Raw genomic sequence first — 57,671 nt, 5'->3', positions numbered from 1 at the left:
GGCCTTGTCTCTCCTTCTACCACCTTGTCCGCACATGGGCCGTGGCCCGTCCCCGAACCTACCACCTGCGATTGACCCGGCTGCGGCCGGCGTCGCCGGCTGTTGCGCCATATCAGACAGTGTACGCCATACGTGGCGGTTAGAAGCGAAAAGCCGCGCATCGCGCTGACGATGACGCGATGGGCGGCTTTTCCAATTGGAAAGGAGTCAGAGGTAAGTCGTATACGGCAATTACACGCGTTGGCTCAGCAACTCAGCGAGCGGCCTTGACCAGTTCGCGGGCATCCTTGCATGCCTGCTCGATGGCGGCCCAATCGCCGGCCTTCTGAGCGGCGGAGGGCACCGGGAACGAGCCGCCGATGGCGAACACGTTCTTCAAAGCCAGGTACTCAGGGGCGTTCTTGAGGCTCACGCCACCGGTGGGCAGGAACTTCATTTCGGCAAACGGGCCGTTCAGTGCCTTCAGGGTTTTGACGCCGCCGTAGGCCTCGGCCGGGAAGAACTTGACGTGACGCAGACCCAGATCATAGGCCTTCTCGACGTCGGAGGGCACAGCGGTGCCAGGCAGAATCAGCACATTGTTGTCCATGGCCCAATTGACGACCGGCTCGTCGAAACTCGGGGTCACCAAGCCTTCGCAACCGGCTTCGATGGCGGCTTCGGCCTGCTCGACGTTGTGCACGGTGCCGGCCACAAGGGTCACGCCGGGCACGTTGTCGCGGATGGCCTTCATGCCTTCGATGGCAAACGGGGAGCGGAAGGTCACTTCGGCGACCGGCACACCGCCGGCTTCAAGCGCCTTGGCCAGAGGAATCGCTTCCTCCACGGAATGCAGGGTCACCAGCGGGACGATGCCCAGCTCGGTGAAGTATGCGAGGTTTTCCTCATTCGTGCGCTTAGTCATGATGTTGTCCTTGTCTGTTTATTGGAAATCTTGTTGTTGCGATTGCGTCAGAGCGTTGTTTGCAGTTGCGTTGTTTACGGTTGTGCTGTTTACAGTTCGACGCGCTTGTGCGAGGCCATGAACTCGACCAGTTCGTTCGGAGTGGGAAGGCCTTCGTTGTCGGAGACATGCTGGGTCTGGATGGCACCGAGCGCGCATCCGCGTTCCATTGCCGTGGCCAGATCCTTGCCTTCCAGCAGTGCGGAAAGCGTACCTGCCGCAAAACCGTCGCCGGCACCAACCGTATCGACCACATGGTCAACCACAAAGCCGGGCACACGCACCGACGTCTCGCCGTTGGAAGCATAGGCACCGCGCGGACCGTCCTTGACGACCACCAGCTTGGCGCCATTGTCGAGGAACGCCTTGGCTGTGTCTTCCACGGTTTCAACGCCGAACAGTTCCTTGCCTTCGCCGATGCCGGGAAGAATCATGTCGGATTTGGAGGCGAGCATACGCAGGGTGTCGCGCATCACGTCGGCGCTTGGCCAAAGTGCGGGACGCAGATTGGGATCGAAGCTCACGTAAGCACCATGGGCATGGGCCTCATCCACCAGCACGGAGGAGGCTTCCAAGGTGGATAACGGCGGCAGGATACCGGTTAAATGCATCAGGCTGACGCCGGACCAGTCAAGTGCGCGCACATCGTCGCTGCTGATGGTGGAGGCGGCGGAGTTCCTGCGCCAATATGCGGTTTTCGGATCTCCCTGCGAGACCTTGGACTTGAGCATGAAACCGGTCAGATGCGTGGGATCCGTGGCTGCCAGCGAGGTGTCGAGCCCATTGCGCTGCATGAATTGAAGGATGCGTTCGGCCATGGGATCGTCGCCGAGCTTGGTCATATATACCGGATGCTGGCCGAGGCGCTGCAATCCGATTGCCACGTTCAGCTCGGCACCGGCCACCGAAGCCCCCCACGTGGGAACCTCGCTCATCGGGCCTTCCTGTTCGGCGGTGAATAGGCACATTGGTTCGCCGACCAGCAGCACTTTGCCCTTGCTGATGCCGTTTACGGTAATCGCGCCGTCCGTCACGTTCAACCCTCTTTCGTCGAAAAGCGTGGTTGGGTACCCCAACCATCCCACTGCTACGTGGGATGCGTCGATATTTCGTTAGCGGTTTCAAGGGTACGGCATAACGAACAAACCCGTGGCAATGTTGCCACGGGTTTCGGCTGTTATCGGCTCTCCTATGCCAAGGCGGCGATGAGCTCCTTGATGCGGCCCTCAGCGATGGCGGCCACATCGGCGGCGACCACATCGGCCAGAGCGTCGATGGCGGTCAGATCCTCGCCCCACAGGTCGGTGTCAGCCAGAATCGCCTTCACGTCATCCGCTTTGGCGCCCTTACCGGCGAACTTTGCCTTGACCTCGTCCGCATCGGTCACATTCACCGGGGTCGGCGCCACGCCGGCGTAGGCGGCATAGAGACCAGCCAGTGCCAAGGCGATGCGGGCTGGCACGCCACGGCCCTGTTCGACGTTGCGCTTGACGTTCGGCAGCAGGCGGGCCGTGAACTTGGAAACGGAGTTGAGGCCGATGGAGTCGAGCGAATGCTTGACGAACGGGTTCTTGAAGCGTTCGAGCACGGCGTCGGCGAAAGCGTTGAGCTCCTCTTCGGGCAGGGTGAGTACGGGGATGATCTCCTCGTGCATTTCACGCTCGATGAAGGAACGCACGATATCGTCGTTCATCACTTCGCCCACGGTGTTCAGGCCCGCGAGACGAGCGACCTGAGCCATGGTGGTGTGCGGGCCGTTGAGCAGATACACCTTGCGTTCGCGGTAGGGCTGCACCTGCTCGCAGGTGACCAGGTCGATGCCAAGACGCTTGGCGGGCAGCAGCTCATTGACCTTGTCCTGTGCGGCCTGGTCGCCGGCCACAACCCACAGGGCGAAGGGCTCGGCCTTGACCATATTGTTGTCCACATAGCCGAGCTCGTTCCACAGCGCTTCGGCGTTGTCGCGCGGGAAGCCGGGCACGATGCGGTCGACGAGAGTGGAGACGAAGGTGTTGTCGGTGACGAGCCAGTTGATGAATTCCTCGCCATAGCCGAAACGCTTGGCCGTTTCCACCAGCGTTGCCCTCAGAGCAATGCCGTTGTCAGCGATGAGTTCGCAAGGGATGATCAGCAGGCCCGGCAGTCCCTTGTCGAAGCGGCGCTTGAGCAGCTGGGTGAGCTTGGCCGGATAGCTCTTGGGCGGTTGCGCGTCGACATCGTCTTCGTCGCTGGTGGCGATGCCGGCTTCGGTGGTGTTGGAGATGACGATCTGCAGATCCGGATTGTCGGCGAGGGCCAGATAGCCTTCCCAATCCTCGTATACGTTGAGGGCGGCACCGATGGAGTCGATAACCTCGCGGCTCTGCACTTCCTTGCCGTTCTTGAGGCCTTCGAGAATCACGGTGTACAGGCGATCCTGATCGTTGAGTTCCTTGACGCGGCCGAAGGGTAGCGGCTGGACGATGGCGACGTTGCCGTTGAATTCGCCGGCGTTGTTGAGCTGCTGGATAATCCAGTCGACGAAGGCGCGCAGGAAGTTGCCTTCACCGAACTGCACGACCTTAATCGGACGTTCATCGTTCTTGGGGTTGGTCAGCCCGAGCTTCTGGGCGACATTGGCATTCAGTGTTTCCATAGGGTGATGTACCTCCTCGTAGGTGGACATCAGCCTATGCCGACGAGCTCAGCGTCAGGCAAAGCGTTGCCACAGGTTGTTTGCCGGTGCAACCCAAGGCAACGCTTTTCTCCTCTATCACGCGGCACTCCCCTTAAGTCACTTAACAGTTGGACTATGGGAAGTGCCAGTTTGACAGGAATGAATTGTCGGAAAAATCAGGCCTTAGATTGGGCGACGCTAATCCACTTATCCAGTAGGGCTGCCGCCTTGCCGGACACCACAGCCTCTTCAGCGAGTGCGTAGGCTACCTTGAAGCGTTCGGCCAACGTGCCGTCGGCGGGCACCATATGACCGTCTGCCACGATGGCGGAAGCCGCGTTCAGCAGTGCGGTGGAGCGGAAGGGCACGTCCTTATTAGCCAGGAAGTCACGTGCGGCTTGCGCATTGTAGGCCGGCTCTCCGCCCTTGAGGTCGGCGATGGTCACGGGTGCCAATCCCAGTTCGACGGTCGGGTCGAATTCGGTTTCGACAACCTTGCCATCCTTGAATTCCCACACGGAAATCGGGCCGGTAGGTGCCATTTCGTCCAATCCCTCATGCGAAGTGTAGACCATGCCAGTTTGACCATTGGCGGCGTAGACGGCGGCCATAATCGGGCTCATCGCGCGGTTTGCGCAGCCGATGGCCATGTGCTTGGGGGTGGCAGGATTGGTCAGCGGGCCCAGCACGTTGAACACACAGGGAACGCCGAGCGCTGCACGAATCGGGCCGACGAAACGCATGGCCGGGTGGAAGGTTTTGGCGAATGCGAAGGTAATACCCACCTCATCGGCGATCTCGCCCACGGCTTCAGGCTTCAATTCCAACGGCAGGCCAAGGGTTTCCAAGCAGTCGGCGGCACCGCACTTCGATGAGGCGGCACGATTGCCGTGCTTGACGATTTTCACGCCGGCGGCGGCCGCAACCACCGACCCCATGGTCGACAGGTTCACGGTGGCAGCACCGTCGCCACCAGTGCCCACGATATCCGTGCATTCGCCGGATACCTTCAGTGGCACGGCATGGGAGACCATGGCCTTGGCGGCACCACGCACTTCGTCGGCGGTCAAACCCAGTTGCTGCTGGGTGGCGAGCACAGCGCCCACCGCCGCCGGATTGGCGTTGCCACGCATCAGGTCGTCGACGAACCACTCGGATTCCTCGGCGGTTAGATGCTCTCCCCCGACGAGCTTTGTCAGAATCGACTTCCATGTGAACTCGGCCATGTTGTCCTCCTTGGCGTGGGACACGCCTCAATAGCAGTTTCGCCGCTATTGTAAACGGCCCGATGTTACAAACATCGGGCCGTTTCGTATTGCGGGCTAATCCATGCGGTTTAACCCTTATGCACTGCTATAGTGCGGCGGTTTGCCTCAGGCTTCGTTCTGGCCGTGGCACATCTTGTACTTGCGACCGGAACCGCACGGGCACTGAGCGTTCTTCGGGGTGCCCGGGTAGGTCTTGCCATCAGACCACGGGGTCTTGAGTTCCTCGCTCTTGGGGCGCTTGGAGGTGGGAACCTTGCCTTCGGCGTGGCTGATCGGCGCAGGGCCGACGATCACGGGATTACCGTCCTCGTCGCGAGTCACTTCGCCATCCTCAGCAGGCTGCTCAGCTTCATCCTGATCGGCTTCGGCCTCGGTTTCGCCAGCGGATGCCTCATCGGCGCTTTCGCCATCCTCATCGGGGCCGGCGGCCACAGCGCTCTCGGCTTCCTGCGACTCGGCAGCGGAAGCGGAGTCGATGCCGACTTCGGCTTCGGCCGTGTCAACCGCAGCATCCTCGTCCTTGGTGGAGTCGGGATCCTGGGTGGCGGCGACCTGCTTGATGTCGATGTGGAAGAGCAGCTGGATGGACTCCTCCTTGATCGCTTCGATCATGGAGTTGTACATCTGGTAGCCTTCGCGCTGGTATTCGACCAGCGGGTCGCGCTGACCCATGCCGCGCAGGCCGATGCCGTCCTTGAGGTAGTCCATCTCGTAGAGGTGTTCGCGCCACTTGCGGTCGAGCACGGCGAGCACCACGCGACGCTCCAGGTCGCGCAGGCCCTTTTCACCGATGGTGGTTTCCAGCTCGGCGTACTTGGCCTTGGCATCCTCCACGATCAGATCGCGCAGGGCCTCGACGGCCTTTTCGCCCTTGAGCTTGGCGACGGCGTCCTTGGCTTCTTCGACATCAACCGAAATCGGGATCACGGCGTTGATGGCCTTGAACAGGCCTTCCCAATCCCAGTCCTTCGGCTTTTCGGAGCCGCTTTCGGCACCCTTGATGTAGGAGGTGACGGTGTCGGTGATGAAGCGCTCGATATCCTCGTGGATGTCCTCGCCCTTCAGCACAGCCTGGCGCTCGGAGTAGATGACGGTGCGCTGCTTGTTCATCACATCGTCGTACTTGAGCACGTTCTTACGAATCTCGTAGTTGCGGGATTCCACGGCCTTCTGTGCGGTGCGCACGCCCTTGGTCACGCTCTTGGCCTCGATGGGCTGGCCCTCTTCCATGCCGGTGGCCATCACGCGGGCCACGAGCTGGGTGTTGAACAGGCGCATGAGGTCGTCTTCCAGCGACAGGTAGAAGCGGGATTCGCCCGGATCGCCCTGACGACCGGAACGGCCGCGCAGCTGGTTGTCGATACGACGGGATTCGTGGCGTTCGGTGCCCAGCACGTACAGGCCGCCGAGTTCGACGACTTCCTCGTGCTCGTCCTTGACCTGGGCCTTGATCTCGTTGAGGGTGCCCGGCCAGCGCTTCTCGTACTCTTCCGGAGTATCTTCCGGCGAGTAGCCTTCGGACTTGAGCTTGGCATCGGCGAGGAACTCGACGTTGCCGCCGAGCATGATGTCGGTACCACGGCCGGCCATGTTGGTGGCCACGGTCACGGCGCCCTTGCGGCCGGCGACGGCGACCACGGCGGCTTCCTTCTCATGCTGCTTGGCGTTGAGCACCTGATGCGGAATCTTGGCCACGTCGAGCAGGGTGGAGACCACTTCGGAGCTTTCCACGGAGGCGGTGCCGAGCAGCACCGGCTGGCCGGTGGCGTGCCTCTTGGCCACGTCCTTGATGATGGCGGCGAGCTTTTCCTTCTTGGTGCGGAAGATGAGGTCGTCCTGATCCTTGCGGATCATCGGCTTGTTGGTCTTGATCGGCAGCACGCCCAGCTTGTAGGTGTTCATGAACTCGGCCGCCTCGGTTTCGGCGGTACCGGTCATGCCGGCGAGCTTGTCGTACATGCGGAAGTAGTTCTGCAGGGTGATGGTGGCAAAGGTCTGGTTCTCAGCCTTGACCTCCACGCCTTCCTTGGCTTCGATGGCCTGGTGCAGGCCCTCGTTGTAGCGACGGCCCGGCAGGATACGGCCGGTGTGCTCGTCGACGATCAGTACTTCGCCGCCTGTGACGACGTAGTCCTTGTCGCGCAGGAACAGTTCCTTGGCCTTGATGGCGTTGTTGAGGTAGCCGATCAGGGCGGTGTTGGCCGGCTCATACAGGTTGTCAATGCCGAGGAAGTCCTCGACCTTGGTGATGCCCGGATCGAGGATGCCGACGACCTTCTTCTTTTCGTCGACCTCATAGTCCTCGTCGCGTGTCAGCTTGAGCACCAGCTTGGCGAACTGACGGTACCAACGGGTCACGTCGCCTTCGGCAGGACCGGAGATGATCAACGGGGTACGGGCCTCATCGATCAGGATGGAGTCGACCTCATCGACGATGGCGTAATGGTGGCCGCGCTGCACGAGATCGGCCTTCTCCCACGCCATATTGTCGCGCAGGTAATCGAAGCCGAACTCGTTGTTGGTGCCGTAGGTGATGTCGGCGTTGTACTGCTTGCGGCGCTCCGGAGGCTTCTGATCGGTGATGATGCAGCCGACGGACATGCCCAGGAAGCGATAGATACGGCCCATCAGCTCGCTCTGGTAGCTGGCCAGGTAGTCGTTGACGGTGACCACGTGCACGCCCTTGCCTTCGAGGGCGTTCAGGTAGGTGGGCAGGGTGGCGACCAGGGTCTTGCCTTCACCGGTTTTCATTTCGGCGATGTTGCCCCAGTGCAGGGCGGCGCCGCCCATGAGCTGCACGTCGAAGTGGCGCTGGCCCAGGGTGCGCTTGGAGACCTCACGCACGGTGGCAAAGGCCTCGGGCATGATGTCGTCGAGAGTTTTGCCGTCGGCGAGCATCTGCTTAAACTTCGGCGTCTGCGCCTTGAGTTCTTCGTCGGAGAGGGCAGAGATCTCGTCCTCCAGGGCGTTCACCGCCTTGGCAACGGCCTCAAGCCGCTTAATCTGTCGTCCTTCGCCCATACGTAGGGCTTTATCGACAATATCGACCACTTGGTACTCCTATATCGGTTGGGTGGTTTCCGTTTTAGAGCATACCCCTCGCTCACGCCTTGGGCCGACAAAATTCGTCCTATTTACGTAAATTTATACGAATTGTGGGCGATTATCATCAGCAAACAGCGTTCTTTCACTTCCACAAGCAACGCAATGGGCCGCTTCCCTATACGGGAGGCGGCCCATGAACAACCTACTGCTTCACAACCGGCGATCAGTCATTCGCCATGTTCTCCGGGGTGTCGATCTCGAAGACACCGTAGCTCCAGCCGTGACGATGGTAGACCACGGAGGGACGGCCGGTTTCCTTGTTGACGAACAGGAAGAAGTCGTGTCCGATCAACTCCATCTCATACAGAGCCTCGTCGATGGTCATCGGCTCGGCGATGTGCAGCTTGCGACGGATGACAATCGGCGTGTCGCCAACCTGCACCTCGACGGATTCGCCCGGACCCAGGTCAGAGGCCACAGCGGCGGCAGGGCTGTTGTTCGGCTCCTCCGCAATCTCCTCGGCCTCAACCTCCGGCTCCACCACGCCCAGATCCACCGGCATCATCTCGGTGTAGCCACGGCGATGATCCTTGCGGCGGTCGCGCGTGCGGCGCAGACGGAGCGTCAGCTTGTCCAGCGCCATATCGAGCGCGCTGAACTCATCGGCGCTCGACGCCTCTGCACGCACCACGGTGCGTCCGGCGATAATGGTGATTTCCACGCGCTTGGCGGTATCGGCCTGGCGCGGGTTGCCCTCATGGCTCAGTACGATTTGCGCGCGCTGGGCATCCGGGGCGATAGCGGTCACACGATTCATCTTCTGGTCGACGACATCACGGAACCTTTGCTTGATCTGTGTGTGGCGTCCGGTAACGACGATTTCCATGTTGACCTCCCTATAACTCAAGCGACTTGCGCCGCTATATCTGTTCCCCGACGGCATCGTTACCATCCGGGTAAGGCCTATTGTAGACGAACAATATGTAAACGGCGGAAGAACTCGCCCGAATTTATCCGATAGATTATTTCGTGTCGCTTTCACCTTGACATTGCCCAGTATTCCCACCATTGTCGCGCGACTCGCAGGGCTGTTCGCCCGGCGTGTATACTGTGTGTTCTTGTGAGACCTCTTGATGGCCGCGGCCGTGATCTTCATTGGGATCGGCTGAGGAACTTCCGGGCTCCACAGAGCACGATGGCGGATAACGTCCGCCCAGGGCGACCTGAGAGATAGCGCAACAGAGAATAGACCGCCCGTCCTCGACGGGTAAGGGTGAAACGGCGTGGTAAGAGCACACCGGGCCCCTGGCAACAGTGGGCCGCATGGCAAGCCTCATCGGGAGCAAGGCCAAGCAGATGGCGGTAAGAGCTGCTCGCTCGTGCCATCGGGTAGGCTGCTAGAGCCTGGCGGCAACGTCAGGTCGAGATGGATGGCCATCCACATGCGTTTACGTATGTGACAGAACCCGGGGTATAAGAGGTCTCACTTTCTTTAAACTTCTTTAAACCAATAGCTCGGCTGCCACACGACGCAAGATTGCAGGGTCGTGACCTTTGCGCCCGCCGGCGGACCAGAAACGACGCTGACGCACTTGCCGGTCAAGGCCTCGGGTTTTTCGGGCCACAACACGGCCCAACTCCCACGCCGATTCCTCAAATACGCCTTCGCTTTCAGCCTCACAGGCAACCTGTTCGGCCAAAGCGCGTTCAACACCTTTGCGTATCAATTCCAATACTGTGCCGCGCCGGCCCATCATTCGGCCCGCACAATAGCGCACCGCCGATTGGGCATAGGCATAATCATCCAGCAATTGCACGCGGGTCAAACGCTCAATGACCTCATCGACGATGTCTGCTTCGTAGCCTTTGTCCAGCAGACGCTCCCGCAATGCTCCCGATGCGCGGGGTGCCGCATCCAGTAGTCGCAATGCAGCCTCACGGCAGGCATCAAGATCGTCATGCTCTTGCGCTTTATGTGTGGCAAGTCCCTGCGGCTCGCTTCCCATTACAGGATGAGCCGCAAGGAATGTATTCGCGTCCATCATCGTGTTTATGGTCACGCCTTAGGTTCAACGGTTTTAGCCGTAGCTTTGTTGGCTGTCTTCGGCGCAGCCGTTGCGGCTTTGGCGTCTTTGGCGGCGTCAGCGGCGGCGGCTTCGCTGACTGCGGCTGCCGCCGCGGCATCACCGTCTTCGGCGAACTGATCGCCGGGGGCGATCAAACCGAATTCAGCTTTCACCTTGTTCTCAATCTCCTCGGTGATCTCGGGATTGTCCTTGAGGAACTGACGCACCTTCTCACGACCCTGGCCAAGCTGGTCGCCCTCATAGGTGAACCACGAGCCGGACTTCTTGACCACGCCGACCTGCTGGGCCATGTCAATCACGGAACCCTCACGGGAGATGCCCTCGCCATACAGCATGTCGAATTCGGCGGATTTGAAGGGCGGGGCCATCTTGTTTTTAACGACTTTGACGCGTGTACGGTTGCCCACGGCCTCGTCGCCGTTCTTCAGTGTTTGCACACGGCGGATATCCAGACGCACAGAGGCATAGAATTTCAGCGCCTTGCCGCCGGTGGTGGTTTCGGGATTGCCGAAGAATACACCGATCTTTTCGCGCAGCTGGTTGATGAAGATGGCCGTGGTGCCCGCTTGGGAAAGCGCGCCGGTCATCTTGCGCAGCGCCTGGCTCATCAGACGCGCCTGCAGGCCGACGTGGCTGTCACCCATTTCGCCCTCGATTTCGGCCTTGGGCACCAAGGCCGCCACCGAATCGATAACGATAACGTCCAAAGCACCAGAGCGAATCAGCATGTCGGCGATTTCCAGTGCCTGCTCGCCATTGTCGGGCTGGGAGACGATCAGCGAGTCAGTGTCCACGCCAAGCTTGCGAGCATAGGCGGGGTCGAGCGCGTGTTCGGCGTCGATATAAGCCGCCACTCCCCCTTTGCGCTGGGCGTTGGCCACCACATGTAGGGCCAGCGTAGTTTTACCGGAGGATTCCGGACCGTAGATCTCCACAATACGACCTCGGGGCAGGCCACCGATGCCCAGGGCCATGTCGAGTGCGAGGGAACCGGTGGGGATCACCTCGACGTTCTGTTCGGGCTGATCGCCCAGACGCATTGCGGAGCCTTTGCCAAAGCTTTTCTCAACCTGCGCCAGCGCAGTGTCAAGCGCCGCCTTGCGCTTGGGATCGAGCTCGGGCCTGGCCTCCTTGGCCGGATCGTGCACCGGCTTGGTTTCTGCTGCCATGATCTTCTCCTTGTCGAAGTCGCACAACGAATGGATTGTCTCCACCGTATGGTCGCGCGCGGCTTGTGGGCAAGCCGGAACGACCTATGTGGAGAGAGCTTGCCGCCACGGTCGGCGCACCAGCCCCTCATCCCTACTGCCATAAGGCATAAGCGGCTGGAGCAGCTACCTCACGATTCTTGCGCTCTTGTTGGTCACTGTGGATAACTATAGCCTATAGGCGAACATTTGTTCGATTGGCGTGGCGTGATACCGCACACACATCCATAACGCTTCCCACTATTCATCGGCCCTTCCAACAATCAGGCCACCACAAGTGGAATGGTTCAAGCCGCCGGAAGTGGAGGCGCCGCATGATCCTTGCCCCACCGTTTGGCATCGGGAATCTCCATTTGATCGCATAACACGTTCCATACCACGCGAGGCTCCTGCCCTGCTTCCAGTGCTTCAACGACGGTCATGTTGTCCAGCTTATTCAGCTCCTGATCGCGCGACAGCGACCTGCCGTAGGTGCGGCCGAATACTTCTTCAAGTAATTCCCAGAATTCCCGTTCTCGCATGCAGCCAGTGTGCCACCACCGCCGAACAGCGTGCTGGTGCCAAGCCGAAACAATGCGATGGCCCATGTCGTTGCCGATAAACATCGGCAATGGCATGGGCCATCGCAATCGAGTACGTGTTTTGTACAGCACCCACTAGTGTTGCACGGAATCGAGATAGTCAGCCACCAGCCGCAGCATCTGCGCGGTGCTGACACCGAGCGAATCGGCGATTGAGCTCAGCAGTTCCGAGCTGGCTTCTTTCTGCCCGCGCTCGACCTCAGAGAGGTAGCCAAGCGACACGCCGGCCTTTTCAGAGACCTCGCGCAATGTGCGACGGTCGCGGGTGCGCAAATCGCGCAGCACATGACCGATGGCCTCACGCAGCGACACCGCACGCGGCTCCTCCTCGGCAGTCTTGGCTTTGTCGGCATTCGCCGCAGCACGCGGCTTGAACTCGGCATCTTCCTCGGCCCACATGCGATCGCGGGCGGCCTGACGCTCATCCTTGGCCTTCTTGGCGGCCTGCGCCTTCAAAATCTGCTGCTGTGCGAACATCACAGCGCGGCGTTGGGCAGGTGTCAGCTCACGCATGCGAGCAGTGCCGGGATGCACGGCCATCGGCTTGGTAATGGTCGTTTCCATTTGCTCATCCGTGCGCATCATCGTTTCCATAGCCACAGCCCCTTCCGTTGTTGTCTGAAGTGTTTCCACTGTGTACAACAACGAACCCCACTGTTTTTATTCCTGAAAACTTGCTGGCAATAGACTCAACTTTTGCTGATGGGCTAACTTGTTCACGTCGTGAGCGCATTCCATAGTGCGGCTAGCACGTTCAGCACCGTTTGGTGGCGTACGTCTTCTCGGGAGCCATGCAGATGCAGTTCCTTGGCCATGACGCTGGCCTCGCCGCCGGTTAGCGCACCGGGAAGCCTCAGACCGATATATACCAAGCCTGCCGGCTTGTCACCGTCCGGACCGGGACCGGCCACGCCGGTGGTGGACAGGCCGATGATCGAATCGCCGTATTGCGGCTGGGCATACAGATTCGCGGTGCCGATCGCCATTTGGCGTGCGACTTCGGGATGCACGGCACCCTCACGGTCAAGCAACTGCGCATCCACATGCAGCACGGAGGCCTTGGCGTTGATGTCATAGGTGACCGCCGAGCCCAGGAATACGTTGGAGGCACCGGGAATGCGCACGAACGCATCGGCCAGGAGCCCTGCGGTTAATGATTCGGCGGAGGCGATTTTCAAACCGCGCGACTGGCAGTCAGCAAGTATGTTGGCAGCCAGTTCGTCGCACTGATGCTGAATATCATCGAAGCAAACCATATCGTTGGCACCGATGGCAGCCTGAGTGCTGATACCCTCGCCAGCGTTTGGCGTGTCTGCCGGGTATTGCATAGTCCGCACGATTACTTGGCCTGCTTACGCCCGCCAAAAGTGTTGTACAGGTAAATGGCACCGGAGTACAGGCACAGGATCAGCGCCACATAAATCACGGCATAGGTCAGGAAGTAGTATACGACAAGCCAGGTCGGAGCGTTCTGCGAGGGAGCAAACTGCCACATGGGCAGCAACAGCATGGACAGGCCCACGCACTGGAATACGGTTTTCAGCTTGCCCGGCCAAGCGGCGGCGATGACCTTGCCACCGGGGCGTTCCATCACGAAGAAGCGCATCACGGTGATGCCGATTTCACGAATCAGGAACAGTACGGTCACCCACCAGCCCAGTTCGCCGAATGCGGAGCAGACGATCAGTGCGCCACAAGTGAGCAGCTTGTCAGCGATAGGATCCATAAGCTTACCCATTTCGGTGACCTGATTGTAGGTGCGCGCCATCCAACCATCGATCTTATCGGTGGAAGCAGCGATGATGAACAATATCGCGGCCACCCAACGCAAAGTCAGGTTGTCGGAGCCCCAAGCACCGGCCATAATATCCAATGCCAGGAAGATCACCACCAGCACGATGCGTGAATAGGTGACCAGGTTGGCGGGTGTATTCCATCCATCCAGCAGCGATGGTTTCTTGGAGCTTTGCACAGTCTGTTCGTCAGTCATGCGGCCCACCTTACCCTTACTGGTCTACCTAGGGGTACAAATTCGGGAAATTCTTCGGACCTTCCCAGTTTTGTCCCGCTTACTTGTCATCAGAGTCCCAAACTTGGGGAGGATAGACGGGCTTTGCCAAGTTTGGGACTCTGAGCGGCGCGCAGCGTCCCAAACTTGGGAAAGTTTAGATTTCTCCCTGAGTTGGGGCGGAAGGTGTGAGGCTGTCGGTTTCCCCTCGGATGAAGGCGAGCACCTGCGGCAGGTCGGCGGGCTGCACGAGCACCTCGCGCGCCTTGGAGCCTTCGGAGGGGCCGACCACGCCGCGTGTTTCCAACAAATCCATCAGACGACCGGCTTTGGCGAAACCGACCCTGAGTTTGCGTTGCAGCATGGAGGTGGAACCGAACTGCGAGGTGACCACCAGTTCGGCGGCCTGCAGCAGCACGTCCATATCATCGCCGATTTCCTCGTCGATGTCCGTTTTATCGCTCTTGTCAGCCTGGTTGGCCATCTGTTCGATGTCTTCGCGATACTTGGGCTTGCGCTGGGTGCGCACGAATTCCACGGCCTTGCGGATTTCGGATTCCGAAACCCACGAACCCTGCACACGAATCGGTTTGGCCGAACCCATCGGCAGGAACAGGGCATCGCCCTGGCCGATCAGGGTTTCGGCACCCACCGTATCGAGGATCACGCGTGAATCAGTGGCCGAGGAGGTGGCGAACGCCAGTCTGGAAGGAATGTTCGCCTTGATCAGACCGGTGACCACGTCCACGGACGGGCGCTGGGTGGCGAGCACCAGATGCACGCCGGCGGCGCGGGCCAGCTGTGTGATGCGCTGAATGGATGATTCCACGTCGTTCTTGGCCACCATCATCAGGTCGGCCATCTCGTCGACGACAACGAGGATGTACGGATAAGGCGCCACTTTGCGTTGGGAGCCCGGCGGAACCTGCACTTTGCCGGCGCGCACGGCTTCGTTGAAGTCCTTGACATGACGGAATCCGAAGTATTCAAGATCCGAATAGCGTGCGTCCATCTCCTTAACCACCCATTCCAAAGCCTGAGCAGCCTTCTTCGGATCGGTGATGATCGGGGTAAGCAGGTGTGGGATGCCGGCGTAGGCGGACAGTTCCACACGCTTGGGATCGACCATGATCAGGCGCACCTGCTCAGGGGTGGATCGCATGATCAGCGAGGTAAGCATGGAGTTGATGAAGCTGGACTTACCCGAGCCGGTGGCACCAGCCACAAGCAGATGCGGCATCTTGGTCAGATCAGCGGTGACGAAATGGCCTTCGACGTCCTTGCCGATACCGGTGAGCATCGGGTTGGGATCACCTACGGCCTTGTCTGACCGGAGTACGTCACCCAAATGCACGATCTCACGATCCTCGTTCGGAATTTCGATGCCGATGGCGGATTTACCGGGAATCGGCGAAAGAATGCGCACATCGGAGCTGGCCACCGCGTAGGCGATATTGCGCTGCAGATTGGTGACCTTCTCCACCTTGACGCCGGGGCCCAATTCCACCTCGTACTGGGTGACGGAGGGGCCTCGCAGGAAGCCAACGACCTTGGCGTCCACGCTGAATTGGCTGAAGGTGCTGGTCAGGGCGCGGATTACGCGATCATTGGCCGGCGTACGCATCGCATGAGGCTGGCCTTTGGCAAGCAGATTCAGGTCAGGCAACTGGTAAGGCTTATTGGCCTCATCGCCCGCATCAGCGCTCACGCCGCTTTGATTCGTACCATCGCCGCTGGGTGTGCCTTGTCCAGTTCCGCTGCCGTCCGCATCGGCACCGGCATAGGGTGCTGTGGCGTTGTCAGAACCAGGTTGGCTGCTAGGTCCCATGGCAACAGTGTGACCGTCAGACGGTGCGACTGAGCCTGCAAGTGCAGTAGTGCCTGCGGCAAGTGCGGCACTGGGTGCCCATGGATCTTCGGGAACTTGCGGTGCGCCTGCAACGTCACCGGACGGCATGGCGACGGTTTGTCCGCCGGAAATGATGCGGGGTTTCGGCGTGCCGAGCACGGCGGTGGCGTCCAACGGCATGCTGGCGGTGCCAGTCGTGCCGGTAGTGGGGATGTCGGCACCTTGATAGGCCGCGGATGCGATAGAACGGCCACCGGAAATGATTTCGCCGGTAGTGGGATCGACCACCGGTGTCTCGGCGGCTTCACCGTGCCGGCTGGCGGCGGTGTCGTATGGGTCATCTGCGGCGTAACGATCGAGTCGGGTGTTCTTATCGTCGTTTTTGTTGCCGCGATGGAATAGTCGGGCGAACAGACTTGGTTTGGCATTTGCACGGGCAGAGTCGTCGTCGGCTTGTTCCGTGTCGTCATCATGTGTGGGCACACCGTCGGCGAAGGCGAGCGTTGTGTCGCCCAACCGCACCTCATTGGGGAATTGGTCAGCGCCACCTGCGCTACGTGCATCAGTTTTGGGCTGGTATTGCTTGCCTTGCACTTTGGCTGCGAACTTGCGGCAATCCTCGGGCAGATCGGTGACATGGGTGCCGGTGATCATGAGCAGGGAGAACAGGCCGACCACGACGAAGATGATGATGGCGAACGCGTTGGATAATCCCCAAGCCAATGGGGAGCCAAGGAAGAAGCCAAACAGGCCTCCGGCGTTCTGCAGCACTGCAATGTCGAATCCAGGATGGTCGGCGGCAAGTGCCACGTCGATAATCGAGCAGATGGACCACATCAGCAGGATCCAGCCGGTGACCACGCGTGGATTGTTCGATCCCTTGCCGGAGTTGCGCATTAGTCGGATGGCGACCGCGCCCAGCAGCACCGGCAGCACGATGCTCATCAGGCCGAGCACACCGGCCGCGATAGCGTGCAGGAATTGTCCGAGTACGCCGTTGACGCGGAACCATTCGGAGGCGCAGAACAGCACGGCGAGCACGAGCAGCAGGAAGCACAGGCCGTCACGCCTGTAGGCGGGGTCGTATTCGCCCACTCCTGAGACCGCGCGCACGCCCGAACCGAGGGCGCGCGGAACCGCGAGCAGAATCTTCTTGGTCCAGGATTCCTCGTCATCAAGTTCGAGGGCCGACTGGACTTTGGTCTCGCCGTCGTGGGTGGATGATTTGCCGGTCTTGGATTTACGGGCTGAAGTGCCGTTTGAGGATGCTGATCGTGCCATAACGGATTCGATTCTACGCCACGGGGTGCGCGACAGTCACACCTTGCAACACGTTGTGTGCCTCCAACGGGACTCGAACCCGTAAGCCGAAGCGGCTGATTTTAAGTCAGCTGCGTATACCAATTTCGCCATGGAGGCTTGCCGGGCCGTAACCCGGCTTAGCTATTGTACGTCATGTTCGGGCAGAATCTCGCGATTCGCGTCGCGAGAGCCGAAGAATGCTATTCGCCCCCAAGTATTCAGGCCCGTTCGGCAAGCAGACGGCGACCATAGTCGAGCACAATGCCGTCAAGCAAACCGTGTTCGCTGGCCACGAACGAGTCGATGGGCTCACCGTGATCCGCTTGGGCCGCTTCGGATACGCGCTGCAGCACACGGCTCCATACCACGGCTCCGCCGCCGACCACATCGATACGCCCGGGGTGGATGGTTTTGTAGGCACGACGTTCTTCGCGGGTCATGCGCAGGAACTTGTCATCGATGGCATACGCTTCGTCTACCGGCAGACGGTAACCGTCGACCACGGTGTGATCGTATTCGGTCAGTCCGATGGCCAGCGCGGTCATAGTGGTCACGGTGCCAGACACGCCGATGATGGTGCGCGCCTTGCCGGCATCCACATGCTTGAAGGCTTCGTCGATATGCGCGTCGATATCGGCGATGGCCTCGTCGATTTCAGCTTGTGTGGGCGGATCTGTTTTCAGATGACGTTCGGTCATGCGCACCGAACCGATATTCATCGAGTAGGCACCCTGCACTTGGGTTGCAGGAGCATGCTCGCCGTCACCGCCAACCACCAGTTCAGTGGAGCCGCCACCCAAATCAACCACCATGAACGGGGGCTTCAGATCGTCTCGCCTGACCACCGCAGTGGCGCCCAGAAAGCTCAGATCGGCCTCTTCGGTGCCGGGAATGACTTCAGGGCGCACACCCAAGATCTTCTCGATTTCGTCTTCGAATTCCTCACGGTTTTCGGCGTCACGTGTGGCGGATGTGGCCACGAAGCGAATGCCGTCCACCTGATGTTCGGCAAGCACGCCGGCGAACTCGTGCGCGGCCTCGTAGGCTCGTTCCAATGCTTCGTCGGCGAAGCGATGGGTTTTGTCCACGTCCTGGCCGAGTCGGATCACTCGCAGAATACGCGGCACGATTTCGCTCATGCCATGTTCGTCCACGCGAGCAACCTTCAGGCGAATGGAATTGGTGCCGCAGTCGATACCTGCAACCGTAACGCTTGTACTCATGTTCCCTCCTGGCTTGTTATCCCGTGATATTTCAGTCGATGATGCTGCACCGGCATACGCTGGGATCGAATTCGTCTTTGACGCGTTCCAGCACCATGTCGCCGATTGGATTCGCGCCCGCACCCATTACCAGAGTTTGTGCCAGCAGGGCGTGCAGGCATTTGACGCGCACCGGCATACCACCTGCCGAAGTGCCTTCAATATGTTCTTCGCTGTCGCCCAAACGCTCAGCCAACTCATGGCGGAACGCCAGATACAGCTCATGTGCGCGCCCATAGGCTGCACGCAGGTTTTCATCGGAGGCAAGCATGTCGTTGTAGTCCTGCATGATGCCAGCTGCTTCGACGTGGGACGCGGCTTTAACGGCTTCAGGACCTGTCAGGTAGCAGGTGGTGGGGAAAGGGATGCCTCCGGGCAGCACCGGCCGGGTGACGACGGCGAGCGGACGACCACATACGCAGCGTGCGCCCACGGCCACCATGCCGCGCGGATAACGGCCCAGCTGCGCCTGCACCAGTTCGATGTCCCGATCATTGGCCGGTTCGGCAAGAATCCGGTCGATTAGTTCCTGTGCCCGCTGAATGATGTCGTTATTGGCTGCGTTCACTGTTGAGTTGCCTCCCCCGTGTCTGTTTGATCGCTCTGTTGGTTGGTTTTGGTATCGGACTGGTCGGACTGACTAGTCTGAGTAGACTGATCATCCTTCTCATCCTTTGGCTCATCGGCCTGCTGCAGAGCATAAGACAGTTCACTGTACCATGGCAGCACTTTATGATCGGAATCGTCCGAATCATCCGATTGCTTGCTATCGGTCTCATCGCCGGTCACCGCTTCGGGATGAAGCACCCGCACAGCCTGTTCACCGGGGAATACGAATCCTAAGCGCTCACGTGCCTGAGCGGTTACATAGGCTTTGTCATCCCAGCGCTTGATATCGTTCTCCAAATCCTGTTTCTTGGCAATCAACGAGGCCTCCTCACGTTTGAGACCGTTGAGTTCAGCCAAGTTCAGTGCGTAGGTGTGGAAGGTGGATACCAACTGTATGGTGCCGAGCGCCACAATGAACAGCGAGACGAAGAATGCGATGGGCCCCGCGCTGTTGTTCCGTTTGGTTCGTGTTTTGCCTGATTTGGATTTGCGGGACTGCTTGCTCATAGCTCAATAAAATACCCGCCATGTTCGACGCGGTGGACGAACATGGCGGGTATTCACAAGAACTTTAGCAAATCGCCATTAAATCACTTGGCGATGTACTTCTTGCAGGCCTTGAAGGCGGAGTAGCCAGCGTACTGAGCGGTGGAGCCGAGCTCCTCCTCGATCTCGAGCAGGCGGTTGTACTTGGCAACGCGCTCGCCACGAGCCGGGGCACCGGTCTTGATCTGGCCGGTGTTCTTAGCAACGGCAAGATCGGAGATGGTGGTGTCGGGGGTCTCGCCGGAACGGTGGGACACCATGGAGGTGAAGCCGTTCTTGGTGGCCAGTTCGATGGCGTCGAGGGTTTCGGTGACGGAACCGATCTGGTTGAGCTTGACCAGCAGGGAGTTGGCAGCGCCGAGCTCGATGCCCTTGGCCAGACGCTTCGGGTTGGTCACGAGCAAGTCGTCGCCGACGAACTGCAGACGATCGCCGAGCTTAGCGGTGATGTTGGCCCAGTCTTCCCAGCCTTCTTCCTGGTACGGATCCTCGATGGAGACGATCGGATACTCCTCGATGAGGGCCTCGTAGAAGTCGAGCATGTAGGAGGCGTCACGATCGTCGCCTTCGAAGTGGTACTTGCCGGTCTCCTTGTTGTAGAACTCGGAGGAGGCAACGTCCAGGGAGATGCCGATCTGCTTGCCGGGCTCGTAGCCGGCAGCGGAGATGGCGTCCATGATGTAGTTCAGGGAGTCCTTGTTGGACTTCATCTTCGGAGCGAAGCCACCCTCGTCGCCGAGGCCGGTGTTCAGACCCTGCTTCTTCAGAACGTTCTTCAGGGTGTGGTAGACCTCGACACCAGCCTGCAGAGCCTCAGAGTAGGTCTTGAAGCCGTAGGGGGAGATCATGTATTCCTGAATATCGGTGGCGAAGTCGGCGTGAGCACCACCGTTCATGATGTTCATGTTCGGCACCGGCAGGATGTGGCCGTTGGTGCCGCCGATGTAACGGTAGAGCGGCATGCCGGCGGACTCAGCGGAGGCGTACAGGGCGGCCAGGGACACGCCGAGGATGGCGTTGGCGCCGAGACGGCCCTTGTTCGGGGTGCCATCGAGCTCGATCATCAGATCGTCGAGGGCGCGCTGGTCAGCAGCGTCCATACCGATGACCTTCGGAGCGATCTCTTCGTTCACGGCCTTAACGGCGTTCAGCACACCCTTGCCGCCGTAGACGGACTTGTCGCCATCACGACGCTCCCAAGCCTCGGCTTCGCCGGTGGAAGCACCGGACGGAACCAGACCCAGACCGCGGGCGCCGTCTTCGGTGTCGAGCACGACCTGAACGGTCGGGTTGCCACGGGAGTCGAGAATCTGACGCGCGTACACGCTTTCAATTGCTGCCACAACTACTCCTTAAAACGGTTGTGAATCTTGATTGACGTTTCTAACGATAGTGCGATTTGTGGACGTTATGAACAACACGCCCAAAAATCGATGTGAGCGCTCACATTACTTACGGTTTTCTAACGGCGGATGCCATCAAGATATGCCAATTCGTCAACACTCAGTCTCAGTTCGGTCGCAGCGAAGGAATCCTCGATCTCCTGCGGGTTGCGGGCGGAGGGAATGGTGAACAGTCGATCCCAGCGCGCCAGCTCCCATGCCAACGTCACACGCTGATACGAGCAACCGTGCGCGCGACCCACCTCACGGAACCGATCGAACAGATGTGCGTTGAACGGGTCAAGAAAGCCGCCGAGCGGCGACCAGCAAACAAAGGCCAGTCCAAGCCGTTTGCAGGTCTCCATCGTATTTTCAGGGTCGGGGTGCACCGGCGAGAACTGGTTCTGCACGGCGACAAGCCGCTCCCCCAGTACCTGATGAGCCGTTTCGATATCAGCGCTGCCGACGCGCGAAATGCCGACGTGGCGCGCCACACCCTCATCAACCAAAGTTTTCAGCGCCTCCATTTGCTCAGCATAGGGCACGGCGGGGTCATTGCAGTGTGAATACAGGAGATCCAGTGCGTCCACGCCAAGACGGCGAGCGGATTCTTTAGCCTGAGCGATCATGGTTTCGGGGCGGGCGTCGGCCTGCCATCCATAATGGCCGGCTTCGTCTAGGGTGCGCAGCCAACCGGTTTTGGTGGCCACCAATACTTCGTCGCGTGGGCCTTGCCATGAGGCGAGCGCGTCGCGCACCAAATATTCGCCATAGCCCATATCCTCCGGCTCGCCGGTGCCCGGCTTGCTCGGCAGATAGTACGACCATGCGGTATCGAGGTAGCGCACGCCTGCGTCGAGTGCGGCATGGATGGTGTCGATGGCCTGCGCTCGATTGGTCGGCCGGCCTTCGATGGAAAGCGCCATCACGCCCATGCCCAGGCGTGCAATGTCATATCCTGCTAGTTCGCTCATACGCCCTGAGTCTATTGGTGCCCAGCACGTACCGCAAGCGAACAACCAGTTAGCGCCAGCTGGTCGGATTGTTGAGCATGACATTCCACATCATGCGCACGTGCTGTGGGAACAGGGTAACGAGGTTGTCGTTGTTCTGAAAGTTGCGACCGATGTCTTGTGACGCATCGTCAGTGTGCCGCACTTTCAGTTTGCCTTCGTCGTCTGCCTTCAGCACAATATATTCGGGGCTGGTGCTATCGGGAAAACTCAAGGAAGAGTTTCTGGTCTCTAACGCGACGGCATAGACCGTCACTTCATCCGCATTCGCGACGCAATCGGCGATTGCTACCCCTGTAGTGCCATCATCGTATCCGATGACGGATTCACTGTGCCGTTGGAATACGGCTGTTTGGGTAAGGGACAGAATATCAACGGCAGAATCAGAGCACCGATTGCCATCGACATCCCAGAACGGAGTGATATCAACGAACAGGCTCTTCCCATCTTCGATTCGGGTGGCCTTATACCACAGACCAGTGGAATGCCGAATCGTCATACCCGTTTGCGTGGTTGTACGGCTCACGGCGAATAGCGGCATCCGCCAGTGAAGATAGCGTACTGCATCAACCAGTACGATCGCTGCCAAGCCAAGTGACATAACAACCGCGATGCAAATCGCGCGATACCAGCGATAACGTCCGGTCATGATCCACCTCACTATGAGAAGAAACAGCTTGGAATATCTCTCATTATGGAATCGGTGGCACTCCACAGGCAAGCACGATAAAGAGACCTTTAGTAAGCGGCGTCATACGTTTTTGAAAACATACACTGGATTTCATGAACGCAACTGTTTCATGCGCTCCTGCGCAAACCATCAATATCGGGCTGGTCGAAAACGACCCGTATGCCATGCGCATGATTCGCGCCCATATCGAGCACCTCGATCCTGCGTTCCATGTCATCTGGGCGAGTGCAACCGGGGTTGCAGCATTGCACCACTGCTTCGTGGGCAAAGCACCTCAAGTGCTGGTGTTGGATATGTCACTTACCGATATGGATGGGCTGCACGTATGCCGCACACTGCGCAAGCAAACGGCAGCGATTGGCATTGTCGGCATCACGGCCCTCGATCCGAAAGATTTCATGGAGGATCTTGTGTCTGCGGGTGCGCAGGCCTTGGTTGCGAAAAACGATATCCCCACGCAATTGCGACCGGCTATCCTAGCCGCCGCGGCAGCTGAACCGTATGATCCGGACAGCGAGTCCCCTCGTTTCATGGACACCCTTCACGCTCACCACATGTTGACGGCCATGGACGAATCGGAACGACTCAGCGAGCGCGAACAAACCATCATGCGCCTGTATGCCCAAGGATTGGCCACCAAACGCATATCCCGTTCTCTTGGCATCAGCTCGGCAACCGTATATGTGCACGTTCATCAGGTTATGAAGAAAACCGGCACCTCATCAAGGCAGGAGGCATTGCTTGCATGTGTATCCCGACACTTCCTATAACGCACCATAATCGAGCGATTGCTCACTGTCGTCCATCCGCAGCAATCTTGGCCTGTGCAGCGCTCATCACCATTGCGGATGTCGTGGGCACCATAGCCTTGATGCGCGGTGAATGGTCCGCCGTATTCGGCCCCGCTCCCGCTCTATTGACCATCCTCACCATCGTCACCACCATCGCTATGGCATGGTCGCCGCGCAATGGTGCCATCGCCATCGCATGCATATGGACAATCGCCGCATGCCTGCCACCTACGGCATTCTGCGTCAGTCCTATGCTGATCATCAACCTACTGTTTGCCTGCGCCGTGCTGTCTGCATCGGATGCACTTCTCGCCATGGCAGCGATTACTATCGGCTCACTGGCTATGGCCTGTTTTGGCACGCTAAGCGGCAACCTGCATCTAGATACCTACTTCGGTTGGGCAATGCTGGCGATTGCGCTTACCGGGTTGGATCTCATACTGCTTATCGTGGCGATAACACAGCATCGCATCCGCACCGAACGCGCCCGTATGCGCGAGACGGAACAGCATCATCGCATGTGCATCGTTACCGAACTGCACGACGAAGTGGCCACACGCTTAAGCAATCTGACTTTACGGCTCGAACATGATATCGAAGTCTCGGGCAATATCAGCGCGGAAGCGGCCCGTACCGAATACGGCAACATACGTCAAGAAGTCAACGAAACCTTGGCATATACTCGCCGAATCGTGTCACTGCTGCGCGATAGCAATGCGCAGCAATCTGGTAACGGCAATGTTTCCGAATCGAATCGTTTGTGGCTGGAGCGTGTGCGGCAGACCATGACCCAGCAGTCCGATCGGCTGGCTTCGCTTGGTTTGACGGGCACCATATTGATTGAGGATGCGACAGCTCACGAACTCCCCACATCCGTAGCCGATCTGGCTGTTGGGCTGATCAATGAATTATGCGCCAATATCGGCAAGTACGCCGACCGAGACCACGGATATATCGTATCGGTGCAGGATAAGCCTGACGCCATCGTGATTTCGACCTGCAACACGCCCCGGTTCACGGCAAATGCAGTCTGCAGCGATGGCAAGTCCACCGGACTTGGGCTGTCCTACTATGCCACGGCGCTCGAACGCTTGGGCGGCCGACTGGATATCAATTCGGGCGGAGGTCAGTGGTCCGTGGTGGCCAGGATACCCGTGTCTTACAGCAACGGGTATCGCTGACCCACACGATTCGATTCAGCGCTTTGCGCTCGGATTCCATGCCAGGTCGTCCAGAAGCTGGTTGGCCCACAGGACGATTTGGTCGGAGGTCATGGCGGGTTGACCCAGTGAGCCGTTGAAGGGGGCGGGTACCAGCAGTTGGTGAGTAACCGGCCGGTACTGGCAGCCCTTGTAAATGCGGGACATGCGCATCTGCACGCTTTCGGGCGGGTCGATGCGGCCCACGCGCACACGATTCGATTGGGCGAGGATTTCCGAAATGCCAAGTTTGCGCGCCTTGAACTTGAGGCGGGCGACGTCGAACAGGGTTTCGAATTCGACCGGCGGCTTGCCGTAACGGTCGGTCAGTTCCTCCCGCAGATCCTGCAGATCATGCTCGTCTCGTGCGGCAGCCAACTTGCGGTAGGCTTCGAGGCGCAGCTTGTCGGAGTCTATGTAATCGACCGGAATCGACGCTTCAATCGGCAGGTCGATGCTCACCGCCACCGGTTCGACGGCCTGCTCGGGCTCCTTGTATGCTTCGACGGCTTCGGAAACCATGCGCACATACAGGTCGAAACCCACGCCTTCGATATGGCCGGACTGTTCGTCACCGAGCAAATTGCCGGTGCCGCGCAGTTCCAAATCCTTCATGGCCACGTCGAAGCCGGAGCCCAACGCCGTGTTCTGCGCGATGGTGGCCAGGCGATCATGCGACTGCTCGGTCATCGGCTTGGCAGGATCGTACAGGAAGTAGGCGTAGGCGCGTTCACGGCCACGACCCACACGACCGCGCAACTGGTGCAGCTGCGAGAGGCCAAAACGGTCGGCATGATCCACGATCAGCGTGTTCGCATTGGAAATATCCAGGCCAGTTTCGATGATCGTGGTGCATACCAGCACATCGATGTCACGATGCCAGAAGTCACGGATGATCTGGTCGAGCTGCTTCTCCCCCATCTTGCCGTGCGCGATGCCGACATGCGATTCGGGCACAAGCGTGTGGATTTTCTCGGCGACGTGCGCGATGTCTTCCACGCGGTTGTGCACGTAGAACACCTGTCCGCCGCGCAACAACTCGCGACGCACGGCAGCGGTGACCTGCGCATCCTCGTAGGCACCCACATAGGTGAGCACCGGCAGACGATCCTCGGGAGGCGTGGCCAGCGTGGACATCTCACGGATGCCGGTAACCGCCATTTCCAGGGTTCTGGGGATAGGCGTGGCGGATAGGGAGAGCACATCGACGTTGGTTTTGAGCGCTTTGAGCGTCTCCTTATGCTCCACGCCGAAACGCTGTTCCTCATCGATGATGACCAGGCCCAGATCCTTGAACTTGATCTTCGGGTTCAGGAGTTTGTGTGTGCCGATCACCACATCCACCGTGCCCTCTTGGATGCCGTCGATGGTTTCGTTGACCTGCTTGGTGGTTTGGAATCGGCTCATGGCCGCCACATTCACCGGGAATCCTTCGAAACGTTCCGAGAACGTTTCGTAATGCTGCTGCACCAGCAATGTGGTGGGCACGAGCACGGCCACCTGCTTGCCGTCCTGTACGGCCTTGAAAGCGGCGCGCACGGCGATTTCGGTTTTGCCGAAGCCCACGTCGCCGCAGATCAGCCGATCCATCGGGATCGGCTTTTCCATATCGGCCTTCACTTCGTCAATGGTGGTCAACTGGTCGGCCGTCTCCTGGTAAGGAAACGCGTCTTCCAACTCCTTCTGCCATGGGGTGTCGGGGCTGAAGGCGAAACCTTTGGCTGCCTGGCGCGCCGAATACAGTTTGACCAGATCGTCGGCGATTTCGCGCACGTGTTTTCTGGCTTTGGCCTTGGTGGCCGCCCAGTCGGAGCCGCCGAGCTTGTTGAGCTTGGGGGCTTCGGCACCGATGTATTTGCTGACCTGATCGAGCTGATCGGTGGGGATGAACAGCTTATCCGCGGGAGCGCCACGCTTGGATGGCGCGTATTCGATGACCAAGTATTCGCGGGTGGTTTTATTTGCCCCAACACCGATGGTGCGCTGGCGCATTTCGACGAAACGACCGATGCCATGTTGTTCATGCACCACATAGTCGCCGGTTTTCAGTTCCATCAGGTCGATGGCTTTACGCCTGCGCTTCGGTGTTTTCGCCACGCCCGCCGCGGTGGAGCGACCGGTCAGATCGCGTTCTGTCAGCAACGCGATTTTGGCGGCGTGATCCACGAAACCATCGATGGCGTTGGAGCGGATGACGTCGAAAGTGGTGATGCCGGTGGTGTTGATCGCACGCTTCAGTCGTGCCAAGGTGCCCGCCGCCGCAGCGGTAATGGTCACCTGGTAGCCTGCATCGATTAATCCTTCGATGCCTTGGCTGGCTTTGCTTTCATCACCGCGGAATTCGGCCGGCGCGCCGGCATCGAGCATGACATGGCCTGCCAGGCTGGTGTCCACACCGAAGCTGGTGAGCTTGATAACCTCATGTTCGCTGAAGGCGAGCGAGCTGATGGTCTCTTCATAGTCGAGGAAGCTGGCTTCGTCGAAGCTGATGGGTGCACCGGCACCATGTCCGGAGGCCGCCACATGCCAGCTGGCAGCCAAGAACTCGTTGGCGGTTTTGGCCAGATCCTCGGCGGAGCGGCGCAGCTTTTCCGGGTCGCTCAGCAGTATCACGGCACCCTTGGGCAGCAATGACGGCACCGGTTCCAGACGGTCGACAAGCGCCGGCATCAGGGATTCCATGCCTTCGACCGGAATAGCGTTGGCGATGGATTCGAGCATGTCTTCGGCGTTGGGAATCGAACCAATCAGGGTTTTGGCGCGAGCACGCACAGCATCGGTTAATTGCAGCTCACGGCATGCGGTGGCCCAGATGGTGTTCAATTCCTCGCCGTAAGTGCGCTGGTCGGAGGCGTGGAATTGGTGGATGGCCTCGATTTCATCGCCGAAGAATTCAATGCGCACAGGGTGCGGCGCAGTGGGCGGGAACACATCAAGAATGCCGCCACGCACGGCGAATTCGCCACGATCCATCACCAGGTCCACGCGCGTATAGGCGTTTTCGGTCAGGCGACGTGCGGCTTCATCCAACGGCAGATCCTCACCGGTGGTGAACACCAGCGGTTCCACATCGCCCAATCCTTCGACCACGGGTTGAATCAGCGAGCGAACCGGCATCACCAGGATGCGAATCGGCCCGAACATCGGATTATTCGTATCCGGATGCTTCAGGCGGCGGAAGGTGGCCATACGGCTGGCCACCGTGTCGGCTCGTGGGCTCAAACGCTCGTGCGGCAGGGTCTCCCACGCTTCCAGCTGGGCGATATCGTTCGGGTCGCCGTCATACCAAGAGCGCAGTGAAGCCACGGTTTCCTCGGCTTCGCGGCCCGAGGCCACAACCAGTACCACCGGTTTGGGTGCCGCGCCATGATCCGAATCCCCTTGCGCTATAGCGGCAGCAATGGCCGGACGCAATCCGTCGGGGGCACCTACGGTGATGCTCGGATCCACATCGGATTCGGGCGGCTCGATGCTACCGGTCACCAAAGAGCGGAACGCAGAATCCTTGTGTAATTCGGCCAGTATGCCAGCCAACAGTCCATGCGTGGTGCCGCCGTTGGCAGCGGTGCGTTCAGCGGCCATTGAACTTTTCCTGCGTTTTGTTCAGGCCATGGAAAATGATGTCTTCGGCCGCATCGGCACCATCGGCGAGGAATTCCGGCAGCTGTTTGCGCTGATCAGGGCCGAAACCACCGAGCACCCAGTTGATGGTATTGTCATGCGCGTTCGCACCACGGCGGGAATGCCCCACGCCCATGCGCACGCGAGCGTATTTCGGCGTGCCCAGCGAACGGTCGATGGATTTGATGCCGTTGTGGCCGCCTGCGGAGCCACCGGCCTTGACTTTGATGCGTCCGAAGTCCAAATCCATGTCGTCGTGGATCACGATGATGTGGTCCGGTTCGATTTGGTAGTAGGCGCTGATCGAGGCAACCGCATTGCCTGAGTCGTTCATATAGGTCAGCGGTTTGGCGAGGAAGAACTTGACCGTGCGCCCTTCAAGGTTCATTGCGCCTTTGCCCAACATGGCCAAGCCCTTGTGATCGGCGAAATGCACGCTCCAGCGTTCGGCCAACACATCGGCTGTCATAAAGCCCATATTGTGGCGCGTATCCTCGTATTTTTTGCCCGGGTTGCCCAATCCCGCGATCAGCCAGAAATCCGATGCCATAGCAATCCTCTCATACTCATACAAACGGGTTGATTCTACCCGCAACCATCAACCGCGCACACATCCAAGGTGGCTCAGCCGAGGGTCTCCTCACCGGGCATCCTTATGAGGAGTGTTGGCAAGGTGAACGAACTATGGTTTGGCCCGCAAGGCTGTTGCCGTTGCGGGCCAAATATATGGTTTCGCAGAACCTCAACATCGTAGAAGTTTTACAAATCGAGGTACCAGTAGCTCATATCACGCATGGTGCCGGTCGAATCGGTGGCGGCATCGGGCATGAGGCCGAACTGGGTGAAGCCGAACCTGTGCATCAGCGCGATGGAGCCGGCATTGTCGGCGAAAATAATGCCGCATGCCTTGCGCATATGGCGTTTGCGGCACTCGTCAAGCAATCCGCCCAACAGGAAGGTGCCGACGCCTTTGCGCTGCCATTCGGGAGCAATGTAATAGGCAAGGTCAGTGACCCTGTCGTATCCGGCGCGGGCATAGAACACGGAGAGGGCGCCGAATGCGATGATGCGACGATCGGATGGTTCGTCAGTCGATTCGGCTTCGACCACAAACACCGCGTAGGGCGACTGGTGTGCTTCGATCCATGCGCGACGCTGCTCGAAGGTGCGTGGTGTGGTGTCGGCGCTCGATCCGCCGGCGATCACCGACGCATTGTAGATGTCGGTGATCGCCTGGATGTCGAGCGCGGAAGTCGGATCGGCTTCGCGAATACGGTAACGGACAGCCATTATTCTCCAAGCTCGACGGCCTTGTTCAAGGCCTCCTTCAGAGCGTCCTGAGCCTTGCCATAGGCAGCCCAATCGCCGTCCTGCAAAGCCTTGCGACCATCCTCATAGGCCTGGTTCGCATCCTTAAGCGCCTGCTGGAGGTCGGTGTTACCGCTCGAACCATTGGAATTGCCGTTGGAGGCATCGGACTTGTCGCCGTTGCTGGTTTCGCCATCCGTTGCGCCACCGGTTGTTGTCTGGCTATCGGTGGTGCCGGTGTTGTTGGACGAGTCGCCGGTTGCACTCTCGACGTTGTCGGCATCACCTGCAGCCGCGCCGGAATCACCACCGAAGACTTGGTCGAGCGCCTCATCCAGCGTATCCGCGAAACCGACCTGATCGCCGAAGGCCACCAGCGTTTTCTTCAGCAGCGGGAACGAGGTGGCACCCGAGGACTTCACATACACCGGCTGCACGTAAACCAAGCCGCCACCAAGCGGCAGCGTCAGCAGATTGCCGCGCACCACCTGGGTGTCGCCGGATTGCAGCAGGTTCAGTTCCTTGGACACATCAGCATTGGCGTTGAAGTTGTTCTGCGCCTGTCCAGGGCCGGGCACGTTGGAATCCTTAGGCAACTCCTGCAATCGGATCGTTCCGTAGTTTGCTCCGATTTTGCCGGTTTCGTTTCCAGCGTCGGAGTCGACCGACAGGAATCCCGTGAGGATTTCGCGGGTCGAGGCGCCAGCGGGAATATAGGTGGAGGTCAGCGAGAACACGGGTTCGGCGGTTCCGCCGGTCTGCAGCGTCAGATAATAGGGCGGCTGGAGAATGTCCTGGTCCTGCTGCGCCTGCGATTCGGTGGGGTCAACCGGCGTCTGCCAGAAATCCTCGCCCGAATAGTACTGGTTGGCGGAGGTCACATGATACTTGGACAGCAGTTCGCGCTGCACCTTGAACAGGCCTTCCGGATACCGCAAGTGGCTCATCAGGTCACCGGAGATATCGGAAAGCGAGTGGTACTGGCCGGGGAAGATCTGCTGCCATGCCTTGATCACAGGATCGCTGTCATCCCATACGTACAAATCCACGGAGCCATCGTAAGCATCAACCGTGGCCTTAACCGAATTACGAATATAGTTGGCCTGCTGCTGGCCCAGGGATGTCACCGTGTCGGAGGTGACGGTGGTGGAGTCCTGGGTGGCGGTTCCCAGATCGGTCATCTGCGAATACGGGTAGGCGTCGGAAGTGGTGTAGCCGTCCACGATCCACTTGACGCGGCCATCCACCACAGCCGGGTAGACGCGACCGTCAAGCGTGAGGTATGGTGCCACGGCGGCGACGCGTTCCTTGGGCGAACGGTTGTAAAGAATCTGCGAGTCGCTGTTGACGCGATCGGAGAAGAGGATCTGGTCGGATCCGAATCGGATCGCATACAGGATGCGGCTGACCATATTGCCCACGGACGGGCCGCCGTCACCGGTGAAGGTGGTCAGGGCACCTTCGGAACCGGTCGGATAATCGAACTCCCAGCCCTTGGTCCCCTCGGGAGCGCCGACAATCGCATAGTCGCCGGAATCGTTAAGGTTCGGCGAGAAGTAGATGCGCGGCTCATAATGTTCGCTGTCGGTGAGCTTGCCCTGGGTGGGGATGCCAGATTCGAAGAACATCGGCTGTCCGTCGGCGGTGACCTTGTTGCCGTAGGCGGCCACAACGCCGTAACCGTGGGTGTACACGGTGTGATCGTTGATCCACGAACGGTTGTCGTTGCCGTCAAGATCCAGCTCACGAGCGGCGATGACGGTGTCTTGGGAGACGCCATCGACCTCGTACTTGTCCACGGCGAGCGTATCGGCGAAGGTGTAGTACTGCTTGGACTGCTGCAGCTGCTTGAACGTCGGAGAGACGACCTGCGGGTCAAGCAGACGAATCTGTGCGGTGGTGTCCGCCTCTTCGGCGAGCGCACCCTGCTCGCCCTTGGTAGTGGCCTCGTACTGCTCCGTCTTCAAGTTATCGAGCCCATAGGCGGCACGGGTGGCGTCGATATTGCGCTGGATGTAAGTGGATTCCATCTCCTGTGCGTTCGGGTTGACGCGGAATCGCTGCAGCAGCACCGGCCAAGCGACGGTAAGCACCAGGGCGATGACCACGGTGGCCGCGATGGAAACCACCGGCACACGCCATGCCTTGAGCGCGGCGGAGGCACGCACACCGATGGTGGCCTGACCTTCAAGCGCATGCGAGCGCATCAGCCAAATGCCCAACACCACGCCGAGGATGGCAATGATCGCGGCCATGATGAAGGTGACCGGAATGGTGGCGTGCACGGCGGTGTACTGCGCGCCGGTGATACGCGAACCCTGCGCGGTCAGATGGTCGAATACGCCGACCACCTGATGGGCGGCCAAAGCGAACATATTGAGCATCAGCCAGATGGCGACCTGACGGCGGCAACGCTTGGTGATGGAGAACAGACCACGCCCGTTCACCGGCATGGTGATGCGAATGCCGCCCATCAGCACATGGGTGACGGCACAGAATACCAGACCGACTCCAAGCAGGATGGAAACGGCGGTAAGCACCAGTTTCAGGCCGGGCAGCACGAATACGTAGAACCCGTTGTCCAATCCGAATTGCGGATCGGTGGTGCCGAAGCTCTGTGCGTTGAACATGAGCAGGATTTCGCTCCAATTCGCATTGAATTGGGCACCGAACATCACACCGACGATCAGGGAAATGACCACGGCCACACGGCGCGCGGTTTTGGAACTGACGGATTTGCCCACTTCGATCACGTCACCGTTAATGCGAATGGTCGAACCGTCGGCCGAATCGGGGCGGGCGCGAATTGCCAGCCATGCGGAGATGAAGCCGGTCAGGGCCACGAGCAGCGCGTAGGCGATCCACAGGCCGATTTTCACGCCAAGCTGGGTCCAGACCACGGAGGCGAAGCCAAGCTGGCCGTACCACATCAGGTCGGTGATGAAGCGGGACAAGCCGAAGAACAGGCCGACAATGACGGCCAAGGCCAACACCACGCCGATCAGGATTTTGCTACCACGGCTGGCACCCGGCTGAGAAGCCGGCCTGCGGGTCAGGCGTGGGTTGGCTGGACCTCGCGGCGGACGAGCGCCACCAAAGCCGCCGGCAGGGCCGCTGGTGCGTGCACCGGATGGGCCGTCCCCGTCTGCCTCGACGTTGAGGATAATCGGGTCGTCGCCGTTGGCACGATTGGTGTTGGGGCGGCGGGCGCTCGAATTATCGTCGTCGGAGCCGAACATCATCGAAAAAGGATCAAAAAAAGACATGGCAATAGCCTATCGAAAGGCTGGGAGTTCGCTTACGCCCGGAGCACAAGAACTCTGTCATAATCGACATCATGAGGAAGCAACGTTCACAGCATATGGCTCCATCCGTTTCCACAACGCGTAAGTCCAAGCGTCTCGGATTAGTGATTGTTTCGGTGGCGTGCGTACTGGCTATCGTACTGACGTGCGTTTTCGCCTATGGTTGGACGTCCGCAGGCTTCAGATCATGGCTGAGGCATGATGCCACAGCGCCGGGAAATTCACTATCCTCCGCCCCCGACACTCAGACGGGTAATGCACCAGACGCACTGATCCGTTCCGCCGCGCCCGCGCCGGATATGTCAGATGAAGCCAAGGCGCGCCGGGCTGTGGCGGCTATGAGTTTGGAGGAGCGCATTGGCCAACTGGTGATGGTGCCCCTATTTGCCGGTACGGATCCGGCCTCTTTGCAATCCGTTATCGCCGACCGGTATGCAGGGTCGGTGCTGATTATCGGCAATTGGACCGGTGGCACCGCTCAAGTGCGAACGGCGGTCGACCAATTGCAATCGTATGCGCCTGCAGGCAACCGTCTTTTAGTCACCACCGATCAGGAGGGTGGCTTGGTACAGCATCTGACCGGCCCGGGGTTCGATACGATGCCCTCCGCCACAGCCCAGGGTGCGATGAGCGCCGACCAGCTGTGCGATTCGGCGAAGACATGGGGCGAGCAGCTTGCGCAGGCTGGTATCAATGTCGATTTGGCACCGGTGGCGGGCACGGTGACGACGGATCGCTGGTCGAATGCGCCCATTGGCGCGCTCAACCGTGATTTTGGTTTGGATGCGTCCGGTAATGCTGAGCATGCCATCGCATTCGTGGAGGGGATGCGCCAAGCTGGGGTGCAGAGCGCGATCAAACATTATCCAGGTCTGGGTGCGGTAACCGGTAACACCGATTTCACTGCCGACGGCATTCTTGATACGACCACCGTGCTCAGCGGTCCCGAAGCCGGCGCATTTGACCGGGTGATCAGCGACTCCGATCCGGCCATGGTGATGATGGCCTTGGCTACGTATCAGGCCATCGACCCGAATAATCCTGCGGTGTTCTCCTCCACCATCATCGATGGGCATATTCGCGGCGATCTGAACTATGAGGGCGTCATCACTTCGGATTCGCTGTCAGCGGCGGCCGTCAGCGGCTACGATACCACCCAATTAGGAGTGAAACTGATCGAGGCGGGCGGTGATCTGGCGTGCATTGGGCAGTCGGATTACATCGCACCTATTCTGGACGGTTTGAACGCTCGCGCAGCCGCCGATCCGGCGTTCGCGGACAAGGCGACCCGAGCCGCCGAACGTGTTATAACCCTGAAATTCCGTATGGGTCTTGCACAATGATTCTTCCCGCCAGCGCACATGGAGGAGACTGGCGGGAAATTAGCCGGGCCGTCCTGCTGCCCGGCGATCGGCTTATTCGCGATGGTACAGTCCGTGTTTGCCGATGTACTGCACCACGCCATCGGGCACGAGGTACCACACTGGTTCGTCGTGTTCGGCACGGCGACGTACGTCGGTTGATGAGATGGCCAGGGCAGGAATTTCCAAGGTGTCCACCTTGCCTTCGGGCAAGGTCACCCCGTCCGGCGACGAGTATCCGGGGCGTGTGACGGCCACGAAGTGGGCGAGCTCCCACATGCGCTCGGCGTCCTTCCACTGCATGATTTCGGCCACGGCGTCCGCACCGGTGATGAAGAACAGTTCGGCGTCCGGATGCTGGCGGCGAATGTCGCGCAGCGTGTCGATGGTGTAGGTCACGCCTGGACGGTCGATATCCACGCGGGAAACAGTAAATTTCGGGTTGGATGCCGTGGCGATCACGGTCATCAGATAACGGTCTTCGGCGTTGGTGACATGCTTGTCGAGTTTGAACACCGGCCGACCGGTGGGCACGAATATCACCTCGTCAAGGTCATATACCCACGCCACTTCGGAGGCAGCGACAAGGTGGCCGTTATGAATCGGATCGAAGGTGCCGCCCATGATGCCGATTCGCAGGCGGGTATGCCAGTTGCCACGGGCGGAAAGATGCCCGCGACGCTGCGTGCCGCCTTGCTGTGATAAATCGGACATGCGTCGCGTTGATTCGCCTTGTGTCACAGCGATGATTTCGGTCGGTTCTCGCTCATCCATCGTTAACGTCCCTGTTCGCCGGCGTCACGATCGACGTCCTCGGTTTCTTTCTCGAGTTCATCGGCAGTGGGGCTGGCATCTTTGGGATCGATTTTGTCCATATCTTCATCCCATTCGTCCTGCACCACGCGGCGGATTTCGGCGAAGGTGGGCAGCGGGAAGCCCGGCTGATAGAGCTGACGAATCTCCGCCACGCGTTCGGTGATGCGAATCAGCGTGTCGGTCATGCCATCAAGGTCGCCGTCATGCTCCATATGGCTGAATTTGGCGATATAGCCTTCCATCAGCATCATGTGCTCGCGAACGACTTTGAGCTGCGCCTCATCCAGATCCACAACCTCGGGCGAATCGGTTTCGGGCCAACCAATCAGCACGGCATCCGCATATTCAAGCGATGCACGCTGGGCTGCGGAAGCGATACCATCCTCAATCTGCACGAGGAACACATAGCGTACGATGCTCAACCGTTCGGCTGCGATTTTCAATCCCAGCCGCATATCGTTCAAATCAAGATCGGGGCGCAACGCCGCCGCTCGCAAAGCCGAAGCGGATGTATTCGTTGCGTTATCGCTCATGCTCGCACCTGCCCTGTTCCGTAGCCGATCCATTTGGTGGTGGTCATTTCCGTCAGGCCCATAGGCCCGCGCGCATGCATTTTCTGCGTGGAAATGCCCAGTTCCGCGCCAAAACCGAATACTCCCCCATCGGTAAAACGAGTGGAGGCATTGGCCATTACCACCGCCGAATCAATGCGCTGGGTGAAATCCTCGATGGCCTCATAATCCTCAGCAATGATGGATTCCGTGTGTCCGGTGGAGTGCTGGTTGATGTGGCGGATGGCCTCGTCAAGGCTGGCAACCACTTTGACGCCCATGGTCAGGGCGAGGTATTCAGTATCCCAATCCTCATCGGTGGCGTGCTTAAGCAACTCGCCGGTCACACCTGCGTCTGCACCAGCCGGCGAGCCCGCAATGATGCGATAGCTTTGTTCATCGGCATGCAGTTCCACGCCGGCGGCGAATAGCGCGTCGGCGGCCAACGGCAGGAACTGCTCGGCAATATCCTGATGCACCAGCAGTTTTTCGGCGGCGTTGCATACGCCGACGCGCTGGGTTTTGGCGTTAAGAATAATCGGGATGGCTTTGGTGAAGTCACCGGATTTATCGACGTAGATATGTACGTTGCCGGCACCGGTTTCAATCACCGGCACTTTGGAGTTGCGTACAACGGCCTGAATCAGACCTGCGCCGCCGCGTGGCACCAGCACATCGATATGTCCGCGCGCCTCCATCATGGCGGTTGCACCCGCACGCCCATGGCGGTCGACAGATTGCACCAAAGCAGGGTCGAATCCGTGGGACTGCAAAACTGAAGCGATAACATCCAAGGTGGCTGCATTAGTGTTTTCGGCGGCATGCCCGCCACGCAGCAGCGCAGCGTTACCGGATTTGAGGCACAGACTGGCCACATCGACGGTGACGTTCGGACGAGCCTCGTAAATCATGCCGATCACACCCATCGGCACTCGGGTCTGGGTGAGTCGCAGACCGTTTTCCAACTTGTAGCCGCGCACAATCTGGCCGACCGGGTCAGGCAGCGTGGCCACATGGCGCACGCCCTGGGCCGCAGCAAGCACGCGTGGGCTATCGAAAAGCAGTCGATCAAGTTTGCCTGCATCCATGCCGTCGTCTTCAGCGGCACGCATGTCAAGTGCGTTGGCGGCTTCGATATCCGCCGCATGCTCAATGAGCGCATCGGCGATGGCCATCAATAGCTCGTTCTTGGCCTGCGTATGCGACTGGGCCAAGCGTTGCTGAGCCCGTGCGGCGGCGTCGGCCTGGGCGCATACCGCGTCGAACACCTCACGATTCAATTCATCTGCCATAACCCTTAAGAATAAACCAAACCTTGCCTGCTTGTGGGCAACCGTCTGAAACACGGCATGCAGCGCGCCGCCTCACCATTCGGGCCATGCCCCTACTCTGCCCACGGCCCACGGTAGACTTGTAGCGTTTCTTACCCCGCAAAGCTCAAAGGATTCGCCGTGACGACCACGTTCCATTCCACTCGTAGCACCACCGATTCGCTGACCGCCAAGCAGGCGATCCGAAAGGGCATCGCCGATGACGGTGGCCTGTTCGTTTCCGATTCGCTGGGAGAAACCAAGGTGGATATCGCCTCGCTACCCGGCAAGACCTATCAGCAGATCGCTGCCGAAGTGCTGGGCGCACTGCTGCCGGACTTCACCGAAGCCGAGCTGGCACAGTGCATCGCCGACGCCTACGGTTCGCAGTGGTCGGACGAACGCATCACCCCATTGAAGCCGTTGGGCGATGATTACATTCTCGAACTGTTCAATGGCCCAACCTCCGCATTCAAGGATGTGGCTCTGCAAATTCTTCCCCGTTTCATGGCCCACACCACCCCGGCCGACGGCGACCCGGATGAGAAGATCATGATTCTGACCGCCACCTCCGGCGACACCGGCAAGGCCGCACTGGCCGGTTTCGCTGATGCGCCGGGCACCGCAATCACCGTCTTCTACCCCGAAGGCAAGGTGAGCCAGGTGCAGGAGCTGCAGATGACCACGCAGCTGGGCGCCAATGTGAACGTAGCCGCCGTCAAGGGCAACTTTGATGACGCACAGTCCGCGGTCAAGCGCATTTTCGGCGACAAGGCATTGGCCGACCAGCTTGCCTCTGATGCGCATGTGGTGCTCTCCTCCGCCAACTCGATTAACGTGGGTCGTCTGGTGCCGCAGGTTGTCTACTACTTCTCCGCCTACGCGCAGCTGCTGGAGGCCCAGACCATCAATGTGGGCGACGAAGTGGAGTTCGTGGTACCGACCGGTAACTTCGGCGATATTCTCGCTGGCTACTACGCCAAGCTGCTGGGCCTGCCCGTCAAGCATCTGGTCGTCGCCTCCGACAAGAACAATGTGCTGTTCGACTTCCTGACCACCGGCACCTACAACCGTCAGCGCCCGTTCTTCCAGACCATCAGCCCTTCGATGGATATTCTTATTTCCTCGAATCTTGAGCGTATGCTCTACTACCTCTCCGATGGTGACACTCGTCTGATTGCCATGCTGATGAATGATCTCAACCAGTGGGGTGCCTACGAGGTTCCGGACACGCTGCTGGCTCGCATTCGCCAGATTTTCGGCACCGGCTGGGCCGATGAGGATCAGGTGCGCGAATCGATCAAGCATTGCTGGGACAAGAACCACTATGTGATCGACCCACATACCGCCTGCGGCTACTATCTGCTGGAACAGATGCCACGCGACCCGCTTACCCCGCGTGTGCTGCTGTCCACCGCCAGCCCCTATAAGTTCCCGCGCGTGGTCAATGAATCACTCGGCTTCGATGCGACCGGCACCGACTTCGAGTGCATGGATGTGCTTGCTCGCGAAACCGGCACAACCGCCCCGGCCGCACTGCGCGGCTTGGAGAACGCTGACGTGCGTTTCGACACCGTGGTGGACATCGACGATATGGAACGTTTCGTCGCCTCCGCCGCTTCGCAACTGTAATATCCAAACCAATGTGATGTGGGTGGGCCCGGTCGCTGAACAAACAGCGACCGGGCCCACCCACATCACTACTGCTTAACCTTGCCAATTCCACGACAATTGTCAAGCGTTCCGCTGTATATGATCATCCTAGCCAAGCAAGGACATGCTTTGGCGTCATACAGATTCCAGGAAAATGTTTAATCAGCTGCCCGTCATATGTAACGACATATTTAGCAGACATTGAATCCGCTGCGGACATCACCAAGTTGTCTTCAAAATCAGGGTGATGTCTTCTCAGTTCTACAGCGCTCTCGCAAACATCCTGATCAACACCCACAATCCCATATAACGCCATCGCATCACGAATAGCATGCCAAGAAACATCACGAATCAGCGCATCCAGCTCATGTTGTGGCAAATTCATACTGTTGGGCGATAATTTGCGACGGTACGCACGCGGCATGATGTAGAACATGTCTTTTAGTGACGTGGCCGTCAACAATACATCAATATCTTTATCCGCGCATGTGTTCAGGAAACATCGAATTTCGTCAACAACCACTTCGTTACCCAAAGCGTAATTCAACGCCACATTGGTATCCACCATGACACGAATTCTGCGATTGCGACGAGGCAGATCAGACATGATGCATCACTCCTCGGCCCCTTGATGACGAATATACTCATCCGCCCTTTCGTCGTACATCAAATTTTGAAGCGTCTCATTGGAGAGATAATCCACTCCAAACGAAGCATTATCGATGATATTCGCGTCAAGCAGCTCACGAGTTGCGCGACCCGCTGCACATGCGATAAGCCGCTTGCGTTCCGCTCTGTTCGTTTCAGATCGTGTCATGAACTCGGGAAGGTCACGATTGCGATCCAAGTATTCCCATAATGAACGCACCGCGGCGCTCGGACTGATGCCCTTTTCGGACAGCACCTTGTCGCCGCGTTGCTTTAATTCCGCATCCAATCGCACATTCATTTGCATCGTCGCCATCGCACACCTCCATATTGCTATACAAGTATAGCAGTCTTAATGGCGCGATGCCTTGAAACAAGCTAGTAATTCACCATTTCGGATTCAGCGTTTCTGCCGTCGTCTTCAACCTGAGTAGCTCCGGTGAAATGGAATCCCATATGCTGGTAGAACGCTATGGCATTGGCATTACCGTCGAACACCCATAATGCCAGTTTCGGATTGTTGAATGTGTTGCCCGCAGCTTCAACCAGCGCGCGGCCGGCACCGTGGCGATGATGGTCGGCCAACACGTAGAGCGAGGCGAGTTCGACGGCTTCGGGATGATTCATGGGCTCACGCGGATGCCGCAGTACTTCGGCAAAACCAATGACGTGCTCATCGCCGCTTATCTCATCGGTTTCCAAAGCCACCAATGTCACCGCCTGCCCCGGATCGCCCTGAGCATGGCGGCGAGTGAGCTGCAAAGCGAATTCCGGCGTGATGGCTTCAATAATATCTTGGGGCAACGTCCCCTCATAAGTCTGACGCCATGTAATGGATTGCACTTCGGCTTTTTCTTTGAACCATCTCGGCTCAATCGGTATAACAGTAATCGTCATAACGCCCCCATTAACGTAAATGAATTCCGGTGACGATGATACGACATATACTCCACTTATTTATTCGTCTATTCGTCGCTCAGCGCCACGTCATATGATAAGGCGCATGGGACATCATAGGGAACGCACGCGTGGCCGGCGCGAACTGGGCGATACGGTATGCAGGTGGCTGGTGGCGTCGCAGGTCGTCGTCACCGTGGCGGGTATCGTATTCGTATTGTTCGAAGGATTTCGCGAGAACGGCGACCGCACGGCAGTGTTGAACTTCTGCACCTTCTCCTCGACGGTGATCATCACCCTGATCTCCATCGTGATCCTGTGGACGGAGCTGATGCGCGGCTTTTGGACCGTGCTGGCCATGCTCGTTCTACCCAGCATCGAATTCATTCTTGGGTGTGTCGGCGCAACCCTGATGCTGGTGCAGATGGGCAAGCATGGGCTGGCGATGGTCGGACAGTTCGCGCTGATTCTCGCGCCGTTCCTCGGATTCCTCAACAACGCGATCCCCACCACGCATCAGGCAATGAAGGACAAGGAGCTCGCCGACCTGCGCAACGCACATCGGGCGATCAAAGCACACGAACAGCAAATCCAACAACTGGCGGAGCATGCGCCAGAACTTGAACTCTCCCTACAGCCACAAACGCAGACCTTCGAGGAACCAACGCGATGGAGGGAAGTCCTCAAATCCATCGCGTTGGCGCTGGCCGCACTGGCATACATCCTCGGATTCCTGTGGCGATAAACAACATGCCGTACATGCTCGACAACGTCACGTCACATTCCAGCGCAACGCCTGCCGCAGTCGTCAACAAGCTCTTAGGGAATTAGTCCTCCGACTTGCCCGCATGGGTGACGGCATCCTTCCACGCATGGTATTCAGCGGCCTTGCGCTCCCAATACTCGCGATCCGTGTCGCCGATCTCGCGTACGACGCGGCAGGGGTTGCCCACGGCAACACTGTGTGAAGGGATGTCCTTGACGACCACCGAACCAGCACCGATCACCACATCGCTGCCGATGGTGACGCCCGGGCAGACGGTCACATTGCCACCAAACCACACATCGTCGCCGATGGTGATGGGCAGCGCGCCTTCGGGGCCCGATGAGCGCACATCCGCGTCGATCGGATGGTAAGGGGTGAGCAGGTTGACGCGCGGACCAAAGAACACGCGGTCGCCGATGGTGATTGGAGCCACGTCGAGGAAGATGCAGTCCATGTTGGCGTAAAAGTTCTTGCCTACGGTGATGTTGCAGCCGTAGTCGCAGTTGAACGGCGGTTCGATGAATCCGCCTTCGCCGAATGCACCAAACAATTCCGTGAACAAGGCCTTGCGCTCATCAAACGCATCATAGGCGGAGTTGTTGATGGCATGCACCAAACGACGCTTGCGCATATTCAGCTCCTGCAGTTGCGGATCGTTGGCGACATAGAGTTCGCCTGCAAGCATGCGTTCGCGCTGGTTGGCGTATTCGGGGGTCGATTGCGTGGTCATGACTGGCTGTACGCTCCTTTGCTGTTTGAACGTCAATCGTTTTACATTTGTCGACTCATTAACTCTACCTAGTACAATCCCCCGCCGCAATAGTCAAAGATTGCACTATCCACCCCATTACTTGCATTATCTACCGCATCTACCATCGCTACAACAACAACGGCATGGGCCGCGGCTCCCTGAAGAACCGCGGCCCATGCCGTTGCGCTTCCAATGCCGAACGACGTCGGTTACTGGTGCATGAGGTTGCGCAGCACGTACTGCAGAATACCGCCATTGCGGTAGTAGTCGGCTTCACCAGGCGTATCGATGCGCACAACCGCATCGAATTCGACCGTGGAGCCGTCTTCACGGGTGGCGGTGACATGAACCGTCTTGGGAGTCACGCCGTTGTTAAGTTCTTCGACACCGGCGATATCGTAGGTCTCGGTGCCGTTGAGACCCAAGGACTCATAGGATTCGCCTTCGGGGAACTGCAACGGCAGCACGCCCATACCAATCAGGTTGGAGCGGTGGATGCGCTCGAAGCTTTCAGTGATCACAGCCTTGACACCAAGCATCACCGTGCCCTTGGCAGCCCAGTCGCGCGAGGAGCCGGTGCCGTATTCCTTACCGGCGAGCACCACCAGCGGCACATCGTTGGCGATGTAGTCGCGGGAGGCTTCGTAGATGGTCGTAGGCTTCTTGGCGAGGAAATCATAGGTGAAGCCGCCGGGCGTCACTTCCTCGCCCACGGAAGCTAGCAGCTGGTTCTTCAGGCGAATGTTGCCGAAGGTACCACGCACCATGATTTCATGGTTGCCACGGCGAGAACCATAGGAGTTGAAGTTCTTCGGCTCCACGCCACGATCGGTCAGATACTTGCCAGCAGGGCTTGAGGCCTTGAATGCGCCGGCAGGCGAAATATGATCGGTGGTGACGGAGTCGCCGAGCAGGGCGAGCACGCGTGCGCCGTGAATGTCGTTCACAGGTTCGGGCTTCGCGCTCATGCCGTCAAAGAAGGTCTGCTTGCGCACGTAGGTGGAGCTCTCGTCCCAAGCGAACAGTTCGCCTTCGGGCACGTCAAGGCCCTTCCAACGCGCATCGCCGTCGAACACGGAAGCATAGTCTTCCACGAACATTTCGCGCGAGACGGTGTTCTCGACAGTCTGGGCGATCTCCTCGTTGGAGGGCCAGATGTCCTTAAGGAACACGTCGTTGCCGTCCTTGTCCTGGCCCAGCGGCTGGGTTTCGAAGTCGAAGTCCATGGTGCCGGCCAGAGCATAGGCGATCACAAGCGGCGGGGAGGCCAGATAGTTCATCTTGACGTCCGGGCTGATGCGGCCCTCGAAGTTACGGTTGCCGGAGAGCACCGCGGTGACGGTCAGATCGTTTTCGTTGATGGCCTTGGAGATTTCAGGCAGCAGCGGGCCGGAGTTACCGATGCAGGTGGCGCAGCCAAAGCCGACGAGCTGGTAGCCGAGTGCATCGAGGTCATCCTGCAGGTTGGCCTTCTTCAGGTAGTCGGCCACGACCTGGGAGCCAGGAGCAAGCGAGGTCTTCACCCACGGCTTCGGCTTGAGGCCGCGAGCGTGCGCGTTGCGGGCGATCAGACCGGCGGCGATCATCACCGACGGGTTGGAGGTGTTGGTGCACGAGGTGATGGACGCGATGGCCACGTCGCCGTTCTCGATATCGAACTCCCCGCGGAAGTCAGTGGAGACGGCCACCGGCTCCTTGACAGTGTTCTCGGTTTCGTAGGCGGGCACCGTCTCTTCGAACTTCTGCTTGGATTCGGCGAGTACGATGCGATCCTGCGGGCGCTTCGGGCCGGCAATGGACGGCACCACGTCACTCAGATCAAGTTCCAGATATTCGGAGTACTGCGGTTCCACATAATCGGCCGCCGTAGTGTCGCCCCACAGCTTGTTGGCCTTGGCGTATGCCTCGACAAGCGCGATCTGTTCCTCGGAGCGACCGGTCAGGCGCAGATAGTCAAGGGTTACGTCGTCGATCGGGAAGATACCGCAGGTGGAACCGAATTCAGGACCCATGTTGCCGATGGTGGCACGGTTGGCCAGCGGCACGGAAGCGATGCCTTCACCATAGAATTCCACGAACTTGCCGACCACACCATGCTGGCGCAGCATGTCGGTGATGGTGAGCACCACGTCGGTGGCGGTGACGCCCTCGGGGATGGTGCCGGTGAGCTTGAAGCCGACCACGCGCGGCACAAGCATGGAAATCGGCTGGCCGAGCATGGCTGCTTCGGCTTCAATGCCACCCACGCCCCAACCAAGCACGCCCAAGCCGTTGACGGTGGTGGTATGGGAATCGGTGCCCACGCAGGAATCAAGGTAAGCCAAAGTCTTTCCCTGTTCCTCGGCCTTGGTCATAACGACCTTGGCCAGGTATTCGATGTTGACCTGGTGGATGATGCCGGTTCCCGGCGGCACCACACGGAAGTTGCGGAAGGCCTGCTGACCCCAGCGCAGGAACTGGTAGCGTTCGCCGTTGCGCTGGTATTCGATGTCCATATTCTGCTGGAGTGCGTCGGCGATACCGTACTTATCGATCTGCACGGAGTGGTCGATGACCATGTCGGACTGCACCTGTGGATTGATCACCTCAGGATCGCCGCCAAGCTCCTTGACCGCGTCACGCATGGTGGCCAGGTCGACGATACACGGCACACCGGTGAAGTCCTGCATCACTACGCGCGAGGGGGTGAACTGGATTTCATGGCTGGGCTGTGCGGCAGGATCCCAGTCAAGCAGCGCCTTGACATGCGCATCGGTGATATTCGCACCATCGATATTGCGCACCAGGTTCTCAACCAGCACCTTGAGGGAGTAAGGCAGATGGTCGATGCCGTCAAGATCGGCGATATTGTAATAGTCGTAGTCCTTGCCGGCGGCCTTGAGGGTCGTCAGCTGGCTGTCTTTCAAGGACATGCTTCCTCCGAAATTCGTGGGTCGGCTGTATGTCACCGATTATCCGACTTCAATGGTACAAGTACGTTACTTCTCCTCTGGCGTGTCGCGCCGGAATATGGGACAATTCGCGCTCCTGTGCGACATCCCTGAGTCACCAAGCCGAAACATCAAGGTCAGGCAGCACTCCCCTTAGCCGTCATAAGTTTGTCGGAAACATCACATTTTTCGCCTTGCAGGTCACATCCATAGCCCATGTGACCTGTGCGCAAATTCGATATCGTCATCCGGCACGTTTCAATCCGCATGATTCCAACGGCTTTGCGATAAGTCACGCAACCAGCCATATTGCCCACATTATCGGCTGTATTTCGCGGCTTACCGCGCCGATACTGATATCAACGGCACACGCCGAACATGATTGATCAAAGGAGATGTCCATGTCCAACCAGCCCCGGATTCTCGTGCACGACGCCAGCGAATTCCATCTGACCAATGGCTTGGTCAGTTACGTGATTCGTGCGAACGAACAGGGCAAGCTGCTGCACTTGTACTATGGCGCAGCCGTCACCGACCGCGATGATTTCGGCTACCTCGTTGAACTGCAGCGTCGTTCCACCGCATGCTGCCCGGTCACTGGCAATCTGTCGTATTCATTGGAGCACCTGCGCCAGGAATGCCCCGAATACGGCGCCAGCGATTACCGTATGCCCGCTGTCAGCATTGCGCAACCGAACGGCTCCCGTCTGACGAATCTCACCTATGCCGGCTACCGCATCATCGACGGCAAGCCCGCGCTGCATGGACTGCCGTCCTCCTATGTCGATGACGCAGCCGACGCCGCCACCCTGGAAATCGATTTGGTGGACACTCTGATCAACGTGACCGTAACCCTGACCTACACGGTGTTCGCCAATCTTCCCGTCATCGCCCGTTCGTCGAGCATTCACAATAATGGCACCGCCGCCGTGGATATTGAGCGCGTCATGAGCCTGAGCCTTGACCTGCCCGACGATAACTATGTCACGACGCAGCTGACCGGATCCTGGGCCCGCGAGCGCAGCATTGTGCGTCATCCGTTGCATCCGGGCATTCAGCAGATCGGCTCCCTGCGCGGCTCGGCCTCCGGACACGTGCACAATCCGGCTGTGGCGTTGGCTCGTCCGAATGCCACCGAATCAGCGGGTGAGGTGATTGGTGCCGCGTTGGTGTATTCGGGTAATTTCGAGGCGCATGTGGAGGTTGATGCCTTCGCCGTATCCCGTCTGCAGATGGGCATTGCGGACTTCGGATTCACCTGGCATCTCGAGCCGGGCGAGGAGTTCCAGGCCCCCGAAGCGGTGTTCGCCTACACCACCGAGGGTTACAACGGCCTGAGCCACGCCTTCCATGACCTTGTGCGCCACCATGTGGTGCGCGGCCCCTGGCGTGATAAGGAACGCCCGGTGCTGATCAACAACTGGGAGGCCACCTACTTCAACTTCAACGAGGACAAGCTCGTTTCCATCGCGGCCAAGGCCAAGGACGCCGGAGTTGAATTGTTCGTACTCGATGATGGCTGGTTCGGCGAGCGTAGCGGCGACACCGCCGGTTTGGGCGATTGGACGCCGAATAAGCAGCGTCTGCCCGAAGGCATGGGCGGTCTCGCCCGCCGCATCAACGACATGGGCATGCTCTTCGGCCTGTGGTTCGAACCGGAGATGGTGAATATGGATTCCGATCTGTACCGCGCCCACCCCGACTGGGTGCTGCATACGCCGGACCGCCCGATGAGCCATGGCCGTAACCAGTATGTGCTCAACTTCGCCAACCCGGATGTGGTGGACAATATCTTCGGGCAGATGCACGCCGTGCTGTCCAGCGCGAACATCTCCTACATCAAGTGGGATATGAACCGTTACATCACCGAGGCATACGATGTGACGCGCGATGAACGTCATCAGGGCGAGGTGTTCCACCGCTACATCCTGGGCATGTACGAGCTCAACCAGCGTTTGCTGGAAGCCTTCCCCGATCTCATCATCGAAGGTTGCGCCTCCGGCGGTGGCCGTTTCGATCTGGGTATGCTGTGCTATTCTCCGCAGATCTGGGCCAGCGATGACACCGACGCAGTGGAACGCATGTCGATTCAATACGGCACCAGCCTGTTCTATCCGCTCGCTTCCATCGGCGCGCATGTCTCCATCGTGCCGAACCATCAGACCAACCGTCTGACGACATTAAATACCCGCACCAATGTGGCCATGTTCGGCACCTTCGGATACGAGCTCGACTTGGGCACGTTGACCGACGAGGAATTCGAGCAGGTCAAGCACGATGTGGCGTTCTTCAAGCAGTACCGCGAAACCATCCACACCGGCGACTTCTACCGTCTGGTGTCTCCCTTCGAGATCGACCCGCGCCGCAATGGCAAAACCGCATGGATGGTCGTCTCCCAAGACAAGCGCACCGCAATCGTCGGCGATTACGCGATGCTTGAGCATCCCATGTCCCCGTTCTCCAGGCTGCATCTCGAAGGCCTTGACCCGCAGCTGGAATACCAGGTTGAGGTCATCGGCGGTGCCAGCACCATCAACGGCGGCATATTCCACGGCGATGAGCTTATGCGTGTGGGCATGATCGATTCCGATGCCTCCACCGGATCGTCCAGCGGCGAAGTCGATGATGCCAATAATCTGGGCGATCCGCACGACTTCGATTCGCGTCTGTTCGTGCTCACCGCTCGCTGACACTAACCGTCACCGCATAACTGAGCGGGTCAACAATACCCTCTATGGCGAGGCCGAAAGCCACCGGCCTTAGGCCTCGCCATGCCTTGTTCACTGTTTCAACGAAGAACACCCATACAAAGGATCATCATGACTATCAAACCCCAAAGTTTTATTACCAAACTCGCAGTGCTGTCCATCTCACTGATCCTGACCAGCGCCGTCGCCATCAGCTCCGCACTGCCGCAGATGCGCGAGGAGCTCGGCATCAGCATGACGCAAAGCGAGATGCTGTCAACCGTGCCGAACGTTGCCGTCGCAATCTTCGTGATCCTGTCCAGCTGGATTGCACAGAAGTTCGGCGTCAAGCGTGTGATCACCATTGGTGTACTGCTTATCGGCATCGGCGGCATTGTGCCCATGTTTGTTTCCTCGTACCCGGTAATTCTTGCCAGCCGTCTGCTGATGGGCGTGGGCTCGGGCCTGTACAATGCACTGGCCGTCTCCATCATCAACGCTCTGTACACGGGGGATACGAAGGCGAATCTGTTGGGATGGCGTTCCTCTGCCGAGAACATCGGTCAGGCGGCGTTCATGGCCATCGCCGGTCTGCTGCTCACCTTCGGCTGGCATTGGTCCTTCGCCATCTATCTCGCCGCATTCCCCATCGCCGCGTTCTTCTGGTTCATCGTGCCGGATATCACCATCGCCTCCGATACTCCCACCGACGAGCACGGCAAGAAGCTGGGATACGGCTCGATCATCAAGGAAACCAACCCCTTCGTGTACGCCCTCGCGCTGTTCGCGGTGCTGCTGGTGCTCAACTCCATCGCCATCCAGGTGCGTTTCCCCTCCATCTGCAACGAGGTGATGGGCGAAGGATTCAACTCTGGGCTGGTGCTGTCGCTGATGCCTCTGGTCGGTATTGTGGCGGGCGCCGTGTTCGGCACGGTTCATAAGCTCACCGGTAAGGGCACCTTGTACCTTGGCCTGATCGCCTATATCGCCGCCAATCTGCTCATTGGACTCTCGAACGGCAACTTCGCTATGGTTCTGGCCGGTATGCTGGTCTCGGGCATCCCCTGCTCGTGGTGCTTCCCGTACATCTTCAACGGCATGGACTCCCTGACCAGCGCCCGCACCATCGCCTTCGCCACATCGACGATTTTCATCGGCACCAATACCGGCACATTCATCGCGCCGTTGGCCATGCAGGCCATCCAATCCGTGCTGCACACCGATTCGCTGTATGCTCCGTTCCCGGTGTTGGGTGGCATCTTCATCCTGATTCTCATCGGTCTGGCCGCTCATGATCTGATCAAGCGCCGTTCCGCCTGACGATTTTCAGACCCCATACCGTTAATGCCGGGTGACGACTCGATACGAAGCCGTCACCCGGCATTATGATATTCTGCCCTACTTATTCATCGATGTTGAATGCCGCCTGCAAGAATTCGATGCCAAGCCCCAGATTGTTGAGCACGCCGCTGTTCGATTTGCGGTATTCACTGGGTGTTATGCCGCGTATCTCACGGAAATTGCGGGTAAGTGCATCCACATTGGCATAGCCGCATTCGCCGGCCACTTCGCCCAATCCCATATCGGTCATATACAGCAGATCGCTGGCACGGGATAGGCGAATTCGTTCGATGTACTCCTTGATGGTCAATCCGGTTTCCCTGTGGAATACACGTGACAAGTAGCTGCGATCCACGTTGATCCGTTCGGCCACCCATGCCACGGAAATGCCGGGCTTCCACTGGTGGATGATTACATCAACCGCGGCACGTACCACGGGATTGACTGGGAACACTGTAGGGGCACCGCTGCGGCGCAATTCGACGGACAATATGGCCAAACATCGCAACGCCACTGCGTTCAGTTCAAGTTCATCCGCCAATCCCCCGCCGGTATAACGCAACGCCTGTGCAAGCAGACGCACGAACGGCAACGTGTGGTTGACGCCGAATGCCACCTGGTCGTCGGCGAATCCCATGGTTTTGAAGTACCGGCCCACCAAATCGCCTTCCAATCCGAACCACACGTATCCCCATGGATCATTATCGGATGCAACATACCGGATTGCCGCACCCGGGCGGATAAGAAACCCGTCTCCCTCCTTCAGTTCGTAATAGGATTCCTCGGTGAACACCGTGCCCGATCCCCTTAGTACTATGTGAATGACCCAGGGATCGTTCATTGATGGACCGTAATCGTGGCGCGGTTCGGTTTGTGATATGCCGAGATATGACAGCGCGATATGATCCGACGCATGATTGTCGGGCACACCAAAAAACAGCGAATGCTCCATCATGTCTCCTTCGAATCAAGGATTACGATTTCATATCATTATGTCGCCGTCGGCTAAACCCTTCCGCCAAGCGCGCCACATGCGGAGCGACGAATAGGCAGATGAAGAAGATGACCGCGGCGCCAGCGAGGGCGATCAGGGTGGCGATCAGCGTGCGCCCAGTCGGCAGTTGCAAGGCGAAGAAGTTTGCCACGAAGGGAATGAACATGCCGATTACTCCGGCCGCCGCGAAGAAGGCGACCAGTCCCCCGCGCCAACTATTCAGCGGCTGCGCTACACGAGCAAGCACAAACACACCCATCAGGAACAGGATGATTGCGCTGGTGGCACGCAACGCCGCCAGATCCGCATCCGAAGCGGCGATATTCCATCCCATAATGCCGGGCAGGAACCATGCCGCGCACAAGACCGACAAACCTGTGGCGATGCCGCCGGGCAAGGCGAAGTGCACAACACGTTTCAAGAACCCGGGAATATAACGACGTGTATTCGGCGCGAGTGCAAGCACGAAGGCCGGCACACCGATGGTCAGCGCCCCCACGTAGGTGATGTGGCGCGGCAGATACGGGTACGGGATGGCCGTCAGCACCACGCCGAGGGAAATCAGCGCGGAGTAGACGGTTTTGACGAGGAACAGTCCGGCGACGCGTTCCATATTGGCCATCACCTGACGTCCGCGGGCCACCACGTCGGGAAGGTGGGAAAATTTAGAGTCCACAAGTACCACTTGTGCCACGGCTTTGGTGGCAGGTGCCGCATTGCCCATGGCAATACCAAGATCGGCCTCTTTGATGGCCAATGCATCGTTGACACCGTCGCCGGTCATGGCCACCACATGGTTGCCGGTATGCAGCGCCTGAACAATCGCCTTCTTTTGGTTGGGCAGCACGCGACCAAGCACATCCACGTTTTCCAGCACGCGGGCCAATTCGTCGATATCGGTTGGCAGATCACGTGCGTCCATGGCAACAGGGGCACGATCACCAGTGAGTCGTACGTTTCGGGCGATGGCACCCACGGTGACAGGATTGTCACCTGAGATGATCCGGCAGCGCACGCCCTGCTCACGGAACCAGGCAAGCGTGGCCTCAGCATCCGAGCGCACGCGTTCGGCGCACAGCACCAAGGCGACAGGAATGCTGGATGGATCGAGCTGGGGATCATCCGCGAAATTGTCTGGAACATTGGATCGGGAACAGGCGATAAGCAGCACACGGTTGCCGTCGTCGGCGTATGCGTTGACTTGGGTGAGGATGTCGGTGTAGTCGCCGTCCAATGCGGAAAGAATAACTTCGGGGGCACCCATGGTCCATATAAGATCGTGAGCGGAGTCGAGGGATTTGGCAATGGCGCTCCACTTGCGGGCGGACGAGAACGGAACGCGCACGGCAACCGCACCGGCCTGGTAACCCCGCTCCCCCAAACCGGCCAATATGGCCTGCCCGGTGCCATTCGGATTCTCCTCATTGGACAGGTCATAGAGTGCCTGCAGCACAGTGTGTTCATCCCATATGCTGTTTGCGGCATGACCCGCATCGGCACGGCCACTCCCGGGATGCTGCTCAGCTGAATCCAGCATCACCAGCTTCGAGAAAGCAATGCCGCCGTCGGTGATGGTGCCGGTTTTATCAAGGTTCAGGCAATCGACACGAGCCAGTGTCTCCACCGATTCCAGTTCCTGCACAAGGGTGTTCTTGCGAGCCAGTCGAATCGCCGCCAGCGCAAAGTTCAAGGAGGTCAGCAGCACCAGTCCTTCGGGAATCATGCCGACCACACCAGCCACGGCCGAGACGACGGCCTGTCGCCATTCGCCAGTGGCGAGCGCGGCCTGCCAGCCGCCCACGGTGCCGATCTGCGAGATGATCAGCAGCACGCACAACGGCACCACCAGGAAGGTCATGAACTTCAGGATGGTGTTGATGCCTTTGTTCAGGTCGGACACGGTTTTCGTGTACACCTTGGCTTGGGCGGTCAGTGTGGCGGCATAGGAGTGTTCGCCCACGGCGTTGACCTTGATCAAGGCCATACCGGAGACGGCGGTGGCACCGGAGTAGATCTGTTCGCCTTCCTTGTGGCGCACGGTGCGCGATTCGCCGGTGAGCATGGATTCGTCAAGTTCCAGACCCCATGTGCGCACGATATGACCGTCGGCCGGTACCTGTTCACCGGAGCGGATCCAGAGCAAATCACCAAGTACGATTTCGTCGTGTGGCACCGCCACGTCTCGCCCGTCACGATGTACGAGAAAATCCGAGGCAACAAGAATGGAGAGCTTGTCAAGGGTACGTTTGGCTTTGAGCTCAGTGATAATGCCGATGCCGGTGTTGATGATGATCACGAAACCGAATACCGCATCCCTCCACGAACCGGTGATGAGCACCAGCACCATGGCGGCGACAATAATGCCGTTGAACAGGGTGAACACATTGGCGCGCACAATGTCTGTGATGGATCGGGAGGTGGAGGTTTTGACCTTATTGGATTGCCCGCTTTCGATACGTTGGGCAACTTCTTGGCCACTCAGGCCCGATTCATCCACAGTGGGCATGGCAATGGTCGCGGCGTCACTCAAACTCATGCCTTCCACCCTACCCGACCTGTTGCGCATACACGGTCATTCCGAAGATGGATACTTGCTGAATTCGAGCGAATCAATTACTCGCATCAGTGCAATGTGGTGACCATAATGGTGCGTTCATGCGGTTCGTCGTGCTGGATGGTCACCAAAGCCTCAGCAATGGGCGTGGCATCCGTAGCCCGGTCGTTCACGGTGAGCGAAGCCGCATAATACAACTCATTGTCAGGAGGACTAACCGGATTGAGCAGCACGACAGGAATACCCGCCTGACGCGCATTGTCAAGCACCGCGTCCCAACCTTCGCGACTATCGTTGGTGACATTGATGCCACTGATCAGCACAAGATCAACCGCTCGCGCCACGAAATCGTCAACGGCCTGCTGCGCCGTTGCGGTTGTATCGTTCACAGCGTCAAGCGAGGCGTAATAGGATTGCAACTCGGCGTCCGACAACGCATCCATCACCAGCGTGTCGGCGGAGGAATCCACAGATCCGACAACGCCGATTTCCATATCCGACTTATGCGTTGAATCATGGGCGACTTCGGGCATCGTATCCTGCGTGTCACCCACCGCCCTGCCAACCGGAGTGCAGGCGGCCAGCGACAGCATCGACAGCGCCACCGCCGCGCATCCCAAATGCTTTGCCATTCGCCGTATCATGCTGACCATTTATCGGGTGAACAAAGCCACGGTTTCCACGTGGTGGGTCATCGGGTAAATATCGAAGGCGCGGATGTTCTTAAGCGTGTATCCTTCGGCGATCAACGTGGCGGTATCACGGGCGAGACTGGTCGGGTCGCAGGCGATATACACCACGACACGGGCACCTGCCTCGGCAATCTGCCGGCATACCTTGGCGCGGGCACCGGCACGCGGCGGGTCAAGCACCACAGCATCCGGGCGGGACAGATGCGCGGGCACGCGTTCCAAAGTTTTGGACACGTCGCCGGCGCGAGCATCGACATCGCTCAGGTTCATAGCGCGCAGGTTGCGCTGCGCGTTCTTGACAGCTACGCGTGCGCCCTCCACGCTCAGCATGCGCGTGCGTTCACCGGTAAGCGTGGCCAGCGGCAGGGTAAACAAGCCAGAGCCGGAATACAGATCCCAGATCACGGGTGCGATGTTGCCGTCCAGTTCGCCGTTGACCAGATTAATGACATGGGTTGCCAGTGCGATGGGTGCCTGACGATGAATCTGCCAAAAACCATTGGCATCGACTTTGTAGTTGAACACCGTGCCATTGATGGTTACCTGTTCGTCGAGCAGCTGAGAGCCTGCGTTGAGCACACCATCGATAAGCACGGCGAAATTATCACGCTGCGTCTCGTGTGCAGCAATGTTCCGCGGTTCGGGCACGGAAAGGCGAATCTGTGCACCAGGCTCGAATCCGCCGTCCCAGACTTGTTCGCGTTCGGCAACATCCAGTAGAGTGCGTGTGGCAAGCGGCATGGTATCAATGGGCACGCGCACATGAGTGCCGCGTCGACGCATCGACGGTTTGCCTTGTTCATCGGCGATCATTTCAATACGCGTACGCCAGTTCAGACCGCCCGACTCCTCATCGCCGGGCATACGCTCGATAGGCACCGCCACATCGACGTGCCCCAGGCGATTCATCTGCTCGGAAACGGTGACGGCCTTCCATGTCAACTGCCCAGGCAAGCTCACATGCACCAAATCGGCACCGCCCACTCCCCCGCCTTGGGACAGGGGCCCGGCAAGCGGCCATGCGGGTTCGACACGGTCGTCAGAGGGTTCAAGCACCTCCACCACTTCGCCGGTCCAGAAACGATCGTCACGATCACAGGGCTCGTCAAGTTCGATGCGCACCAGTTCGCCCGGCAAAGCGAAGCGTACGAATACTACGCGCCCATCAATATGGGCCACACAACGGCCTTGGTCGGCGTATCGTTCGATGCGAACCTCAGTGCGCATTATTCCTCCGTCGGATTCATGGGATTCGTGGAATTCGTCGATGCGGCAGCTGCCTCAGACTCGCGGGCGCGCATCTTATGCCTATGCATAGGAGTGGCGATAATCAGATAGCTGACCCAGATGGCCAACGCCCAGAATGGGATGCCCATCACCAGCCTGGCCACGCCAAGCGCCGCGACATGATTGGACAGGTACAACGGCACCTGCACAATCAAACGCAGGGCAAACAAACCAACCCATAGGCCGGTGATAATCATATAAGCACGTTTGAGCTCTTTGTCGCCCATCCAATCGGCAAACCATGCCTTCAAATGCTCGGTGGGCATGGTGCGGATGAATTCCACCATCAGTCCCAAGCCGGGCACGCGGGCAAGCAGCGAAACGGACAGCAACACAATGTATACGGCATTGGTCAAAAAACCGTAGATATAGTAATTACGCGCCTCATGCGTCTGCCACGCCCAAATCAGGCAGATGGCCACAGCAATCAGGCCAGACAATGCGCCCATCACCGATTGGCGTTGAATCAGGCGCACAATCACCTGAAGCACGGCAAGTACAGCGGAAACCCCAATCGTGAGATTGAGATTGCTGGTGGCAACAAACAGCACCACGAACACCACGCCTGGCAGCATGGATTCGATCACACCTCGCGGACCGCCGATGGCATCAATAACGGAGAAATCATCGGCTTCGCCGGCTCCGGCCAAAGCGCCCAATCCGGTACGCTGCTGTGATTGCGAATTCTTGTCTGTCATAGAGTGGGCTCCGTAGCTGACAGTTTGTTGGACTGTCAGACTTTGCGTGCGGCCTTGATGTGGGTTGTTGTGAGGTTGGACTTGGGCCAGCATCTATCAACTGGAACGCTAGTTGACGCGTGCGCTGCCGGTACAGTTTGGATATAAGGATAGCTCCGTCACTTGGCAGCCCACCGGGCTGCCAAGTTCCTCGCGTGCGCTGACCTTGTGGCTTTCCTTTGGAAAGCCGGGTCAGCGCACCTCAGAGAACATGGGGCCGCGAGCGAGCGTGGTTTTGACTTCTGTCTGCTGATCGTAGTTCAGCGGGCCCTTGGGCTTGTTGTCCGGAATGTCCTTGAGATGCTCCTTGCCCTCCTCGTTTGCGGCGGCTTCGGCCGCGGCCTTGGCGGCCTTGCGCTCGGCGGGTGCAACAGGCGGATGCATGGGAATCAGGTCGCGCGGAGCGAGCGGTTCCTCGCCACGTTCAACCACGATGCCGGAGAAGAACAGGTTCAAAGCCTTGGCCTCGTCATGTTCGGGGTTAACAGCCGCATTACCGGAGAAAATGCCACGCAGCATCCAACGCGGGCCGTCAACGCCAACAATGCGGGTGTTGACAACCTTGCCGCCCTTGACGTTAACCGGCAGCCTCAGTTCAGTGCCAAACACGCCCTCGATTTCGCTGGCAGCCTTGTTAGCCTCCAGCAGATCAGCACGCACGTCATCCCACAATCCCATGGTCTTGGGCGCGGCGAACGCTTCAATCTCCAGGCTGGAACCGCCAAAGGTGATGGTGGAGCCCAGCACGGTCTGGGTGGCGCGGTTGGCCTTGATACGCAGTTCGATGCCCTGCATGAACGGCAGGTAATAGGCACCAAGATCCAGATAGTCGTCGTAATCGGGCACGTTCTCGTCATCGACATCCCACGGACCGCGCTCGTCACCACGACCTTCATAGGCACTGGATGGCTCAGCAAGCGTAGTTTCGGCGCTTTCGGCCTTGGCCTGCTCATTGGCAGTCTCAGCGGCCACCTCGTCCTCATCCACCGCCTCGACGGCGGGCTCGGCTTCCTTCTTGCTCTTTTTCTTGCCGAATCCGAACAATCCCATGTTTCCTCGTTTCTTACGAACGCTGTGGCCAAACGTTATAACCTTGCTAAGCCTAGCACCTATCAGCCGCAATAGCTGAAAATTTCCTGACGTCACACCTCGTAGGTAATCGTCAACGGCGCATGGTCAGACCATCGCGCCTCATAGCTGGGTGCTTTGTCAATGACGAAACCACGGGCGGTTTCGGCCAGTTCGGGCGTGGCGAACTGGTAGTCGATGCGCCAGCCCACATTATTGTCGAACGCACGTCCGCGTTGGCTCCACCATGTGTAGGGGCCTTGGATGTCGCCGGCAAGATCGCGCATCACATCCACGAATTCGTATTCATCCAGCCAGCGATCCACGTAGGCGCGTTCGGCGGGCAGAAAGCCGGCGTGCTTCTCATTCGCCTTGGCGTTTTTGATATCCAACGGCGTGTGCGCAATATTGAAGTCGCCACACAACACGGCCTGCTTGCCACCGTGCGCGGCTTCGTCGCGCAGCTGGCCCAAGCGTACAAGCATGGTGTCGAGAAAACGGTATTTCTGCTCCATTTTCAGCGGGTCATCGGTATTGCCGGCATGCACGTACACGCATGCGACGGTAATCTCATAGCCTTGCGGAGTGGTGACGTCCGTCTCGACCCATCGACCGGAATCCACGTCCTCGTCCAATCCCGGCAGTCCGTAGCGTGTCGCGGTAACCGGCAGGTCGGTCAGTAAGCCGACACCGGCACGCCCTTTCACACGACATACCTCGTTGGCGCAGTGCAGTCCATCCGGGGAGGTGATTTTGCCGGCTGTGGCATATTCGAAGGCGAATCCTTCGAAAATCGGATCGATCTGATCCTGTGGGGCGCGCACCTCCTGCATGCACCACACGTCGGGGGTGTTCTTGCCGACCCATTCGTCGATGCCTTTGCGCTTGGCTGCGCGGATGCCGTTCACATTCGAAGTCGTAATGGTGATGGTCATGGTTCACGACCATAGCAGCGGGCGGTTACGTCGCTCTCGTCCAGTAACGAAGAAACCCGACCGTTTACAGGTCGGGTTTCTTGATATCACAACGTGATACAGGCAGTCAGCTTGAATCAGCTTTAGTCGAGGCCAAGCTGGAGCTTACCGCCGGGAATGGCGTCAAGCAGGTCGCGCGTGTACTGCATCTTCGGATTGTTGAAGACCTCGTCGGTGGTGGCGTGTTCGACCAGACGACCGTGCTGCATCACCACCACTTCGTCGGCGATCTGACGCACCACTGCAAGATCGTGGGTGATGAACAGGTAGCTCAGTCCCTTTTCGGCCTGCAGGTCGTTGAGCAGGCGCAGCACCTGATCCTGCACCAGCACATCCAGGGCGGAGACAGCCTCGTCGCATACGATCACGTCGGGATCAAGCGCCATGGCTCGTGCGATGGCGATGCGCTGACGCTGGCCGCCGGACAGCTCGTTGGGGTAACGGCCCATAACGGACTGCGGCATCTCCACCATGTCAAGCAGTTCGCGTACACGCTTTTCACGGCTCTTATTGTCACCGATCTTGTGGATGCGCAACGGCTCCTCAATGGAACGGTAGATCGAATACATCGGGTCAAGCGAGCCGTAGGGGTTCTGGAACACCGGCTGCACATGGCGGCGGAAGTTCAGCAGATCCTTGGCGTTGAAGGTGGATGTGTCGCGGCCCTCATAGAACACCTTGCCGGACGTGGGTTGAAGCAGGTGCAGTACCATGTTCGCCACGGTGGACTTGCCGGAGCCGGATTCGCCCACGATGGCCAGCGTAGTGCCGCGCTTGACGGAGAACGACACATCATCGACGGCCTTGAACATCTCCTTCTTGCGTGGCAGCTTGAATTCGCGCACCAGATGATCCACGGTGATGATGTGCTCGCTCTTGTCCAGTGCGGCTTCACCGGCCACCTTGTGCTCGAGCAGAGCGTCAACGTTTTCGCCGCGCTCATGCGCGGAGATCAGACGCTGGGACGCCAGGGAGGGCGC

44 protein-coding genes, 1 tRNA gene, 1 other RNA gene and 3 pseudogenes (1 of these 49 running past the window's edge) are annotated in these 57,671 nt (G+C 58.9%); 8 read left to right on the top strand and 41 right to left on the bottom strand.

The annotated features are described in order from the left end of the window. Positions 1-253: 253 nt before the first annotated feature. The 7 genes and pseudogenes from eda to hpf form a co-directional block, all read right to left on the bottom strand. Positions 254-904 (bottom strand): bifunctional 4-hydroxy-2-oxoglutarate aldolase/2-dehydro-3-deoxy-phosphogluconate aldolase, encoded by a 651-nt coding sequence (eda, locus tag G1C95_RS01205; protein WP_169171112.1) that lies wholly within the window; start codon positions 902-904, stop codon positions 254-256. 89 nt (positions 905-993) lie between these two features. After that, complete coding sequence (locus G1C95_RS01200; RefSeq protein ID WP_335341384.1) at positions 994-1,977, bottom strand: sugar kinase; 984 nt, start codon at positions 1,975-1,977, stop codon at positions 994-996. 155 nt (positions 1,978-2,132) lie between these two features. Continuing rightward, the gene (locus G1C95_RS01195) at positions 2,133-3,578 is read right to left on the bottom strand and encodes a tagaturonate reductase (protein WP_169171111.1); all 1,446 of its coding nucleotides are present in this window, start codon (positions 3,576-3,578) and stop codon (positions 2,133-2,135) included. 197 nt (positions 3,579-3,775) lie between these two features. Beyond that, on the bottom strand, positions 3,776-4,825 hold the full coding sequence (gene trpD, locus G1C95_RS01190) for an anthranilate phosphoribosyltransferase (protein ID WP_169171110.1): 1,050 nt from the start codon (positions 4,823-4,825) through the stop codon (positions 3,776-3,778). 147 nt (positions 4,826-4,972) lie between these two features. Further along, positions 4,973-5,155 (bottom strand): annotated as a pseudogene (locus G1C95_RS12745) (SEC-C metal-binding domain-containing protein); the annotation flags it as partial. 74 nt (positions 5,156-5,229) lie between these two features. Further along, positions 5,230-7,918, bottom strand: a pseudogene (gene secA, locus G1C95_RS01185) (preprotein translocase subunit SecA); the annotation flags it as partial. Positions 7,919-8,135: 217 nt separating this feature from the next. Next, the gene (gene hpf / locus G1C95_RS01180; RefSeq protein ID WP_169171108.1) at positions 8,136-8,798 is read right to left on the bottom strand and encodes a ribosome hibernation-promoting factor, HPF/YfiA family; all 663 of its coding nucleotides are present in this window, start codon (positions 8,796-8,798) and stop codon (positions 8,136-8,138) included. 235 nt (positions 8,799-9,033) lie between these two features. On the opposite strand from hpf, the gene rnpB reads away from it, so the two are divergent. Then, positions 9,034-9,402, top strand: an RNA gene (rnpB, locus tag G1C95_RS01175) — RNase P RNA component class A. A gap of 12 nt (positions 9,403-9,414) precedes the next feature. On the opposite strand, the gene G1C95_RS01170 is transcribed toward rnpB, so the two are convergent. The 14 genes and pseudogenes from G1C95_RS01170 to G1C95_RS01105 form a co-directional block, all read right to left on the bottom strand. After that, positions 9,415-9,918: a regulatory protein RecX gene (locus tag G1C95_RS01170; protein ID WP_417852245.1), complete on the bottom strand. Its 504-nt coding sequence runs from the start codon at positions 9,916-9,918 to the stop codon at positions 9,415-9,417. Between the two features lie 50 nt (positions 9,919-9,968). After that, a complete protein-coding gene (gene recA / locus G1C95_RS01165; RefSeq protein WP_169171106.1) occupies positions 9,969-11,168 on the bottom strand; it encodes a recombinase RecA in 1,200 nt (399 codons plus the stop codon). A 326-nt stretch (positions 11,169-11,494) separates the two neighbouring features. Further along, positions 11,495-11,728, bottom strand: coding sequence for a DUF3046 domain-containing protein (locus G1C95_RS01160; protein ID WP_169171492.1), 234 nt, complete (start codon positions 11,726-11,728; stop codon positions 11,495-11,497). A gap of 135 nt (positions 11,729-11,863) precedes the next feature. Then, on the bottom strand, positions 11,864-12,382 hold the full coding sequence (locus G1C95_RS12470) for a helix-turn-helix domain-containing protein (RefSeq protein WP_169171105.1): 519 nt from the start codon (positions 12,380-12,382) through the stop codon (positions 11,864-11,866). 122 nt (positions 12,383-12,504) lie between these two features. Beyond that, positions 12,505-13,044 carry a CinA family protein gene (locus G1C95_RS01150; protein ID WP_169171491.1) on the bottom strand — a complete coding sequence of 180 codons (540 nt, stop codon included), beginning with the start codon at positions 13,042-13,044 and terminating at the stop codon, positions 12,505-12,507. An 83-nt stretch (positions 13,045-13,127) separates the two neighbouring features. Then, positions 13,128-13,778, bottom strand: coding sequence for a CDP-diacylglycerol--glycerol-3-phosphate 3-phosphatidyltransferase (gene pgsA / locus G1C95_RS01145; RefSeq protein WP_169171104.1), 651 nt, complete (start codon positions 13,776-13,778; stop codon positions 13,128-13,130). 175 nt (positions 13,779-13,953) lie between these two features. Then, positions 13,954-16,797 (bottom strand): annotated as a pseudogene (locus G1C95_RS01140) (FtsK/SpoIIIE family DNA translocase); the annotation flags it as partial. 187 nt (positions 16,798-16,984) lie between these two features. Further along, positions 16,985-17,064, bottom strand: a tRNA-Leu gene (locus tag G1C95_RS01135). A 101-nt stretch (positions 17,065-17,165) separates the two neighbouring features. Further along, positions 17,166-18,170 carry a Ppx/GppA phosphatase family protein gene (locus G1C95_RS01130; protein ID WP_169171102.1) on the bottom strand — a complete coding sequence of 335 codons (1,005 nt, stop codon included), beginning with the start codon at positions 18,168-18,170 and terminating at the stop codon, positions 17,166-17,168. A gap of 31 nt (positions 18,171-18,201) precedes the next feature. Continuing rightward, positions 18,202-18,756, bottom strand: a complete 555-nt coding sequence (locus G1C95_RS01125; protein ID WP_169171490.1) for a DUF501 domain-containing protein — start codon at positions 18,754-18,756, stop codon at positions 18,202-18,204. A 17-nt stretch (positions 18,757-18,773) separates the two neighbouring features. After that, positions 18,774-19,325 carry an FtsB family cell division protein gene (locus G1C95_RS01120; protein WP_169171101.1) on the bottom strand — a complete coding sequence of 184 codons (552 nt, stop codon included), beginning with the start codon at positions 19,323-19,325 and terminating at the stop codon, positions 18,774-18,776. A gap of 83 nt (positions 19,326-19,408) precedes the next feature. Continuing rightward, positions 19,409-20,707, bottom strand: a complete 1,299-nt coding sequence (gene eno, locus G1C95_RS01115; RefSeq protein ID WP_169171100.1) for a phosphopyruvate hydratase — start codon at positions 20,705-20,707, stop codon at positions 19,409-19,411. A gap of 119 nt (positions 20,708-20,826) precedes the next feature. Beyond that, positions 20,827-21,720: an aldo/keto reductase gene (locus G1C95_RS01110; RefSeq protein WP_169171099.1), complete on the bottom strand. Its 894-nt coding sequence runs from the start codon at positions 21,718-21,720 to the stop codon at positions 20,827-20,829. A gap of 49 nt (positions 21,721-21,769) precedes the next feature. After that, on the bottom strand, positions 21,770-22,408 hold the full coding sequence (locus G1C95_RS01105; protein ID WP_169171098.1) for a hypothetical protein: 639 nt from the start codon (positions 22,406-22,408) through the stop codon (positions 21,770-21,772). Between the two features lie 134 nt (positions 22,409-22,542). On the opposite strand from G1C95_RS01105, the gene G1C95_RS01100 reads away from it, so the two are divergent. Both G1C95_RS01100 and G1C95_RS12685 read left to right on the top strand, forming a co-directional pair. Further along, the gene (locus G1C95_RS01100; protein WP_169171097.1) at positions 22,543-23,220 is read left to right on the top strand and encodes a LuxR C-terminal-related transcriptional regulator; all 678 of its coding nucleotides are present in this window, start codon (positions 22,543-22,545) and stop codon (positions 23,218-23,220) included. A gap of 83 nt (positions 23,221-23,303) precedes the next feature. After that, positions 23,304-24,422 (top strand): sensor histidine kinase, encoded by a 1,119-nt coding sequence (locus tag G1C95_RS12685; RefSeq protein ID WP_169171096.1) that lies wholly within the window; start codon positions 23,304-23,306, stop codon positions 24,420-24,422. 15 nt (positions 24,423-24,437) lie between these two features. Here the strand turns inward: G1C95_RS12685 and mfd are convergent, their stop codons facing one another. The 4 genes from mfd to G1C95_RS01075 all read right to left on the bottom strand — a co-directional run bounded on the left by mfd (position 24,438) and on the right by G1C95_RS01075 (position 32,635). Then, positions 24,438-28,022, bottom strand: a complete 3,585-nt coding sequence (mfd, locus tag G1C95_RS01090; RefSeq protein WP_169171095.1) for a transcription-repair coupling factor — start codon at positions 28,020-28,022, stop codon at positions 24,438-24,440. Continuing rightward, on the bottom strand, positions 28,012-28,611 hold the full coding sequence (pth, locus tag G1C95_RS01085) for an aminoacyl-tRNA hydrolase (protein ID WP_169171094.1): 600 nt from the start codon (positions 28,609-28,611) through the stop codon (positions 28,012-28,014). Before pth ends, mfd begins: the two co-directional genes overlap by 11 nt. Positions 28,612-28,820: 209 nt before the next feature. After that, positions 28,821-29,351, bottom strand: coding sequence for a GNAT family N-acetyltransferase (locus G1C95_RS01080; RefSeq protein ID WP_169171093.1), 531 nt, complete (start codon positions 29,349-29,351; stop codon positions 28,821-28,823). Further along, positions 29,351-32,635 carry a UPF0182 family membrane protein gene (locus tag G1C95_RS01075; RefSeq protein ID WP_169171092.1) on the bottom strand — a complete coding sequence of 1,095 codons (3,285 nt, stop codon included), beginning with the start codon at positions 32,633-32,635 and terminating at the stop codon, positions 29,351-29,353. Before G1C95_RS01075 ends, G1C95_RS01080 begins: the two co-directional genes overlap by 1 nt. Positions 32,636-32,730: 95 nt before the next feature. Here G1C95_RS01075 and G1C95_RS01070 point away from each other — a divergent pair, with 95 nt between their 5' ends. Next, on the top strand, positions 32,731-34,017 hold the full coding sequence (locus G1C95_RS01070) for a glycoside hydrolase family 3 protein (protein WP_169171091.1): 1,287 nt from the start codon (positions 32,731-32,733) through the stop codon (positions 34,015-34,017). Between the two features lie 72 nt (positions 34,018-34,089). Here the strand turns inward: G1C95_RS01070 and nadD are convergent, their stop codons facing one another. The 3 genes from nadD to G1C95_RS01055 are packed head-to-tail and all read right to left on the bottom strand — an operon-like array spanning position 34,090 to position 36,694. Further along, positions 34,090-34,809: a nicotinate-nucleotide adenylyltransferase gene (gene nadD / locus G1C95_RS01065; protein WP_169171090.1), complete on the bottom strand. Its 720-nt coding sequence runs from the start codon at positions 34,807-34,809 to the stop codon at positions 34,090-34,092. Between the two features lie 2 nt (positions 34,810-34,811). Beyond that, entirely contained in the window at positions 34,812-35,384 is a 573-nt protein-coding gene (locus tag G1C95_RS01060; protein ID WP_169171089.1) for a phosphoribosylglycinamide synthetase, read from the bottom strand. Then, positions 35,381-36,694, bottom strand: a complete 1,314-nt coding sequence (locus G1C95_RS01055; RefSeq protein ID WP_169171088.1) for a glutamate-5-semialdehyde dehydrogenase — start codon at positions 36,692-36,694, stop codon at positions 35,381-35,383. The genes G1C95_RS01060 and G1C95_RS01055 overlap by 4 nt, the downstream gene beginning before the upstream one ends. A gap of 159 nt (positions 36,695-36,853) precedes the next feature. Here G1C95_RS01055 and thrC point away from each other — a divergent pair, with 159 nt between their 5' ends. Next, a complete protein-coding gene (gene thrC, locus G1C95_RS01050; protein WP_169171087.1) occupies positions 36,854-38,344 on the top strand; it encodes a threonine synthase in 1,491 nt (496 codons plus the stop codon). Between the two features lie 124 nt (positions 38,345-38,468). Here the strand turns inward: thrC and G1C95_RS01045 are convergent, their stop codons facing one another. The 3 genes from G1C95_RS01045 to G1C95_RS01035 form a co-directional block, all read right to left on the bottom strand. Further along, positions 38,469-38,972 (bottom strand): type II toxin-antitoxin system VapC family toxin, encoded by a 504-nt coding sequence (locus G1C95_RS01045; protein ID WP_169171086.1) that lies wholly within the window; start codon positions 38,970-38,972, stop codon positions 38,469-38,471. Between the two features lie 6 nt (positions 38,973-38,978). Further along, the gene (locus G1C95_RS01040; RefSeq protein ID WP_169171085.1) at positions 38,979-39,329 is read right to left on the bottom strand and encodes a type II toxin-antitoxin system RelB/DinJ family antitoxin; all 351 of its coding nucleotides are present in this window, start codon (positions 39,327-39,329) and stop codon (positions 38,979-38,981) included. A 62-nt stretch (positions 39,330-39,391) separates the two neighbouring features. Continuing rightward, complete coding sequence (locus G1C95_RS01035) at positions 39,392-39,910, bottom strand: GNAT family N-acetyltransferase (protein ID WP_169171084.1); 519 nt, start codon at positions 39,908-39,910, stop codon at positions 39,392-39,394. A gap of 106 nt (positions 39,911-40,016) precedes the next feature. On the opposite strand from G1C95_RS01035, the gene G1C95_RS01030 reads away from it, so the two are divergent. Then, a complete protein-coding gene (locus tag G1C95_RS01030; RefSeq protein WP_169171083.1) occupies positions 40,017-40,655 on the top strand; it encodes a hypothetical protein in 639 nt (212 codons plus the stop codon). 82 nt (positions 40,656-40,737) lie between these two features. Here G1C95_RS01030 and G1C95_RS01025 read toward each other — a convergent pair whose 3' ends face one another. Then, positions 40,738-41,406, bottom strand: a complete 669-nt coding sequence (locus G1C95_RS01025) for a sugar O-acetyltransferase (RefSeq protein ID WP_169171082.1) — start codon at positions 41,404-41,406, stop codon at positions 40,738-40,740. A gap of 230 nt (positions 41,407-41,636) precedes the next feature. Continuing rightward, positions 41,637-44,339 (bottom strand): aconitate hydratase AcnA, encoded by a 2,703-nt coding sequence (gene acnA, locus G1C95_RS01020; protein ID WP_169171081.1) that lies wholly within the window; start codon positions 44,337-44,339, stop codon positions 41,637-41,639. A 419-nt stretch (positions 44,340-44,758) separates the two neighbouring features. Between acnA and G1C95_RS01015 the strand changes: the two genes are divergently transcribed. Next, on the top strand, positions 44,759-47,047 hold the full coding sequence (locus tag G1C95_RS01015) for an alpha-galactosidase (protein ID WP_169171080.1): 2,289 nt from the start codon (positions 44,759-44,761) through the stop codon (positions 47,045-47,047). Positions 47,048-47,176: 129 nt separating this feature from the next. Further along, positions 47,177-48,364, top strand: coding sequence for an MFS transporter (locus G1C95_RS01010; protein ID WP_169171079.1), 1,188 nt, complete (start codon positions 47,177-47,179; stop codon positions 48,362-48,364). Between the two features lie 82 nt (positions 48,365-48,446). Here the strand turns inward: G1C95_RS01010 and G1C95_RS01005 are convergent, their stop codons facing one another. From G1C95_RS01005 to G1C95_RS00970, 8 genes are all read right to left on the bottom strand, one after another. Next, positions 48,447-49,340 carry an AraC family transcriptional regulator gene (locus G1C95_RS01005; RefSeq protein WP_169171078.1) on the bottom strand — a complete coding sequence of 298 codons (894 nt, stop codon included), beginning with the start codon at positions 49,338-49,340 and terminating at the stop codon, positions 48,447-48,449. Between the two features lie 19 nt (positions 49,341-49,359). Continuing rightward, positions 49,360-51,885, bottom strand: coding sequence for an HAD-IC family P-type ATPase (locus G1C95_RS01000; RefSeq protein ID WP_169171489.1), 2,526 nt, complete (start codon positions 51,883-51,885; stop codon positions 49,360-49,362). Positions 51,886-52,001: 116 nt separating this feature from the next. Further along, a complete protein-coding gene (locus G1C95_RS00995; RefSeq protein WP_169171077.1) occupies positions 52,002-52,577 on the bottom strand; it encodes a hypothetical protein in 576 nt (191 codons plus the stop codon). Between the two features lie 9 nt (positions 52,578-52,586). Further along, positions 52,587-53,852 (bottom strand): class I SAM-dependent RNA methyltransferase, encoded by a 1,266-nt coding sequence (locus G1C95_RS00990; RefSeq protein ID WP_169171076.1) that lies wholly within the window; start codon positions 53,850-53,852, stop codon positions 52,587-52,589. Next, a complete protein-coding gene (locus G1C95_RS00985) occupies positions 53,852-54,610 on the bottom strand; it encodes a DUF3159 domain-containing protein (protein ID WP_169171075.1) in 759 nt (252 codons plus the stop codon). Before G1C95_RS00985 ends, G1C95_RS00990 begins: the two co-directional genes overlap by 1 nt. Positions 54,611-54,841: 231 nt before the next feature. Then, positions 54,842-55,699, bottom strand: a complete 858-nt coding sequence (locus G1C95_RS00980; RefSeq protein ID WP_169171074.1) for a DUF3710 domain-containing protein — start codon at positions 55,697-55,699, stop codon at positions 54,842-54,844. Positions 55,700-55,791: 92 nt separating this feature from the next. After that, entirely contained in the window at positions 55,792-56,652 is an 861-nt protein-coding gene (locus G1C95_RS00975) for an exodeoxyribonuclease III (protein ID WP_169171073.1), read from the bottom strand. 122 nt (positions 56,653-56,774) lie between these two features. Continuing rightward, a protein-coding gene (locus G1C95_RS00970) for a dipeptide ABC transporter ATP-binding protein (protein WP_169171072.1) crosses the window boundary here: on the bottom strand, positions 56,775-57,671 show its end. Its footprint extends 1,119 nt past the window's final position; only the last 897 of its 2,016 coding nucleotides appear in the window; its start codon lies off the right edge, out of view — the gene reads right to left on this strand; it ends in the stop codon at positions 56,775-56,777.

Source organism: Bifidobacterium oedipodis (genome assembly GCF_012932425.1).
Classification (GTDB): domain Bacteria; phylum Actinomycetota; class Actinomycetes; order Actinomycetales; family Bifidobacteriaceae; genus Bifidobacterium; species Bifidobacterium oedipodis.
The sequence above is the reverse complement of the archived record's forward strand: the minus strand, read 5'-3'. Positions and strand labels throughout refer to the sequence as shown.

Coding starts and splice junctions, on each gene's coding strand:
- eda (WP_169171112.1), bottom strand. CDS start 904: ATGACTAAGCGCACGAATGAGGAAAACCTCGCATACTTCACCGAGCTG.
- G1C95_RS01195 (WP_169171111.1), bottom strand. CDS start 3,578: ATGGAAACACTGAATGCCAATGTCGCCCAGAAGCTCGGGCTGACCAAC.
- trpD (WP_169171110.1), bottom strand. CDS start 4,825: ATGGCCGAGTTCACATGGAAGTCGATTCTGACAAAGCTCGTCGGGGGA.
- hpf (WP_169171108.1), bottom strand. CDS start 8,798: ATGGAAATCGTCGTTACCGGACGCCACACACAGATCAAGCAAAGGTTC.
- G1C95_RS01170 (WP_417852245.1), bottom strand. CDS start 9,918: ATGGGAAGCGAGCCGCAGGGACTTGCCACACATAAAGCGCAAGAGCAT.
- recA (WP_169171106.1), bottom strand. CDS start 11,168: ATGGCAGCAGAAACCAAGCCGGTGCACGATCCGGCCAAGGAGGCCAGG.
- G1C95_RS01160 (WP_169171492.1), bottom strand. CDS start 11,728: ATGCGAGAACGGGAATTCTGGGAATTACTTGAAGAAGTATTCGGCCGC.
- G1C95_RS12470 (WP_169171105.1), bottom strand. CDS start 12,382: ATGGAAACGATGATGCGCACGGATGAGCAAATGGAAACGACCATTACC.
- G1C95_RS01150 (WP_169171491.1), bottom strand. CDS start 13,044: ATGGTTTGCTTCGATGATATTCAGCATCAGTGCGACGAACTGGCTGCC.
- pgsA (WP_169171104.1), bottom strand. CDS start 13,778: ATGACTGACGAACAGACTGTGCAAAGCTCCAAGAAACCATCGCTGCTG.
- G1C95_RS01130 (WP_169171102.1), bottom strand. CDS start 18,170: ATGAGTACAAGCGTTACGGTTGCAGGTATCGACTGCGGCACCAATTCC.
- G1C95_RS01120 (WP_169171101.1), bottom strand. CDS start 19,325: ATGAGCAAGCAGTCCCGCAAATCCAAATCAGGCAAAACACGAACCAAA.
- G1C95_RS01110 (WP_169171099.1), bottom strand. CDS start 21,720: ATGAGCGAACTAGCAGGATATGACATTGCACGCCTGGGCATGGGCGTG.
- G1C95_RS01105 (WP_169171098.1), bottom strand. CDS start 22,408: ATGACCGGACGTTATCGCTGGTATCGCGCGATTTGCATCGCGGTTGTT.
- G1C95_RS01100 (WP_169171097.1), top strand. CDS start 22,543: ATGAACGCAACTGTTTCATGCGCTCCTGCGCAAACCATCAATATCGGG.
- mfd (WP_169171095.1), bottom strand. CDS start 28,022: ATGGCCGCTGAACGCACCGCTGCCAACGGCGGCACCACGCATGGACTG.
- pth (WP_169171094.1), bottom strand. CDS start 28,611: ATGGCATCGGATTTCTGGCTGATCGCGGGATTGGGCAACCCGGGCAAA.
- G1C95_RS01080 (WP_169171093.1), bottom strand. CDS start 29,351: ATGGCTGTCCGTTACCGTATTCGCGAAGCCGATCCGACTTCCGCGCTC.
- G1C95_RS01075 (WP_169171092.1), bottom strand. CDS start 32,635: ATGTCTTTTTTTGATCCTTTTTCGATGATGTTCGGCTCCGACGACGAT.
- G1C95_RS01070 (WP_169171091.1), top strand. CDS start 32,731: ATGGCTCCATCCGTTTCCACAACGCGTAAGTCCAAGCGTCTCGGATTA.
- nadD (WP_169171090.1), bottom strand. CDS start 34,809: ATGGATGAGCGAGAACCGACCGAAATCATCGCTGTGACACAAGGCGAA.
- G1C95_RS01060 (WP_169171089.1), bottom strand. CDS start 35,384: ATGAGCGATAACGCAACGAATACATCCGCTTCGGCTTTGCGAGCGGCG.
- G1C95_RS01055 (WP_169171088.1), bottom strand. CDS start 36,694: ATGGCAGATGAATTGAATCGTGAGGTGTTCGACGCGGTATGCGCCCAG.
- G1C95_RS01045 (WP_169171086.1), bottom strand. CDS start 38,972: ATGTCTGATCTGCCTCGTCGCAATCGCAGAATTCGTGTCATGGTGGAT.
- G1C95_RS01040 (WP_169171085.1), bottom strand. CDS start 39,329: ATGGCGACGATGCAAATGAATGTGCGATTGGATGCGGAATTAAAGCAA.
- G1C95_RS01035 (WP_169171084.1), bottom strand. CDS start 39,910: ATGACGATTACTGTTATACCGATTGAGCCGAGATGGTTCAAAGAAAAA.
- G1C95_RS01030 (WP_169171083.1), top strand. CDS start 40,017: ATGGGACATCATAGGGAACGCACGCGTGGCCGGCGCGAACTGGGCGAT.
- G1C95_RS01025 (WP_169171082.1), bottom strand. CDS start 41,406: ATGACCACGCAATCGACCCCCGAATACGCCAACCAGCGCGAACGCATG.
- acnA (WP_169171081.1), bottom strand. CDS start 44,339: ATGTCCTTGAAAGACAGCCAGCTGACGACCCTCAAGGCCGCCGGCAAG.
- G1C95_RS01015 (WP_169171080.1), top strand. CDS start 44,759: ATGTCCAACCAGCCCCGGATTCTCGTGCACGACGCCAGCGAATTCCAT.
- G1C95_RS01010 (WP_169171079.1), top strand. CDS start 47,177: ATGACTATCAAACCCCAAAGTTTTATTACCAAACTCGCAGTGCTGTCC.
- G1C95_RS01005 (WP_169171078.1), bottom strand. CDS start 49,340: ATGATGGAGCATTCGCTGTTTTTTGGTGTGCCCGACAATCATGCGTCG.
- G1C95_RS01000 (WP_169171489.1), bottom strand. CDS start 51,885: ATGCCCACTGTGGATGAATCGGGCCTGAGTGGCCAAGAAGTTGCCCAA.
- G1C95_RS00995 (WP_169171077.1), bottom strand. CDS start 52,577: ATGATACGGCGAATGGCAAAGCATTTGGGATGCGCGGCGGTGGCGCTG.
- G1C95_RS00990 (WP_169171076.1), bottom strand. CDS start 53,852: ATGCGCACTGAGGTTCGCATCGAACGATACGCCGACCAAGGCCGTTGT.
- G1C95_RS00985 (WP_169171075.1), bottom strand. CDS start 54,610: ATGACAGACAAGAATTCGCAATCACAGCAGCGTACCGGATTGGGCGCT.
- G1C95_RS00980 (WP_169171074.1), bottom strand. CDS start 55,699: ATGGGATTGTTCGGATTCGGCAAGAAAAAGAGCAAGAAGGAAGCCGAG.
- G1C95_RS00975 (WP_169171073.1), bottom strand. CDS start 56,652: ATGACCATCACCATTACGACTTCGAATGTGAACGGCATCCGCGCAGCC.